The 57,671-nt window shown below is 68.2% G+C and carries 38 protein-coding genes, 1 tRNA gene and 2 pseudogenes (2 of these 41 running past the window's edge); 26 read left to right on the top strand and 15 right to left on the bottom strand.

All coding sequences use genetic code 11. The features are described from left to right. Together ASE96_RS16885 and ASE96_RS16890 are read right to left on the bottom strand one after the other, a co-directional pair. Positions 1 to 482, bottom strand: partial view of a carbonic anhydrase gene (locus tag ASE96_RS16885; protein ID WP_056433118.1) — the 5' portion only. Its footprint begins 133 nt before the window's first position; only the first 482 of its 615 coding nucleotides appear in the window; it begins with the start codon at positions 480 to 482; the stop codon falls past the left edge of the window. Between the two features lie 10 nt (positions 483 to 492). Beyond that, on the bottom strand, positions 493 to 1,200 hold the full coding sequence (locus tag ASE96_RS16890; protein ID WP_442853908.1) for a DUF4245 domain-containing protein: 708 nt from the start codon (positions 1,198 to 1,200) through the stop codon (positions 493 to 495). Positions 1,201 to 1,424: 224 nt separating this feature from the next. On the opposite strand from ASE96_RS16890, the gene glpX reads away from it, so the two are divergent. Then, positions 1,425 to 2,447: a class II fructose-bisphosphatase gene (gene glpX, locus ASE96_RS16895; protein ID WP_200913083.1), complete on the top strand. Its 1,023-nt coding sequence runs from the start codon at positions 1,425 to 1,427 to the stop codon at positions 2,445 to 2,447. Positions 2,448 to 2,841: 394 nt separating this feature from the next. On the opposite strand, the gene ASE96_RS16900 is transcribed toward glpX, so the two are convergent. The 5 genes from ASE96_RS16900 to ASE96_RS16920 all read right to left on the bottom strand — a co-directional run bounded on the left by ASE96_RS16900 (position 2,842) and on the right by ASE96_RS16920 (position 8,620). Then, positions 2,842 to 3,834, bottom strand: a complete 993-nt coding sequence (locus tag ASE96_RS16900) for a lipid II:glycine glycyltransferase FemX (protein ID WP_056433122.1) — start codon at positions 3,832 to 3,834, stop codon at positions 2,842 to 2,844. Between the two features lie 4 nt (positions 3,835 to 3,838). After that, positions 3,839 to 5,125, bottom strand: coding sequence for a mannose-6-phosphate isomerase, class I (gene manA / locus ASE96_RS16905; protein WP_056433125.1), 1,287 nt, complete (start codon positions 5,123 to 5,125; stop codon positions 3,839 to 3,841). Between the two features lie 72 nt (positions 5,126 to 5,197). Next, entirely contained in the window at positions 5,198 to 6,850 is a 1,653-nt protein-coding gene (locus ASE96_RS16910; RefSeq protein ID WP_056433128.1) for an LCP family protein, read from the bottom strand. A 10-nt stretch (positions 6,851 to 6,860) separates the two neighbouring features. Beyond that, the gene (gene purE / locus ASE96_RS16915) at positions 6,861 to 7,475 is read right to left on the bottom strand and encodes a 5-(carboxyamino)imidazole ribonucleotide mutase (protein WP_442853909.1); all 615 of its coding nucleotides are present in this window, start codon (positions 7,473 to 7,475) and stop codon (positions 6,861 to 6,863) included. After that, positions 7,472 to 8,620, bottom strand: coding sequence for a 5-(carboxyamino)imidazole ribonucleotide synthase (locus ASE96_RS16920; RefSeq protein WP_056433131.1), 1,149 nt, complete (start codon positions 8,618 to 8,620; stop codon positions 7,472 to 7,474). The genes purE and ASE96_RS16920 overlap by 4 nt, the downstream gene beginning before the upstream one ends. Before the next feature lie 212 nt (positions 8,621 to 8,832). Here ASE96_RS16920 and ASE96_RS16925 point away from each other — a divergent pair, with 212 nt between their 5' ends. Further along, positions 8,833 to 9,396: a GtrA family protein gene (locus ASE96_RS16925; protein WP_056433133.1), complete on the top strand. Its 564-nt coding sequence runs from the start codon at positions 8,833 to 8,835 to the stop codon at positions 9,394 to 9,396. Position 9,397: 1 nt separating this feature from the next. On the opposite strand, the gene ASE96_RS16930 is transcribed toward ASE96_RS16925, so the two are convergent. Then, positions 9,398 to 10,102: a TIGR03089 family protein gene (locus tag ASE96_RS16930; protein ID WP_056433134.1), complete on the bottom strand. Its 705-nt coding sequence runs from the start codon at positions 10,100 to 10,102 to the stop codon at positions 9,398 to 9,400. 351 nt (positions 10,103 to 10,453) lie between these two features. On the opposite strand from ASE96_RS16930, the gene ASE96_RS18960 reads away from it, so the two are divergent. Genes ASE96_RS18960 through ASE96_RS16945 form a run of 3 tightly spaced genes read left to right on the top strand, consistent with a single transcriptional unit; the run spans position 10,454 to position 16,156 of the window. Further along, entirely contained in the window at positions 10,454 to 10,996 is a 543-nt protein-coding gene (locus ASE96_RS18960) for a WhiB family transcriptional regulator (RefSeq protein ID WP_082492817.1), read from the top strand. 29 nt (positions 10,997 to 11,025) lie between these two features. Beyond that, a complete protein-coding gene (locus ASE96_RS16940) occupies positions 11,026 to 14,427 on the top strand; it encodes a glycosyltransferase family 2 protein (protein WP_056433135.1) in 3,402 nt (1,133 codons plus the stop codon). Beyond that, complete coding sequence (locus ASE96_RS16945; protein ID WP_235500310.1) at positions 14,414 to 16,156, top strand: DUF5719 family protein; 1,743 nt, start codon at positions 14,414 to 14,416, stop codon at positions 16,154 to 16,156. Before ASE96_RS16940 ends, ASE96_RS16945 begins: the two co-directional genes overlap by 14 nt. Before the next feature lie 28 nt (positions 16,157 to 16,184). Here the strand turns inward: ASE96_RS16945 and ASE96_RS16950 are convergent, their stop codons facing one another. Then, the gene (locus ASE96_RS16950; protein ID WP_056433136.1) at positions 16,185 to 16,721 is read right to left on the bottom strand and encodes a metallopeptidase family protein; all 537 of its coding nucleotides are present in this window, start codon (positions 16,719 to 16,721) and stop codon (positions 16,185 to 16,187) included. 106 nt (positions 16,722 to 16,827) lie between these two features. Between ASE96_RS16950 and ASE96_RS16955 the strand changes: the two genes are divergently transcribed. From ASE96_RS16955 to ASE96_RS16975, 5 genes and pseudogenes are all read left to right on the top strand, one after another. Continuing rightward, on the top strand, positions 16,828 to 17,217 hold the full coding sequence (locus tag ASE96_RS16955) for a DUF3499 domain-containing protein (protein ID WP_056433138.1): 390 nt from the start codon (positions 16,828 to 16,830) through the stop codon (positions 17,215 to 17,217). Between the two features lie 82 nt (positions 17,218 to 17,299). Further along, positions 17,300 to 17,509, top strand: a pseudogene (locus ASE96_RS16960) (Trm112 family protein); the annotation flags it as partial. 222 nt (positions 17,510 to 17,731) lie between these two features. Beyond that, entirely contained in the window at positions 17,732 to 19,219 is a 1,488-nt protein-coding gene (gene ahcY / locus ASE96_RS16965; protein WP_056433144.1) for an adenosylhomocysteinase, read from the top strand. Between the two features lie 227 nt (positions 19,220 to 19,446). Then, entirely contained in the window at positions 19,447 to 20,709 is a 1,263-nt protein-coding gene (locus ASE96_RS16970; RefSeq protein WP_056433146.1) for a L,D-transpeptidase, read from the top strand. A gap of 201 nt (positions 20,710 to 20,910) precedes the next feature. Next, positions 20,911 to 21,972 (top strand): annotated as a pseudogene (locus ASE96_RS16975) (TIGR01906 family membrane protein); the annotation flags it as partial. Positions 21,973 to 22,338: 366 nt separating this feature from the next. Here ASE96_RS16975 and ASE96_RS16980 read toward each other — a convergent pair. Next, positions 22,339 to 24,168 carry an AMP-dependent synthetase/ligase gene (locus ASE96_RS16980; protein WP_056433149.1) on the bottom strand — a complete coding sequence of 610 codons (1,830 nt, stop codon included), beginning with the start codon at positions 24,166 to 24,168 and terminating at the stop codon, positions 22,339 to 22,341. Between the two features lie 58 nt (positions 24,169 to 24,226). Continuing rightward, entirely contained in the window at positions 24,227 to 25,939 is a 1,713-nt protein-coding gene (locus ASE96_RS16985) for a dolichyl-phosphate-mannose--protein mannosyltransferase (RefSeq protein ID WP_056433152.1), read from the bottom strand. A 247-nt stretch (positions 25,940 to 26,186) separates the two neighbouring features. On the opposite strand from ASE96_RS16985, the gene rsmI reads away from it, so the two are divergent. Then, positions 26,187 to 27,008 carry a 16S rRNA (cytidine(1402)-2'-O)-methyltransferase gene (gene rsmI / locus ASE96_RS16990; RefSeq protein ID WP_056433280.1) on the top strand — a complete coding sequence of 274 codons (822 nt, stop codon included), beginning with the start codon at positions 26,187 to 26,189 and terminating at the stop codon, positions 27,006 to 27,008. Between the two features lie 192 nt (positions 27,009 to 27,200). Beyond that, positions 27,201 to 28,700 (top strand): NAD-dependent succinate-semialdehyde dehydrogenase, encoded by a 1,500-nt coding sequence (locus tag ASE96_RS16995; RefSeq protein WP_056433155.1) that lies wholly within the window; start codon positions 27,201 to 27,203, stop codon positions 28,698 to 28,700. Positions 28,701 to 28,728: 28 nt separating this feature from the next. Here ASE96_RS16995 and ASE96_RS17000 read toward each other — a convergent pair whose 3' ends face one another. The 3 genes from ASE96_RS17000 to ASE96_RS17010 are packed head-to-tail and all read right to left on the bottom strand — an operon-like array spanning position 28,729 to position 33,924. Beyond that, complete coding sequence (locus ASE96_RS17000) at positions 28,729 to 31,314, bottom strand: transglutaminase family protein (protein ID WP_056433158.1); 2,586 nt, start codon at positions 31,312 to 31,314, stop codon at positions 28,729 to 28,731. Then, the gene (locus ASE96_RS17005; RefSeq protein WP_056433161.1) at positions 31,311 to 32,765 is read right to left on the bottom strand and encodes a DUF58 domain-containing protein; all 1,455 of its coding nucleotides are present in this window, start codon (positions 32,763 to 32,765) and stop codon (positions 31,311 to 31,313) included. The genes ASE96_RS17000 and ASE96_RS17005 overlap by 4 nt, the downstream gene beginning before the upstream one ends. Positions 32,766 to 32,778: 13 nt before the next feature. After that, entirely contained in the window at positions 32,779 to 33,924 is a 1,146-nt protein-coding gene (locus tag ASE96_RS17010; RefSeq protein WP_056433167.1) for an AAA family ATPase, read from the bottom strand. Between the two features lie 348 nt (positions 33,925 to 34,272). On the opposite strand from ASE96_RS17010, the gene ASE96_RS17015 reads away from it, so the two are divergent. The 5 genes from ASE96_RS17015 (at position 34,273) to ASE96_RS17035 (ending at position 40,698) form a co-directional block, all read left to right on the top strand. Then, entirely contained in the window at positions 34,273 to 35,160 is an 888-nt protein-coding gene (locus tag ASE96_RS17015; RefSeq protein WP_056433168.1) for a TatD family hydrolase, read from the top strand. Between the two features lie 282 nt (positions 35,161 to 35,442). Next, positions 35,443 to 36,624: a resuscitation-promoting factor gene (locus ASE96_RS17020; protein WP_235500311.1), complete on the top strand. Its 1,182-nt coding sequence runs from the start codon at positions 35,443 to 35,445 to the stop codon at positions 36,622 to 36,624. 223 nt (positions 36,625 to 36,847) lie between these two features. After that, entirely contained in the window at positions 36,848 to 37,732 is an 885-nt protein-coding gene (gene rsmA / locus ASE96_RS17025) for a 16S rRNA (adenine(1518)-N(6)/adenine(1519)-N(6))-dimethyltransferase RsmA (RefSeq protein WP_056433173.1), read from the top strand. A gap of 78 nt (positions 37,733 to 37,810) precedes the next feature. Continuing rightward, complete coding sequence (locus tag ASE96_RS17030; RefSeq protein WP_056433175.1) at positions 37,811 to 38,773, top strand: 4-(cytidine 5'-diphospho)-2-C-methyl-D-erythritol kinase; 963 nt, start codon at positions 37,811 to 37,813, stop codon at positions 38,771 to 38,773. Between the two features lie 95 nt (positions 38,774 to 38,868). Beyond that, on the top strand, positions 38,869 to 40,698 hold the full coding sequence (locus tag ASE96_RS17035) for an ABC-F family ATP-binding cassette domain-containing protein (protein ID WP_056433177.1): 1,830 nt from the start codon (positions 38,869 to 38,871) through the stop codon (positions 40,696 to 40,698). A gap of 261 nt (positions 40,699 to 40,959) precedes the next feature. Here ASE96_RS17035 and ASE96_RS17040 read toward each other — a convergent pair whose 3' ends face one another. Beyond that, entirely contained in the window at positions 40,960 to 41,559 is a 600-nt protein-coding gene (locus tag ASE96_RS17040; protein ID WP_056433286.1) for a TetR/AcrR family transcriptional regulator, read from the bottom strand. 216 nt (positions 41,560 to 41,775) lie between these two features. On the opposite strand from ASE96_RS17040, the gene ASE96_RS17045 reads away from it, so the two are divergent. From ASE96_RS17045 to ASE96_RS17085, 9 genes are all read left to right on the top strand, one after another. Continuing rightward, a tRNA-Gln gene (locus tag ASE96_RS17045) sits at positions 41,776 to 41,847 on the top strand. A 211-nt stretch (positions 41,848 to 42,058) separates the two neighbouring features. Beyond that, positions 42,059 to 43,549 (top strand): bifunctional UDP-N-acetylglucosamine diphosphorylase/glucosamine-1-phosphate N-acetyltransferase GlmU, encoded by a 1,491-nt coding sequence (gene glmU / locus ASE96_RS17050; RefSeq protein ID WP_056433178.1) that lies wholly within the window; start codon positions 42,059 to 42,061, stop codon positions 43,547 to 43,549. Positions 43,550 to 43,554: 5 nt separating this feature from the next. Continuing rightward, on the top strand, positions 43,555 to 44,535 hold the full coding sequence (locus tag ASE96_RS17055) for a ribose-phosphate diphosphokinase (protein WP_056433181.1): 981 nt from the start codon (positions 43,555 to 43,557) through the stop codon (positions 44,533 to 44,535). A 317-nt stretch (positions 44,536 to 44,852) separates the two neighbouring features. Beyond that, the gene (locus tag ASE96_RS17060; RefSeq protein ID WP_056433183.1) at positions 44,853 to 45,452 is read left to right on the top strand and encodes a 50S ribosomal protein L25/general stress protein Ctc; all 600 of its coding nucleotides are present in this window, start codon (positions 44,853 to 44,855) and stop codon (positions 45,450 to 45,452) included. Between the two features lie 116 nt (positions 45,453 to 45,568). Further along, the gene (gene pth / locus ASE96_RS17065; protein WP_056433186.1) at positions 45,569 to 46,156 is read left to right on the top strand and encodes an aminoacyl-tRNA hydrolase; all 588 of its coding nucleotides are present in this window, start codon (positions 45,569 to 45,571) and stop codon (positions 46,154 to 46,156) included. A gap of 189 nt (positions 46,157 to 46,345) precedes the next feature. Continuing rightward, entirely contained in the window at positions 46,346 to 49,090 is a 2,745-nt protein-coding gene (locus ASE96_RS17070) for a helix-turn-helix transcriptional regulator (protein WP_056433189.1), read from the top strand. Between the two features lie 43 nt (positions 49,091 to 49,133). Beyond that, entirely contained in the window at positions 49,134 to 51,782 is a 2,649-nt protein-coding gene (locus tag ASE96_RS17075; RefSeq protein WP_156367649.1) for a helix-turn-helix transcriptional regulator, read from the top strand. Between the two features lie 881 nt (positions 51,783 to 52,663). Continuing rightward, positions 52,664 to 55,399, top strand: a complete 2,736-nt coding sequence (locus ASE96_RS17080; RefSeq protein ID WP_056433194.1) for a helix-turn-helix transcriptional regulator — start codon at positions 52,664 to 52,666, stop codon at positions 55,397 to 55,399. A gap of 27 nt (positions 55,400 to 55,426) precedes the next feature. Next, positions 55,427 to 57,671, top strand: the 5' portion of a protein-coding gene (locus ASE96_RS17085) for a helix-turn-helix transcriptional regulator (RefSeq protein ID WP_162238835.1). It continues 458 nt past the right edge of the window; 2,245 of the gene's 2,703 nt are visible here — the first part of the coding sequence; the start codon lies at positions 55,427 to 55,429; its stop codon lies beyond the right edge, outside the window.

Raw genomic sequence — 57,671 nt, forward strand, 5'->3', positions numbered from 1 at the left:
GTCTGTTTGACGTTCTCGACCACCATGTCGTTGACGTCGTGCTGGTTGTTGCGCAGCGAGGTCAGTACGGACGGTGTGATGCGCTCGACGAGGCTGCGCATGAAGCCGACGGGCATCTGTCCGGTCTCCACGGCGTTCTTGGTGGCCGTGACCGCTCCGCAGCTGTCGTGCCCGAGGACTACGATCAGCGGCACGCCAAGGACGCTGACGCTGTATTCGAGGGAACCGAGCACTGCGTCGTCGATCACCTGGCCTGCGGTGCGGACCACGAAGGCGTCCCCGAGGCCGAGGTCGAAGATAATTTCAGCGGCGAGCCGGGAATCCGAACAGCCGAAGATCACCGCGAACGGATGCTGGTTTTCCACGAGTGAGGAGCGTCGGGACGCGTCCTGGTTCGGATGGGACGATGCGCCGGACACGAAGCGTTCGTTGCCTTCGCGGAGGCGGCGCCAGGCAAGTGCTGGGGTGAGATAGGTGGCCACGGCCCCTACTTTACGGCGAAGTGGCGGCGGAAGGTGAAACTGTTGCGACCGCCGTGCTCCCGGGTGACGCGCCGGCTTTGGTGTCCAGGGCTTTCACGACCGCGGTTGCCAGCGTCGTGAATTCATCCAGCTGGGCGGAGCCTGTCAGGATGACGGTGGTCCCTCCGGCGTCGACAAGCACCATGCTCTTCTCGCCCTTGCCGGTGTCGCGGAGTTCCCAGTCCCGGCCGCCGGCGCTGCGGCTACCGGTGACGGGCGCGCTCTTGACCTGCTGGAGCAGCCAGGTGGGATTGGCCTGCCGGGTCTGGACCATTCCGATGAAGGCTTCCTTGGGGGTGAGGTAGCCCACCTCCCAGGTGGGGACGCCGCTGCCCGTGCCGGATTCCCAGCGGGCGTAATTGGCACGGAATGTTTCGCCGGTTTCCGGGGCCGCGGGTGTGAATCCCGCCACATCCGCGGCGTTCCGTGCCACGGCGCTGACGTTGATGTCCGGCCGGTAGCCGTCGGACTTGGGTGAGGGGTTCATCAGAACGATCGGCAGGAAAGTGGCGATGCTCAGGACCAGCGCAATGATCATCCCGATCACCGAGGCATTCGCACGTTTGGCCGCTCCGGCGGTCAGGACGGGCTTGACGGGCGGTTGGCCGGGGGCTTCCGTGCCGGTGGTCCCGGCAGGGGAGGCTGGGGCTGCGGGGGGCGTTTCCTGCAATTCACTCACCCCTCTATAGTCGCCCATTCCGGGCCGATCTCACATTCGGTGGTGCCGGGCGGGGCAGTGCCTGCCGTTTCACGGATTGGTCATTCCAAGACGCAGCTTTTCGCCGCGACTATGATCAGTAGCAGACGAGATCACTAACCAACGAATCACCGCGACGGATCGACCTGTCCGTGCGGCTTCAATGATCGCCACTCGAAGAAGAGGTTCACGTGACACCAGCGCCAATGACCCAGAAGTACTCCACGCTTTCCCCGTCTCTCGCCGTCGGCATCGACGAGCCGGACCGCAACCTCGCTCTGGAACTGGTCCGCGTCACCGAAGCCGCCGCCATCGCCGGCGGTCACTGGGTGGGGTTCGGGGACAAGAACAAGGCCGACGGCGCCGCCGTCGACGCCATGCGCTCCTTCCTCCAGACTGTCCACTTCAACGGTGTTGTGGTGATCGGTGAAGGTGAAAAGGACGAAGCCCCGATGCTCTTCAACGGGGAGCGCGTCGGCGACGGCACCGGCCCCGAGTGCGACGTCGCCGTCGACCCGATCGACGGAACCCGCCTGACCGCGCTGGGCATCAACAACGCCCTGGCCGTCCTCGCCGTCGCCGAGCGCGGCTCCATGTTCGACCCTTCCGCGGTCTTCTACATGGAAAAGCTCGTCACCGGCCCGGAAGCCGCCGACATGGTTGACCTGCGCCTGCCGGTCAAGCAGAACCTGCACCTGATCGCCAAGGCCAAGGGCGTCAAAGTCAACCAGCTCAACGTGATGATCCTGGACCGCGACCGGCACCGCCCGCTCGTGGAGGAGATCCGCGAGGCCGGTGCCCGGACCAAGTTCATCATGGACGGCGACGTCGCCGGCGCCATCGCCGCGGCCCGCTCCGGTACCGGGGTGGACGCCCTGATGGGCATCGGCGGAACGCCGGAAGGCATCGTCGCTGCCTGCGCCATCAAGTCCCTGGGCGGCGTGATCCAGGGCCGGCTGTGGCCCACCAGCGACGAAGAGAAGCAGAAGGCGATCGACGCCGGCCACGACCTGGACCGCGTGCTCTCCACCAACGATCTCGTCTCCAGCGACAACTGCTACTTCGCGGCCACGGGCATCACCGACGGCGACCTGCTCAAGGGCGTGCGCTACTCGAAGGACAAGGTCCTCACCCAGTCCATCGTGATGCGTTCCAAGTCCGGCACCATCCGCTTCGTTGATGGCGAGCACCAGGCCAGCAAGTGGGAGGGCTACGCCCGCAAGGGCTAGCATCCGCAGCACGAGCCAGAACATCCGGATCCCGGGGTGCGTTTCGCGCCCCGGGATCTGCTGTTTCCGGGCTAGTTTGCGGGATGGCCAGGCTGGCCGCGCTGGCCGCGACCGGGTCCAGCGGGGGACATGCCCAGTGGTCGGGTCCGGGATTGGACATAGTGGGGCTATGTCCATCCGCCATGTCCAGCGCGGGGCATGCCCAGCGGGGGAGGGATGCCCAGAGCTGGGTCCAGCGGGGGACATGCTCAGTGGTCGGGCCCGGGATTGGACATGGTGGGTCTATGTCCATCCGCCATGTCCAAGGTGGGGCATGCCCAGCCGCGGAGGGTGGGCAGCGCGGGGTGCGACGGCGGACCATGTCCAGTGGTGGAGCCCTGGCGCGGCAGTACAGCTAGCGTCCGAGCGCGCCTCGCACCCGGGCAGGCGCCGTCCGGGCCGCACGGACGCCGCGGCGGGCGGCCTGCGCGCCCCTCCGGGCCAGCTGGTACCCGCTGTAGCGCAGCTTGTTCACCGGCAGGTCCCAGGTTCCGGGATAGACCACCTCGCGCCCGCCGAAGGACTTCTTGAACGCCGTGAAGCCGGCCCATTTGTGGTCGGGCTGGTCCGCGGGGGCCACACCCCAGAGGTCCACGTGCTTCAAACCCTTGGCCTTGGCATCCGCCATCAGCGTGACCAGCAGCGGAATGCCGGCGCTGAGTTTCCGGTGCGCGTCATCCAGCGCGGCGTGCGCATAAGTGCGGGTATCCGCGGAGTCGTAGGCCAGGGCGGCGGCGATCGGCTCGCCCTCAAGCTCGGCGACGAAAAGCGTCGCGGCGCCGGCCGGCATGAGCGAGCGTGCAACCTGGGTCAGGTATTCGTCGCTCTGCGGCTTGAATCCGTTGCGCGCCGCCGTCAGGTGCAGGAACGTCAGCAGCACCGATATGTCATCCGGGTCCTGGCTGGACCGGAACGTCACGCCCTTCTTGTGGATGTTCCGGTACAGGTTGCGGTTCACCGGCTTCATGTCCGCGAGGACATCCTTGAAGTCGCGGTCCACGTCCACGATCCAGCTCAGTTCGGGCTGCTGGTTGGCCGGGGCGGGCCGGAGGCCGCGCGTGCGCAGGAGCGCGTCGGCTTCGGCGGCCGCGAAGCCGGCATCCACGGGTTCAATCCGGACAAACACGGCCCCGCAGCTGCGGGCCAGGTCCGTGAGTGCCGCCAGCGCGGCGTCGAACGCGGTGAGGGAAGCTGCCACCGGACCGTAGGGCGCGTAGAGGAGCTTACCGGCCGGGTTGCTTTCCTCGATGGCCAGGAAACTCCAGCCGGGGCCCGAACGCTGGTGCACGGTCCGGCCAAGGCTGCGCTGGAACGCGGCCCACGGGGGGCTCTGCAGGAAGTGGTCCACGGTCTCAGCCTTTCAGGGCGGTGGTGACGGCAAAGGCCAGGGCGGTCCCGGTGGCACCGGACACGGCGTGTGCGTTGACCGGGGCCTCAGCCGCGGGCAGGAAGGCGCTTCCGCCGCGCTCCAGCCGCAGCTCGCCCTTGGGGGAGTCCAGGAGCACGGCGCCGGACACCACGATGATGACGGCGGGGCCCTCCTGTGCCAGCGGAACAGGGTCCGCGCCGGGCTCCAACTCGACGCGCTGCAGCTGGAACTCCCGGAACGGCGGCCGGAAGACCTCCTGCCCCAGCATCGTTGTCTCGGGGAGGATCATGGGCACGCCGACGGCGTCAAAGGAGACGGTGCGGAGCAGTTCGGGCACGTCCACGAACTTCGGTGTCAGCCCGCCGCGCAGCACGTTGTCCGAGGAGGCCATGACCTCAATGCCGAGTCCGTGCAGGTAGGCATGGACGTTGCCGGCCGGGAGGTAGACAGCCTCGCCCGGTGCCAGCGAGATCCGGTTGAGCAGCAGCGAAATCAGCACGCCCGGATCGCCCGGGTACCGCTCGTTGAGTGTCACAACGGTGGAAAGCTCCGCCTGGTACGGCGCCGTCGGGGCGCCGGAGACGAGGGCGGCCACGATGGCCGACGTCGCGTCCGCGATGTCCTCGCCGCCGTTGATCAGCCGCTCGAAGGCCGAGCGCAGGGCGGTGTGTTCCTCGGGCTGCGCCAGATCCTGCAGCAGCAGCGGGACGAGCGGAGGCAGTTCGAGGCCGGCGAGGTCAAAATCCGCCGCCAGCAGCTGGAAGACGGCACGCGCTTCGACCGCCGGCCGGAAGCCGCACAGCGCCTCGAACGGCGTCAGCGCGAGGATCATCTCCGGCTTGTGGTGGTCGTCCTTGTAGTTGCGTTCCGCCGCGGCGCGGTCCACCCCGGCGGCCTCCTCGCGGGCGAACCCGTCCCGGGCCTGGTCAAGTGTCGGGTGCACCTGGAGCGAGAGGGGGCTGTCGGCGGCCAGGACTTTGAGCAGGAAGGGAAGCCGGGGGCCGAATTCGGCGACGCTCTCGCGGCCCAGGTGGTGCTCCGGGTCTTCCGCGATCAGCGTATCCAGGGGCCGGCGTCCGCCATGGTCCGCGACCGCGGCATGGGCGCCCGCCGAACCGGACTGACTCAGCGCCACCGAGGGTGAGTCAGGGTGCGCGCCGATCCACAGCTCAGCCTCGGGACCGCCGGAAGCAGGCCTGCCGAGCAGCCCGGCGATGGCTGTGGTGGAGCCCCAGGCATAGGGCCGGAGGACATTTTCGAGTTCGTACACGGCCTGGGTGTCCCTATCTGTTGCGGAAGCTCCGTTGCGGAAGCCTGGTAAAGGAAAGAACGGTCACTGGAACTACAGTGGAGCGCATTGGCCGTTTGTGGCGACCAGGTTGCGGATCGACTGCTCGTCGCCATTGCGCTTGAACTCGTTCAGCATTTCTTCGGTGATCGGTTCGCCGTCCGGCGTCGTGGTCACCGGGGTGAAGTCCGACGACGACGGCGACGGTGCGGGCTGGGTGCCGGGCTGCGCGCCCGGTGTCCTGCCGGCTGCCGACAGCGGGCCGGGTACCTGGTCCTGCTGGAGGATCACGTCGTCGGCGGCACCCGCCGCGGGTGCCGGAGCGAGGAGGGCGTCGACTTTCTGGTGGATCTGGTCGAAGTCCGGGACCGTCGAGAAGGACGCGTCGAAATCGGGCGGCCCGATGGTGAGCCGGCGCATTTCCTGTCCCTTCGACTTCATCGCCAGGTCCACGAAACTCCCCAGCTGGCTGGCGGAAATGTTGGAGTCGACCACCTTGGTGCCGGCCTTGACGATGTCCTCGAACTTTGCCAGCAGGGTCGCCGGATCGAGCTGCTTCAGCATGGCCTGCTGGACGCACTGCTGGCGTGCGATGCGCGCGTAGTCGTCCACGAATTCGCGGGAGCGGCCGTACCAGAGGGCGTGGTAGCCGTCCAGGGTATTGTCGCCGGCCGGGATCCAGCCCAGCGGCATGCCGTGGATTCCGTTGGCCTCGTCAACGGTCTCGCCGCTGATCGGAACCCAGCCGCCGGCCTTGATCTTGATGCCGCCCATGGCATCGATGAGCCGTTCGAAGCCGTCCATGTCGACGAGGACGTAGGCCTGGACCTTGATGCCAAGCGTCCCGGACACGGCTTCCAGTGTGGCCTGCGCGCCGGGGTCTTCCACGCCGGGGTAGAGGTCCTTGTGCTCGTTGGTGACCTCGGTGTTGATGGCGTTGATGAGGCATTCATTGCCGCAGTCGTAGCCGTCGGGGTAGATGCTGCGCATCGGGGAGTCTTCGCTGAACTGCGCGTTTTGGAGGTTCCGGGGCACGGAGATGATGGCGGTCGCGCCGGTTGTGGCGTCCACGCTGATAACCGAGAGGCTGTCCGGCCGGCGGCCTGTGCGGTCGGACCCGGCGTCGCCGCCCATCATCAGGAAGTTGTACCGGCCTTCCGAGGGCTCCATTGCCGGTCCCGCGGAGAAGATGTTGCCGATGGCGTCCCGGCTCACGTTGAGCAGGTACGCGGCGTAGCCCAGCGATCCGCTGCTGAGGATCATCGCCAGCACCAGGGTGACCACGACGGCGGGGCGCACCTTCGGGGTCAGCAGTGCGGGCCGGATGAGCCGCAGTGTGTTGATGAACAGGGCTGCCCAGCCGACGGCCAGCGCCAGCAGGCAGAGAATGAGCAGCAGCGAGGCAATCGGGCTGGTGAACAGGTTGATCAGCGTCGGCCGGGATACCAGGAGGAGCACTGCCGCCAGGATGCCCAGCACCCAGACGGTGAGGGTGACACGCAGCGCAAACCGCCCCAGCCGCCGGTTGCCGGCAACGGTCTGGGCGCTGCCGGGCACCAGGAGTGTCATCAGGACCAGCAGGAACGCCCGCTTGGTCAGCACCGGGGCTGCCGCGCCCGAGGGATAGCGGACGGGATTGGTGAGGGACGACGCAGCCGTCCGGTTCCGCGGTGCCGGCTGGCGGGAAGGGGCGTAACTGTTGGTCATCCGGCGATCCCTAACGGCTGCCCCGGGTGACGACGTTTGCGTCGGCGAACACTTCGCTCACCTTCTGCCGCAGGTTCGCGCCCTTCCGGGTGGCGACGTCATTGAGCTCCTGGGCGAAATCGGCCAGGGCGGCGCGGAGCTGTGCGGCCAGGGGGTCCGTCCCGGAGGCCAGCATGCGCACGGCCAGAAGGCCGGCATTCCGGGCTCCGCCGATGGATACGGTCGCGACCGGGACCCCGGCGGGCATCTGGACAATGGAGAGCAGGGAGTCCATGCCGTCGAGGGTCTTGAGCGGCACCGGGACGCCGATGACCGGCAGAGGCGTGACGGAGGCGAGCATGCCCGGCAGGTGGGCGGCACCGCCGGCGCCGGCGATGATGACGCGCAGGCCGCGTTCGTGGGCCGTCTGGCCGTAGCGGACCATTTCGAGGGGCATGCGGTGCGCGGAGACCACGTCCGCCTCAAAGGGGATGCCGAACTCGGCGAGGGCCTCGGCAGCAGCCTCCATCACCGGCCAGTCGGAGTCCGAGCCCATCACGAGCCCGACGAGGGGGGCATCGGCCCCGGCATCCGCCGCGGCCGGGAACTGGACGTCGGTGGCGGGGGCTGTGTTGCTGGCGCTCATGGGTTCTCCTCGTGGGCTTCCGCAGCGGTGCGGGGCTGGGCCCTTCCGTTGCGGATGATGTTGGCGACCGTGGTGGCCCGTTCGCGCACGGAGTCGACGTCGGCCACGGAGCCGCCGACGAGGTTGACGTGGCCGATCTTGCGGCCCGGGCGGACGGCCTTGCCGTAGCAGTGGACCTTCGCCGCGGGCTCGCTGGCGAGGGCCGCGGGGTAGGCGGAGAACAGATTCTGGTTCTCGCCGCCCAGGAAGTTCTTCATGACGACCACCGGACCGAGCAGGTCGGTGGCACCGAGGGGCAGGTTGAGGATGGCCCGGAGGTGCTGTTCGAACTGGCTGGTCACCGAGCCGTCCTGGGTCCAGTGGCCGGTGTTGTGCGGACGCATGGCGAGTTCGTTGATCAGGAAGCCTGCTCCCACGCCGGGGGTCTCGAACAGTTCGACGGCCATCACACCAGTGACGCCAAGTTCGCTGGCGATCCGGAGGGCGGCGTTCTCGGCCGCAGCTGCGACCTCCAGCGGGATGTCCAGGGCCGGGGCGATGACTTCATCGCAGACGCCGTCGACCTGGATCGTGTGCACCACGGGCCAGGCCCGTGCTTCGCCGTCGGGGGTCCGGGCCACCAAGGCCGAGAGTTCGCGGCTGAACTCCACCTTGGCTTCGGCTAGCAGCGGCGACATCGCGGCGAACCAGTCGGCTGTGTCCGCGGCGTCCGCTGCGGAGTCCACGATCCGTACGCCTTTGCCGTCGTAGCCGCCGCGCGGGGTCTTGAGGACCACCGGCCAGCCGGTTTCGTCGCCGAATGCGATCAGCCCGGCGACGTCGTCCACGGAGGCCCAGCGCGGATTGGGCAGCTCCAGCCTGTCGATGGCCGCCCGCATCACAAGCTTGTCCTGGGCGTTGACCAGGGCATCCGGTCCGGGGTGGACGTTGACGCCGGCGCGCTGCAGGGAACGGAGGTGCTCCGTGGGCACATGCTCGTGGTCGAACGTCAGGACGTCGAGGCCGCGGGAAAACTCCAGGAGGTGGTCCAGATCCGTGTAATCACCGACCGGGGCGTTGGCCACGGCGGAGACGGCTGAGACGTCCTCACCTTCGGCAAGGACACGGAGCTCGAAGCCCAGGGCGGTGGCCGCCGGGGCCATCATTCGGGCGAGTTGGCCGCCGCCAACAACACCGATCACAGGAAAAGTCACAAGTCCCAGCCTACCGAAAGCCATGCCATATCCCGGCTTTTTGAAATTCCGGGGCGGGCGCAGCCTGGATACGCGGACCGCGCGCCGGGGGGAGCTCCCGGCATTCAGCGCTAAAATGGGCAGTTGGCCCAAAGGCCGACAGTTCACGAAGGCCACGGAGGGTCATGATTACTACACTTACGGAGCGCTTGCGCGGGCTCGCCTCGCTCTTCTGGCGCGAAGTGGCCAAGTTTGGTGCGGTGGGCGGTGTTGCGTTCATCATCGACAACGGACTCACGTACTATCTGATGCACGGCCCGATGACCGACAGCGAGGCCAAGGCCCGCTTCGTCGGCGCCACCATCGCCACCATCTTTTCCTGGATCGCGAACCGCTTCTGGACCTTCCGCCACCGGCGCCAGGACAACGTGGTCCGTGAGTTCCTGATGTTCATCCTGATCAACGGCATCGGCATCGGCATCTCCACCGGCTTGACCGCCCTCGCCAAATACGGCTTCGGTGTTACGGACAAGAACATGCTGTTCGCTGCCGGGGTGGTAGGCATCCTCGTCGCCACCGTCGTCCGCTTCTTTGCGTACCGCTTCCTGGTGTTCAACAAGGAACTCGACGAAGAGCCGGAGTTCTCCCACGACCACGAGATCATCGAACGCCACCCCCACACCAGGGAGGGCGTCCACGTCGAGGGCGTCGCCGTCAAGGATCCGGAACTGCCCGGCCCGCAGGCCTAGGTCAGCTGCCGTTGACGCGCTCGTCGGCGAGCAGCTTCTCTGTCACCACGACGTCGGGGTGCACCAGCACCACTGAGCCGTCGCTGCGCCAGGCGCCGAGGGACTGGGCCAGGGCGGATTCCAGTCCCTCGACGGCGGGCACCAACAGCCTGATGCCGTCGTCGTGCGTTGCCGCGAAGCCGTCCAGCAGTCCGGCGTGGGTGTATTCGGCCCCGGTGGCGTCCAGCACGGCACGCCGCGACCCTTCCGGATCGACATGCGCCATAAAAACATCGCCGTGGGAGCGCACCTCGGCTGCGTAGTCCACGACGCCGGTGGGCAGCTCGCCCGGCCACCGCATGGCCAGCGCCGGCAGCGCCACCGCGACGACGGCGTCGAACGCCCCCTGCGCTGCTCCGGGGGCCGGGTCGGCTGTCGCCAGCAGTTCGGCCCCGGCGTCGCCGAAGACCACCTCCATGCCGAGCTGCCAGGCCGCCAGGGCGAGGATCACCGACTTCCAGTGCGCCGGCAGGTCCAGTCTCAGCCGCGTCCCGGGTTCGGCGTCGAGTTCGTCCTGCAGGAGGTTGCTCGTTTTGGCGACCCAGTTGTCCAACACCCGGCCGGAAAGCTCCACGCGCTCGGCATCGGGGCCGTACCAGGTCAGCCGGGGGGAGGTGGCCTGGCCGGAACGCAGGGCTGTCATCAGTTCGATTGCCGGGATGCTCATGGCTTCATCTTGCCACGGAGAGGGTGACTGTGATCTCCGTCATACGCCGCCAGCGTACGTTGGCCAGCGCGCCCGAACTGCCGCGGGAAGATTCGCGGGAACTCGGCAAAAACTCGTTAAAGTGCTCAGTACCCTGATTATTCCGCGGGTTCTCCGGGGCGGGGCCAAAAAAACCCGGGCGTGGCGTGCCCCGGATTTGGATCTCAAGTTGATTATTATCTCCGCCGTGGCTTGACTCCCGGATACTTACACACGTGTAATTAGGTATCGAAGGCCAATGCGCAGAAACCGGCACACAACCGAGTGTCCGAGGTTCAGTCAAAGGCTGCAAAAATCAGAGAGGGAACGCCAATGGGGCTAGCAGAGCGTATCCATGAAGAGGCCGTCGTTGCTGGGCAGGCCACGGCCAAATACCGTTCACGCGGGGTGCCGAGCGACTGGTATGTAGATCCGGCCGATCCGGACGCGGCAGACCGGTACAACGAACACACAAAAGACTCGCTGCAGGATCAGGCGACCGCCTTCCTCGCGGCGCATGACGAACTTTTGGCCGGTCCGGACCACGACAACGATCTTCACGATCCGCCGATGGAACTTCAGACCCTCCACGCGGGAACCACCGCGCAGCCGGTCTGGATCGGATTGCCCTCCCAGCAGGACTTCGACGATGAAGGCGAGCTGGGCTGGCAGACGGACGCGCTCTGTGCACAGACCGACCCGGAGGCATTCTTCCCCGAGAAGGGCGGCTCCACCCGCGACGCCAAAAAGGTCTGCGGAGCGTGCAACGTCCGCTCGCAGTGCCTCGAATACGCTCTGTCCAACGACGAGCGGTTCGGAATCTGGGGTGGCCTCTCCGAGCGCGAGCGGCGCCGGCTTAGGAAGCGAGCGATCTAATTCTTCAGGAAGTTCGAGTCACCGCCGTCGTGGTTTCCCACGACGGCGGTGACTTTCTCCCCAGGACCCTCGCGGCGCTGGCGGCTCAGACCCGTCCTGCGGACACCTGCATCGGTGTTGATACCGGCTCCCGCGACCATTCCGCAGCCCTCCTTCAACAGGCCTTCGGCAACGCCCGCGTCACCGTCTTCGACCACCCCCGCAGCGGGATGGGCGCCGCGGTGCAGGCAGGGCTCAGCGCCCTGGCCCCGGGAGGGGTCGGCGGCGACGGCGCGGTCGGCACCGGTCCCGCGGCCGAGTGGATCTGGCTGCTGCATGACGACGCGGCCCCTGCCCCCGAAGCCCTCGCCGAGCTGCTCCATGCCGTGGAACGCGCACCGTCCGTCACTGTGGCGGGCTGCAAACAGCTGGACTGGCACTCCGAGCGCCGGCTGGTCGACGTCGGGCTCTCCACCAGCCGCTGGGCGGAGCGGCTGACCCTGATCGACGCCGACGAACTCGACCAGGGACAGTACGACGGCCGCAGTGACACCTTCGCCGTCAACTCCGCCGGCATGCTCATCCGCCGCGACGTCTGGGAGGACCTCCGCGGCTTTGACCCGGCCCTGCCGGGCAGCGGCGACGACGTCGATTTCTGCTGGCGCAACCGGCTGGCCGGGCACCGCGTGGTGGTGGTTCCCGGCGCCCGGATGTTCCACGTCTCGCACCGCCCGCACGCCCTGGGCAACGCGTCGGCGGCCCGCAAGGCCCAGGTGCACCTGCGGCTCAAGCACGCCGCCGCCTGGAAGGTGCCGCTGCACGCCGTCGGCGCTCTGCTCGGCAGCCTCTTCAAACTGGTCCTGAGCATTGCCGTCAAAGATCCGGGGCACGGCTTCTCACAGCTCCTGGCCACGTTCGGCGCCCTCGGCCGTCCCGCGGCCGTGATCCGGGGCCGGCGCAACGCCGCCCGGACCCGCCGTATCCGGCGTTCCGTCATCAAGGGCCTGCAGACTCCGCGGCGTGAGGTGTGGGCCCACCGCCGCTCCCTGATGGAGGCCATCGGCGCCGACGACTCCGGCGAACCCCTCACCGGGAACCACCCGCTGTCCGACCAGCCCACCGGCGACTCGGCCGACGACTTCGCGGCCCTCACCACCTCCGAGCGGGGCTGGGTGGGCAACGGTGCGCTGCTCGCCGTCCTGATCACCACCGCGGCCTCCCTGATCGGCCTGCTCAGCCTGTTCCGGGCCGAGGCAGTTTCCGGCGGCGCCCTGATTCCCGCCTCGCTGAGGCTGGGCGAGATCTGGGACCACGCCTCCGGCTGGTGGATTACCCTCGGCGCGGGACTTCCCGGCCATGGCGACCCGTTCGCCTACGTGCTCTGGATCCTCGGCGTACTCGGCGCCGGCAACGCCAACAGTGCACTTGGCTGGCTGCTGATTCTGGCGATGCCGCTCTCCGCCCTCGGCGCATGGTTTGCCGCCGGTGCCCTGACGCAGCGCCGACGCCTGCGCCTGGCCGCAGCCCTTGTCTGGGCCGGCGCGCCGGCCCTGCAGGTGGCCCTGAACCAGGGCCGCGTCGGAGCCCTCATCACCCATGTCATGATGCCGCTGCTGGTACTCGCCCTGCTGCGGGCCACCGGCACCGCCGCGGGCCGCGGCCGTTACGCGGTTCCTGCGCCCGGGGAACGGCGCTTCACCGACGTGCCGCCGGTCAAGCCCGGAATCAACGGCACACCCTCCTGGACAGCCGCCGCCGCGGCCGGCCTGGCGCTGGCCGTCGTCACCGCGGCAGCCCCCTCGCTGTTGCTGCCCGCCGTCGTCCTCGTGATGCTTTGCGGCACGCTCCTGGGCCGCCGCGGCCGCACCGTGTGGTGGGCGCTGCTGCCCAGCCTTGCCCTGTTCGTGCCGTTCGTTGCCTCGACCCTTGACCGTCCCCGCGCCGTGCTCGCGGACCCCGGCCTTCCGCTGGGCTTTGATGCCGCGCCGCTCTGGCAGCAGGCCTTGGGCCAGCCGCTGCGGTTCACGGCCGGCGGCGGCCTCACCGGCCTCCCGGTCTTCGGAGCCGACTCGGCCGTGCCTTGGGCGCTCCTGCTGGCACTTTTGATTGGGCTGCCCGCCCTGCTCCTCGCCGTGGCCGCGCTGTTCCTCCCGGGCCGGCCGCCGCGGATTGCCCGCGCCCTCTGGGCCGCCGCCCTCCTGCTGCTGGCCGGAGGGTGGCTCAGCAGCCAGGTCGCCACCGGAGTCGGCGCCAGCGCCCTGGTCACGCCCTTCACGGGACCGGCCGTGTCGGCAGCCGCCTTCGCCATTCTGGGGGCGGCGCTGATCGGCGCCTCGGGCCTGCTGGACTCCGCCGACCGGGCCGCCGCCGCAACGGCGGGCCGCAAGGTCCTGGTCCGCGCCACCGCGGTCACGGCCATGGTCCTCCTGCTGGCCGGACCGCTCGCCGGCCTTACGGTGTGGGCCGCGCAGAACATGCTGCCGCCGTCCGCCGCCGCGCCCGTCACGGAACCGGCCGGTGCCGGGCTGCCCGCAGCTGACTCACGGGACAGTGAGCCACCCGCCACCGACTCACTGGGCGCGGCGAGGCTCGTGCAGCCGGTGGAGCCGCGGACCCTTCCCGCCACGGCCATCGACCGCGGCGAAGGACCGGAACAGTCCCGCACGCTCCTCATCTCCACCCGCGAGGACGGAACCTTTGACGCCACGCTGATGCGCGGTGCCGGAACCACCCTGGACGCACTGTCCACCATCGCCGCGGCCCGCCCGATCATGGGGGAGCCTGGCCAGGAGACGGTCCGTGACGACGACGCCGCCGTGGCGTCGCTGCGTAACATCGTGGCCACCATCGTCGCCGGTCAGGGCGTCGACCCCCGCGCAGAGCTCGAACAGCTCGGTGTCGGCTTTGTGGTCCTGCGGGCCGCCGATACTGCGGCCCAGCTGACGGCGAGCCGCATGGACGCCGTGCCCGGGCTGGTGGCCGTCGGCAAGACCGACGTCGGCTGGCTCTGGAGGATCAGCCCGGTGAAGGAGGCGGCAGTCCAGGCCGCCGACGTCGCGCACCGCGTGCGGATCGTCGACGGCGAGGGCTCCACCATCGGGCGGGTCCACTCCCGGCCCGTGTCCGCCGACGCCGCGATACCCGACGGGCCGGAGGGCCGGCTCGTGGTGCTGGCCGAACGCGCAGATCCGGGCTGGAGCGCCTGGCTCGACGGCCGCCGCCTGACGGCCACCACGTCCGGCTGGGCGCAGGCCTTCACCCTGCCCGAGCAGGGCGGCCAGTTCCGCCTCCGCTACGAGGCGCCCTGGGCCGTCTGGGCGGGTGTCGCGCAGGCCGTCATCATCGGCCTGACGGCCCTGCTTGCTGTCCCCATGCCTGCCCGCCGGCCGAACACCGGCCTCTCCCGGGACGAAGGCTCCCTCCGTAAGGAATATCAACATGCCCAGGGATGACACCCCCGAATCCGACACCCCGGAAACCCCCGACGCCGCCGGGTCGCCGGACAACGCCGGCAACTCCTCCGGCCGGCGGCCGCAAAGCTCCGGCCGGTCCGGGCGCCCGCCGGCCGCACGGGTGCCGTCGCGCTGGAAGGCGTTGCCGCACGCCGGGCGGCTGGGTGGAGTCGTCTCGGCGATCGTGCTCGTAGCCGCCGGCGGCGGGCTGGTGTCCGCCACGGCGCTCTCTCCCCAGGGCCCCGGCAGCAGCCGGCCGGTCGCTGCGCCGCTGGCGGCGGTCCCCGCCGGCAGCAGCATCGGCGTCTGCCCGGGGCCGGCGCGGCTGCTCGAAGGTGCCCCCGTGGGCACCGATCCGCAGTTCAGCCCGGAGTCCGCCACCGCCAAGACCGACGTCAATGCCATAGTGCTGGGATCCAGTGCCAACGGGCTGCCCGGCAGCCGCCTCGCCTCCCTCGAGGGCGGCACCCTGCTGGAGCTCGCCAAAACCACCCCGGCGTCCGGCAGTCCTTCGGCCGCGGCCAAGCCCGCGAAGGCCGTACCGCGGGCCGGCGTGGTGTCCCAGCGGGGCGTCGACGCCGTCACTGTCCTCAGCGCCGATGCACAGGCCGATCGCCAGGCTTCCGCCGGGGCGGTCATGCGCTACACGGCCGAAGACGGGGACCTCCGCGGTTTGGCCGCCGTAGCATGCCAGCAACCCGCCAACGATCTCTGGCTTGTCGGCGCCAACACCGCGCTCGGCCGGACGGCCGTGCTGAACCTCAGCAACGCGTCCGGCAGCGCGGCCACCGTCAGCCTCGAACTCTTCGGCGCCAAGGGCCAGATCCAGGCGCCGGGCAGCCGCGGGCTCCTGGTGGCGCCGGGCACTACGCGCTCGATCATCCTGGCCGGGCTCGCCCCGGGACAGGAGCGGCTCAGCGTCCGGGTGCGGAGCGCCGGCGGGCCCGTCGCCGCGGGCATTCAGCAAAGCGTGTTGCGGGGGCTGACTCCCGGCGGTGTCGAGTTCATCGCCCCGGCCACCGCTCCTGCCCTCCACCAGGTGATCTCAGGTGTCGATATCCAGGACCCGGCCGGGCTGGCGGGCCTCACGGGGAAATCCGGTTTCGGGGATGCCGGGCCGGCGCTGCAGATCACGGTGCCCGGGTCGGCCGACGCGGTCATCGCGGTCAAGCTGTACGGGCGGGACGGCCAAAAAGCCCTGCCCGGGGGCGGGGTGGTCACGGCCAAAGCCGGAACCGTCACCGAGGTCCCGCTGTCCGGAGTGCCGGCCGGGCCCTACACCGTGGCCGTCAGCTCGGACGTGTCCTTCACCGCCGCGGCCCGCGTCACGAGGGGACTCAAAACTGAGGATGCCTCCGACTTCGCCTGGTCCGCAGCCTCGGTGCGGCTCGGAAGCCAGCACGTTGTTCCCGTCCCTGCATCGGGGGACCGTTACCTGATCTTCGGCGCACCGGAGGGCCGGGCGACCATTTCCTACACCCCGATCACGGCGGACGGCAAGGTCCGGCCGGCCGCTGCCGCCGACATCGCCGGCGGCACCACGGCGTCCATCAAGGTCCCTGCCGACGTCGGCGGCTCACGGCTCGTCGGCTACCTCGTGTCCGCCGCGGGGGACCCCGCCTACGGTGCCGTGCTCCTGCAGCAGGACGGCCGGCAGGACATCTCAACGGTCGCGATTGCCCCCGCGGCGGCGGGCCAGGAGCAGGTCCCGGTCACGCTCGGCTACTGACCCGACGGCGGGATTCCCGGGAGCGGGCCTAGTACCGGCGGCGGTACACGGGGTCCAGCGACTCGGGCGGCACACCGAGCATCTCGGCCGTGTACTCCACCACCACGTCGTGGACCAGGTCCTGGAGTTCCTCGCGGCTGCCGCAGGCCTGCTCGACGACCCGGCGGTACAGCGTGATCACCGGGCCCTCGTCCGGTGTGGCGGGGGAGTAGGCGCCCAGCGGGGCGGGGGCGCGGTCCGCCACGAGCTGTTCAAGCCCCGGCGGAATCTCGTCGACGGCGAAGCGGACGCCGTCCAGCGGCTTGCCCCAGATGTCGTGCAGCCGCTCGGCCGAGTCCAGGACAAAGTCGTCGAAGCGGTCCGAACGTGTGCGGTAGCCGGGCAGCGTGGGCAGCATCAGTTCGCCGCGGAGCCCGCGGCCGTGCCGGTTCCTCCGCCGCTGCCGGAAGCCCCTCGGCGCCATGGCGCGCCCGGTACCGGCTGGTGCGGAACCGGCGTCGAGGCTTCCGGTGCCGGTTTCAGCCAAGCGGACCGTAAAGCCCGGATCTTGGTGCGATGACTGCATATCTCGACTCTAAACCCGGCGAATGGTTTACGCGATACGGGCTGGCCGACCCGCCGTCAGCGCGTCGGACGGCGGCAGGCGGCCCGGGGGAGTAGTCTGTGATGTCGTGGGTGCAATTCGTCTTTGTTCAAGGTCAGCCTGCCGCAATTCGGCGGTGGCCACTTTGACGTACGTCTACGCCGATTCCACCGCCGTCCTGGGGCCCCTGGCCACCTACGCCGAACCGCACTGCTACGACCTGTGCGAGCAGCATGCCGGATCGCTGACCGTCCCGCGGGGCTGGGAAGTGCTGAGGCTCGCCATGCCGGCCACCCCCGCAGGCCCCGGTCCCGATGATCTCCTCGCGCTTGCCACCGCCGTCCGGGAAGCAGCTTCACGGCCCGCCGCCACGGACGCCAGCCAAGGCCAGCGCGGTGTCCACGCGGCCCTTGAAGCCCCGGCCCCGGCCGAGGGCACCCGCCGGGGGCATCTGCGCGTCCTGCGCGAACCTTCCTGACGTGCAACTGGCGGTAGGCTGGAAACTGCAAAATCCGTAAGCCACCGGCGCCTGCTGCGGCGTCCACCTGGGAGCGTTCACCATGCCGAAGATCAGTCCCGAACTGTTGTCTGTCCTGCGATGCCCCGTGACCGGCTCGCCGCTGGCGCAGGACGGCGAGGAACTCGTCACCACTGCGGCCGGCCCCTCCGGAGAGAAGCTGCGCTACGCGATCGAGGACGGCATCCCGCTGCTGCTCCCGCCGGAACTGCTCCCGGCCGCCGCCGCGGCACCCGGTTTCCAGCACGACGCCGGCCAGCCCCATGCCGGCCCGTCTGACGCTTTCGCGGCTGAAACAGCCGCGGCTGATGCTGCCCAATCACCGGCAGCGTCCCGGCCCGCCGACCGATAGGCCGCCGGCCCATCGCTGCGCCTTTCGGCACCGAAGTACTTTCCAGTCACCGATAAGCACGTTCACCGCCTTCGCAGGCAGCCACGTTCCGGACCGGCCCGCCGGCCACAACAAAGGACTCACATGACTCTCGATTACAAGATTGCGGACATCTCCCTGGCCGAGGCAGGCCGTCACCAGATCCGCCTCGCCGAACACGAAATGCCCGGTCTGATGTCCCTCCGCGAGGAATTCGGCGCCAGCCAGCCGCTCAAGGGCGCCCGGATCGCCGGCTCGCTGCACATGACCGTGCAGACCGCCGTGCTGATTGAGACCCTCACGGCGCTGGGCGCCGAGGTGCGCTGGGCCTCCTGCAACATCTTCTCCACCCAGGACGAGGCCGCCGCCGCCGTTGTGGTCGGCAACGGAACCGTCGAGGACCCCCAGGGTGTCCCCGTGTTCGCCTGGAAGGGCGAGACGCTGGAGGAATACTGGTGGACGGCGGAACAGATCCTGACCTGGCCCGGCGCCGACAGCAACCCGGACCTCGGCCCGAACATGATCCTCGACGACGGCGGGGACGCCACCATGCTCGTCCACAAGGGCGCCGACTTCGAGGCGCTTGGCGCTGTTCCGGAGGCCGCCGACGACGAGTCCGAGGAAGGCAGGGTCTTCCTCGAGGTACTACGGGCGTCGCTGCAGGCGGATCCGCAGAAGTGGACACGGATCGGCTCCCGCCTGCTGGGCGTCACGGAGGAGACCACCACCGGCGTGCACCGCCTGTACCAGCTCGCGGAGCAGGGCAAGCTGCTGTTCCCGGCGATCAATGTGAACGATTCGGTCACCAAGAGCAAATTCGACAACAAGTACGGCATCCGCCACTCCCTGCCCGACGGCATCAACCGCGCCACCGACGTCCTCATGGGCGGCAAAGTCGCCGTCGTGTGCGGGTACGGCGATGTGGGCAAGGGGGCCGCGGAGGCCTTCCGCGGCCAGGGTTCCCGCGTAATCGTCACCGAGATCGATCCCATCTGCGCGCTACAGGCAGCCATGGACGGATACCAGGTCGCGAAGCTGGAATCCGTCCTCGCCGAGGGCCACATCTTCATCACCACCACGGGCAACAAAGACGTCATCATGGCCGAGCACATGGCCGGGATGCGTGACAAGGCGATCGTGGGCAACATCGGCCACTTCGACAACGAGATCGACATGGCCGGCCTGGCCAGGATCCCCGGCATCAAGAAGGTCGAGATCAAGCCCCAGGTGCACGAGTGGGTCTTCGCGGCTGACCCGGCCACGGGAGAGGGCAGCCGCTCCATCATCGTGCTGTCTGAGGGACGACTCCTGAACCTCGGCAACGCCACCGGACACCCGTCCTTCGTGATGAGCAATTCGTTCGCCAACCAGACGATCGCGCAAATCGAACTCTTCACCAAGCGCGACCAGCCCGAGGGCGAACGGGAGTATGAGAAGCAGGTTTACGTGCTGCCGAAGATCCTTGACGAGAAGGTCGCCCGGCTGCATTTGGACGCCCTCGGCGTCGAGCTGACCGAGTTGTCGAAGGAGCAGGCCGATTACCTGGACCTCGAGGTGTCCGGACCGTACAAGCCGGACCACTACCGCTACTAGGGAGCCCAGCGGCGCAGCGGCCGGCGCCGCTGCAGAACCCGCCGTTCCCGTGCACTGCTGCCGTCACCAAGGAGCCCCGGACCACCGTCCGGGGCTCCTTTTGTGACCTGATCGTGCCGAAACCGTGGCCGGCCCGCCGCGCCGCTTCGCTTATGCTGGCATAAGGAGATCGCGAGCTCTGATGCGGGTTCACAGGCACGAGCAGCGGGGGAACACAGGAAGTGGCCATGACTGAAGACAGCGGGCGTCGACGCCGGCAGCCGGGGCGCCGTCCCCGCAATACGGGAAAAATGCTGGCCGTCCTTGCCATCTGCGCAGCTGTCGGAGCGGGAGGCATCGGCGTCGCCACGGCACCGGGCTGGGCCCATGCGGACATGCCCTCGGAAGCCTCGACGCCGATGCGGAACGTATCCGGCCTCGCCGCACCCGTCGTGAAACTCGTTGAGCTCGGTGTCACCCCCACCGACGGCGCTACCAGCGTCAACCCAGCCGCCGCGCCCTCGGTCAAGGCAGTCAACGGTGTGGTGAAGGACGTCGTGCTGGTCCCGGCCGCCGGAGGCGACAGCGTCCCGGGGACCACCAGCGCTGACGGCTCGACCTGGACCGCCGAGGATCCCCTGGAATTCGACACGGAGTACCAGTACAGCTTCACCATCGTGGACCAGGCCGGCCGCGAGACGAAGAAGGCCCAGACGTTCACCACCGTGGCCCCGGCCAATGAAGCGGACGCCGCCGTCTATCCGCTCAACGGCACCACTGTGGGCGCCGGACAGCCCATCGAGATTGTCTTCAGCGAGCCGGTACTGAACAAGGCCGCCATGGAGAAGGCCGTCGCCGTCAAGGCCTCCTCCGGCCAGGCTGTGGCGTGGCGCTGGTATTCCGACCGTCGTGTGCGGATCCGCCCCCAGGCATTCTGGGCCTCGAACACCGCAGTCACCGTGGACCTGAAACTCTTTGGCGTGGACTTCGGCAACGGCATGATCGGGAACTCCGATACCAAGGTCTCCTTCAAGGTGGGGCCGCAGCGCCTCGCCGTCGTCGATGACAACACCAAGACCATGAAGGTCTATTTCGACGGCAAGCTCGTCAAGACCGCTCCGGTCACGCTGGGAGACGATGAATGGCTCTCACCAACCGGCTACGCGGTCATCATGGAGCAGCAGCGAAAGTCCAAGTTCAACGCCGGCAGCATCGGGCTGAAACCCGGGGATAAGGGCTACTACCCGCCCCTGACGGTGGAGTACGCCAACCGCCTGACAAGCTCCGGCGTGTACGTCCACCAGGCCCTGGAATCGGCGTGGGGCGCTGTGGGCAAGTTCAACGTCTCGCACGGCTGCGTCGGGCTGCTCCCGGCGGACGCCGCCTGGTTCTTCAACAACATGAAGACCGGTGACGTCGTCCGGACCCTCAACACCGGGGCCCCGGCCGTGGAACCACTCGAAGGCTTCGGCGACTGGAACATTCCCTGGACGCAGTACGCCAAGCGCTGACCGTTCGGGAATCCGCCGGCCCCTGTGGCACGGGTGCCCGGGCCCGCACGACAGCGGCCACACAAACCGCCTGCCGAATCCCCGACGCCCACGGGGTGGCACCTCGCCCGCGGCGAGGCGCTGGCGGTAGGCTCGGATACAGATACGTAGCGCTGCCGGGCCCCGGCCGGCGGCGCGAAAGCCTACGGAAGCGAAGCTCCAGTGACTGACTCAAGTCCCACCCCTCCGAAACGACAGGATCCGCAGCTGGATCCGGCCGATGACGCTGACGAACCAGCGTTCGACTGGATGAAGCCGGCTTCGGACAAGCGCCCCGCTGCGGCTTCCGACCGCGCCCCCGGAACCGGGGCCGTCAACGCCCCGGAACCGCTGTCGCGCGCCGACCGCAAGGCGGCTGAAGCCGCCGTCGAACCGGCGCCCAAGGGCAATGGCGCGCACTTCAGCGAGCCGTTGCCCACCTCCGCGCTGCAGATCCGCCCGCCGGAAGAGGAGGTCCAGCGGCGGAACGCCGAACGGGAACACGCCGCGAACGCCAAACCGGTGGCCCCCCGCGTGATGCAGGTCCTTCTTGCTGTGTGCTTCCCCGTCATCCTGCTGGTGCTGGCCGTCCGGGCCGTCGCCAGCCCCCTGTTCCTGTGGGTGGAGTACAACCGTCCCGGTTTTCCAGGCGACGGTTACGGCTTCAGCACCGACGACCGCATGACCTATGGCTCTTATGCCGTGGACTACCTCAGCAACTGGTCAGGCCCGCGGTACCTTGGTGAACTCGTCAACCGCAGCGGAGACAAGCTCTTCGGCGACGGCGAAGTCAGCCACATGGCGGACGTCAAACTCGTCATCATGTCCGCCTTCGGCGCCGGCGTCCTGCTGATCCTGCTGAGCCTCATCGCCGTGGTTTACCTGCGGCGCCGCAGCCCCGGGGGAGTGCGGCGCGGCCTGTTTGCCGGTTCGATTGTCACCCTCGTCATCATCATCAGCCTCGGCGTACTGGCGGTGCTTGGCTGGGAGCAGTTCTTCGCCCAGTTCCACAATGTCTTCTTCGCGAGTGGCACCTGGACGTTCTCGCTGCAGGACACCCTGATCAGGCTCTTCCCGGGCCAGTTCTGGGTTGACGGCGGGATCGTTGTCGCCGGCCTGGTGCTGATCGCCTCGCTCGTCACTCTTATCCTCACCTGGCCGACGCGCAAGCGCCGCGGGCTGCCGAAAAAACGCAAGTCCGCGGCAGCTGATTCTGCCGAGGAGGCAGCAGGGGATCCGTCCGGAACGGATCCCGCGGACCCGGATTCGAAGGAAGCCGACCCCCAGGAAGCCGCGCCCGCGGAGGCGGTCCCGGCCAAGCGGTTCCGTTTCCGGCGGGACAAGTCCGGCAAGTCCGGCGACACCGCCGCGGGCCTGACTGCCACGGATGAACCTGCCGCCACGGACGCGGCTGCCGGGAACACCCCCGCCACTGCTCCGGGAACGGACCGTCCCGGCACGGCTGCCGCCGGCCCCGCAGGCACCGGGACGCATGACACCCCCTCGAGGGGACACTCCAGCACCGTCTAGGGCGTCTGGAACCCGTACCGCATGAAAAGCGGCCGGCACCGCGGTGCCGGCCGCTTTTTCATGCCTTCATGAACCGGGGCGTCAGCCGTAGATCCGGTTGATCTGGGCCTCGAAGTCACGCACGACGGCACCGCGCTTGAGTTTCAGCGACGGCGTCAGATGCCCGGATTCCACCGTGAAGTCAGCGTCCAGCACAACGAAGCTGCGGATGGACTCGGCCTGGGAAACGAGGGCGTTTGCCTGGTCCACGGCGTGCTGCAATGCTGCGCGGACCAGATCGTTCCCGCTGGCTTCCGCAGGCGTCATCGCGGGAACCTTGTGTACAGCGCACCAGTTTTCCAGTCCTTCGGGATCCAGGTTGATGAGGGCCGACACAAAGGGCCGGCCGTCCCCGATCACCACCGCCTGCAGGACCAGCTCGTGCTCGCGAATCTTTTCCTCCAGCGGCCCGGGGGCGACGTTCTTGCCGCCGGCGGTGACCAGCAGGTCCTTCTTGCGGCCGGTAATCGTCAGGAAACCGTCTTCGTCAAGGGACCCGAGGTCACCGGTGCGGAAGAAACCATCCACGAACGCCTCCGCATTGGCTGCGGCATTGTTGTGGTACCCCTTGAAAACGCCAATGCCCTTCACCAGGATCTCGCCGTCCTCGGCCACGCGGATGGTGGTTCCGGGCACCGGGATGCCCACCGTCCCCACCTTGGAACGGGCCGGTGTGTTGGCCGTGCACGGTGCCGTGGTTTCCGTGAGGCCGTAGCCTTCGAGGACGGGGACGCCCGCGCCCCGGAAGAAGTGGGCGTCGTGGGGGCTCAGCGGACTGGCCCCGGAGACCGTGTAGCCCAGGTGGCCTCCAAAGGCCTGGCGCAGCTTGGGGTACAGCAACCGGTCGAACAGGGCGTGCCGGGCGCGGGCCGCCAGCCCGGGACCGGGCCCGATGCCCCGGGTGGCGGCGTCGAGCGCCTTGGAGTAGTTGATGGCGGCTGCGGCGGCCGACTCGAAGAGGCGCTCCTTCCCGGCGAGGGCGGCCTTGTGGGCGGCGCCGGCGTAGACCTTCTCAAAGATCCGGGGGACCACCAGCAGGAAGGTGGGCTTGAAACTGGCCAGGTCCTCGAGCAGTTCCTTGGCGCTGGCGGTGTGTCCCACGGTGGTCCCGGCGCTGAGGCAGATCACCTGGACGGCGCGGGCGAGTACGTGCGCCAGCGGAAGGAACATCAGGGTCCGGGTGCGGGGCTGCATCAGGATCTCCGGCAGGAACGGCACGATGTTCTTGGCGACCAGGGCGAAATTCCCGTGCGTGATTTCGCAGCCCTTGGGCCGGCCGGTGGTGCCGGAGGTGTAGACGAGGGACGCAACGTCCGCGAGGCCGGCCGCGGACCGGTGCCGTTCCAGCTCGGCGTCGCCGACGCCGGTGCCCGCGGCCGCCAGGCTGGCGAGGTTGGGGGCGGCGCCGTCGGAATCCATCCGCACCACAGGCAGCACAGAGTCAGCGAGCAGGCCGGAGCTGTCCAGCACCTCGCGGACCAGGGCCGCCTTGGCCTCGTTTTCAGCGAAGATGCGCCGGGCTCCGGAGTCGTGCAGGATCCACTCGATCTGGCTGGCGGAGGACGTCTCATAGATGGGAACGGGGACGCCGCCGGCGAACCAGATGGCAAAGTCCACCACGGTCCACTCGTAGCGGGTGCCGGACATGACCGCCACGGTTTCCCCCGGTGTGAGGCCGCCGGCGATCAGCCCTTTGGCCAGCGACCGGACCTGGTCCAGGAACTGCTGCGCGGAAACATCGGCCCAGCCGGCCTGCCCTTTGCGGGCGTAGAGGGCGTGCACGGGATCCTTGGCGTGCTGCTCCAGGAGCAGGTCCGTTACGTTGCTGCCCGGGTCGAGCTCGACGAGCAGTCCGGTGCTTGCTTCTCTCACAGCCGTTTCTCCATTCCGGGTCCGCCTCGTGCCGGCGGACGTCCCCTGCAATCCTCCCCTAGATCCAGGACGGCATCCACATCCGGAACCGCCAATCCTGGTAGGAAATGGTCTCGGCGGTCCAGACCGGATAGAAGAACGCCGAGACGAGCACGGCCGTGGCCACGAAGAGGGTCACGAGGAACAGGCCGGAACGCCGCCGCCACAGGGGATCCGTGCGCTGGCCCAGGACGAGCCCCATGCAGTAGACGAGGGCCAGGACCAGGAAGGGCTCGAAGGACACGGCGTAGAAGAAGAACATGGTGCGTTCCGGGTACAGGAACCAGGGGAGGTATCCGGCTGCCACGCCCGCGAGGACTGCCCCCGCGCGCCAGTCGCGCCGCCCGGCCCACCAGAAGAGCAAGACGCCGAGGCAGACGGCGGCGCCCCACCAGATCACAGGGTTGCCGACGGAGAGGATCGCCGTTGTGCAGCTGGCCGTGTCGCACCCCGGGCTGCCCTGCTCGGGGGATTCGTAGAAGAAGGACGTCGGCCGGCCCAGCACCAGCCAGCTCCAGGCGCTGGCCTCGTACGGATGGTCCGAGCTGAGCCCCTGGTGGAACTTGTAGGCTTCCAGGTGGTAGTGCGCCAGGGACCGGACGGCATCCGGCAGCCAGCCCCACTCCGCCGAGGGGACTGTTGCGGCCCAGTTCCGGAAGTACGCGTCCCGGGACCGGAACCAGCCGGTCCAGCTGGCGGCGTACACGAGGGCGGCCACCGGGACGATACTGAGGAACGCCGGAATCCCGTCCTTGAGGATTCCGCCGCTGATCCAGCCGTGAATGCCGGCGATCCGGCGTGCGCTGAGGTCCCAGAAGACCGTGAGCAGCCCGAAGCCGGCCAGGAAGAACAGCGCTGACCACTTTGTGCCCACGGCCAGGCCCAGGCATACTCCGGCGGCGAGCCGCCACCAGCGGATCCCCAGCCAGGGGCCGGAGGCCAGCTGGAGCAGGCCGGGGCGTCCGTCCGGGGAGGCCGCGGCCTGCCGCCCGAGCCGAATGGCGAGCCGGCGTCGGCCGTCGTCGCGGTCCATCAGCAGGGCGCCGAACGCGGCAAGGACCCAGAACATCAGGAAGATATCCAGCAGGGACGTCCGGGACATCACCAGGTGATGGCCGTCCACCGCCAGCAGCACGCCCGCCACAGCCCCGAGGGTCAGTGAGCGGAAGAGCTTCTGGGCAATGAGGACCAGCAGGAAAATGGACAGCGTGCCTGTCAAGGCAGCCCCGAACCTCCAGCCGAAGGGATTGTCCGGGCCGAAGAGCCACATGCCGGCGGCGATCATCCACTTCCCGACCGGCGGGTGGACGACATACTCGGGGCTGTCCAGGAGCACCCCGGGATTCCCGGCGACAAAGGCTTCGTTGGCTTTGTCCGGCCACGCCCGTTCATAGCCGCTGACCAGGAACGAGTAGCCGTCCTTGACGTAGTAGGTCTCATCGAAGACCAGGGTGCGGGGAGAATCCAGCCGGACGAAGCGCAGGACTCCGCCGAGGCCCGCAGTGATGGCCGGAATGAGCCAGAACCACAGCCGGAGCGAGGGCGGGTAGTCCCGCCAGCTCCGGATGTTTCCGATCAGCCGGTCCGTGAGGGCCTCGGGGGTGAACGCCTCCTCCGGGCGGCTGACCCAGCGGTGCCCCTCCAGGTTGCGTCCGGTGCGGGTGGCTGGGGGCGCCGATCCGGTGGAACCGGCCTCGACGTCCCGGGTGGGGGTCTGCGTCACGTTGCCCATGCTACCTTTTGCGGCTGTGGTCCTCCGTCCGGTTCGTCGCCGGGTCCTCTGTCGCCCGTCGCCGGGTTCGTCGGCCCGCGGCCCGTGCCAGCAGTAGGCTGGTCGTGTGGACCCTAAACTCAGCACTTCCCCGAACCTGTCCGGCGACAACCTGGGCGCAGCGGACGACGTCGAGGACGGCGCCGGTCCGGGGCCCGGCGAAGGCCCCGGGGCGGGGCCCGTTCCCCAGGGCGGCGGACCCGGACGGATCGTGCTGGCGGCAACCCCGATTGGCAACGCCGGAGACGCCACGTACCGGCTGATCGAGCTGCTGACGACGGCGGACATCGTCGCCGCCGAGGACACCCGGCGGCTGCACCGCCTGGTCCAGAACCTGGGTGTCACCGTGGCCGGCCGGATCATCAGCTACCACGAGCACAACGAGGCCGCCAAGACCGGCGAACTCCTGGACCAAGTTCGCGGAGGCAAGACTCTTGTGATGGTGACCGATGCCGGCATGCCGTCCGTCTCGGATCCGGGCTTCCGCCTGGTTGAAGGGGCCGTGGCCGCCGGTCTCACGGTCACCGCCGCCCCCGGACCTTCCGCGGTGCTTACCGCCCTGGCGCTCTCGGGGCTGCCGACCGACCGGTTCTGCTTCGAGGGGTTCCTGCCCCGCAAGGCCGGAGAACGGTCCTCCCGCCTGGCGGATCTCGACGCCGAACGCCGCACCATGATCTTCTTTGAAGCACCGCACCGGCTGGAGCCGATGCTCCGGGCGCTCCGCGAGCGGTTCGGCGCGGACCGGCGCGCCGCCGTATGCCGGGAGCTGACCAAGACCTATGAGGAGGTCATCCGCGGCACCCTGCGCGAACTGCTGGAGTGGGCTGAATCCAATGAGGTGCGCGGCGAGATCGCCGTCGTTGTGGGCGGCGCCCCGGAACGGGAACCGGGCAAGCCGGAGGACCACGTGGCGGACGTCAACGCGCTCATTGCGCAGGGTATCCGGCTCAAGGAGGCCGTCGCGGCCGTGGCGGACGATGCCAAGGTCAGCAAGCGGGAGCTGTATTCCGCCGTGCTCGCGGCCCGGTAGGCGCGCCGGGCTGCCCGCTGAACGTGCGCTGTGCAGCTGCACAGCGCGCCCCCCGCCGCGTAGTGCGGGGATGCGTAGACAGTGCGGAGAATACAGCAGTACCGTGGCAGTAAATCCAGCGCTTTCGAATGGTCATTTGGACAGTGCTGAATCCCATCCCATTCACCCGAACCGCTGACGAGGGAGTCAACCGTGACCGTAACTGCCCAGCCCATTGTTACCGCGGAGCGCGAGCGCGCCCTGCTTGCCTCTGTTCCGACAGGACTGCTGATCGACGGCCAGTGGCGTCCGGCCGCGTCCGGCAAGACCTTCGACGTGGAGGATCCCTCGACCGGCAAAGTCCTGTTGAGCCTTGCCGACGCCGGACCGGAAGACGGGGCGGCGGCACTGGATGCCGCGGCCGCCGCGCAGGACTCCTGGGCGAAGGTTCCGCCCCGTGAGCGCGGAGAGATCCTGCGCCGTGCCTTTGAGCTGGTGACCGAGCGTGCGGAGGACTTCGCGCTGCTGATGACACTGGAGATGGGCAAGCCGCTGGCCGAGGCCCGTGGCGAGGTCACCTACGGTGCAGAGTTCCTGCGCTGGTTCTCCGAAGAGGCCGTTCGCGCCTTCGGCCGCTACTCGGTGTCCCCGGACGGGAAGTCCCGGCTGCTGGTCACGAAGAAGCCGGTGGGCCCGTGCCTGCTGATCACACCGTGGAACTTCCCGCTTGCGATGGCCACCCGCAAGGTGGCGCCCGCCGTCGCCGCGGGCTGCACCATGGTGCTGAAGTCCGCGAACCTGACCCCGCTGACGTCCCAGCTGTTTGCGGCCGTGATGGTGGAGGCCGGGCTGCCGGCCGGTGTGCTGAACCTGATCCCGACCTCCACGGCGGGAGCCACCACGGGTCCGCTGATCAAGGACTCCCGGCTCCGCAAACTCTCCTTCACCGGTTCCACGGAAGTCGGCCGCCGGCTGCTCTCGGATGCGTCCGAGACGGTCCTGCGGACCTCGATGGAGCTTGGCGGGAACGCCCCGTTCGTCGTGTTCGAGGACGCCGACGTCGATGCCGCCGTTGCCGGAGCGATGCTGGCGAAGCTGCGGAACATGGGCGAGGCCTGCACCGCCGCGAACCGGTTCATCGTCCACGAGTCCGTTGCGGATGAGTTCGCGGAGAAGTTCGCTGCCAAGATGGCCGGCATGACCACGGCCCGCGGCACCGAGGCCGAGTCCAAGGTGGGCCCGCTGATCGATGCCAAGAGCCGGGACAAGGTCCACGAACTGGTATCCGACGCCGTATCCGCCGGCGCGGTCGCGGTGATCGGCGGCGCCGCAGTGGACGGTCCCGGCTACTTCTACCAGCCGACCATCCTCAAAGGCGTCACCGAGGGCACCCGGATCCTGTCCGAGGAGATCTTTGGTCCCGTCGCGCCGATCATCACCTTCGACACCGAGGATGAGGCGGTCCGGCTGGCGAACAACACCGAGTACGGACTCGTCGCCTACGTCTTTACGAGGGACCTCAACCGGGGCATCCGGATGGGCGAACGCCTGGAGACCGGCATGCTGGGCCTGAACGCCGGTGTGGTCTCCAACGCCGCGGCACCCTTCGGCGGGGTCAAGCAGTCAGGACTGGGCCGGGAGGGTGGCCTCGAAGGTATCGAGGAATACCTCTACACCCAGTACATCGGCATCGCCGACCCCTACGCCGGCTAGGAACACCACCGGCTGCGCGGGACCGGCTTCAGCCCCGGCGCAGCCAGCTTCCCCGACGCACCCGGTGCGCCGCCCCGCGGGTCATTAACCAAGTACCCGCGAGGCCGCGCCGGGTGCGCTGTGCTGCGCGGCGGGCGGCGCGGAACGGGGCGGCGGCGGCACGCCGCCAGGCGGCCATGATGGAGGGCGGCAGCCATGCCGCGCGGAACCGCACCAGCGGCCCGGCATGGGCGCGCAGCGTGGAACGGACCGCTTCGATCCGGTGAGCGGCCGGTGACCCCGCGCTTCCCGCAGCAGCGGCACTGCCCGCAGCTCTGTCGGCACTGCCCGGGACGCCGGCGCCGTCGCCCCCGGACGACGGACGGCCGTATTGCCGTTGTTCGAAGTCCGCCGTGAGGGCCCTGACGGCCTGGTGGCCGGCTGCGTCGATGCCGTGCGGTTCCCCGAGGGCGCCCGAGAGGCGCAGCCTGTCGGAGAAATGGCGGGGAGTCTCGCTGGTCCGCGGCGCTACGCCATAGTCCATGGCGAGGTCACGCAGTTCGGCCCAGGCCTGCAATGCCGCCGCGCTGTCGCCCCGGGCGCCGTTCAGCCGGCGGCGGCGCAGGGCGGTCCGCGCCAGCTGAGGGGATGCCAGCAGCAGACCGAGGAGCAGCAGGCCGCCGGCGGAGTACAGCACGGGCAGCCACCGGCTGGCCGCGTCCGCCGTGGCGTCAGCGCCCGGAAGCGGCAGCGGCGCCGCTGTGGGCAGCGGCGCGGGGTTGGGGCTGACGCTCGGCAGGAGGCCGTCGTTGTTTTCGTTCGTGCTGGCGCCGCCGGCGACCTGGGCATCCGTGGCATAGGACGGCACCACACCGCGCGACGGGGTCGGTTCGAACGGCACCCAGCCCAGTCCCTGGAAATACAGTTCCGGCCAGGCGTGGGCGTCACGCGCATCCACCTCGTACTCCGGCAGGGCACCCTGGCCCCCAATCGAAACCGTGGCGCCGGTGGCCCGTCCCGGGGCATAACCGACGGCGATCCGGCTGGGGATGCCTTCCAGCCGGGCCATCACCGCCATGGCCGACGCGAAATGGATGCAGTATCCGCTCTTCTGGTTCAGGAAGTCCGCCAGCACGGACAATCCGTTGCCGTCATAGCCACCCTGCACCGGGGACTGCAGCGAATAGGAAAATTCCACCGAGCGCAGGTAACGCTGGATGGCCAGGGCCCGGGCGTAGGGAGTGGAGCTTCCGGCAGTCACGGCCTCGGCTGTCCGCTGCACGATCTCCGGGACGTTGGCCGGCGTCCGGATGAACTGCTCGGGGACACCCTGCACCGGCCCGGTGGCCCCGGCCAGTAGCTCCGGGGTGAGCTGCGGGGAGGCAGAGAGCACCACATACTGCTGGTCGCGGGAGTTCGTGTCGACGCCCTTGATGCTCAGCGTGGCCGGGTCCCAGCTCCAGCGGCCGTTGAGGCCGTTGACGGCTTCCGGGGCGTAGGGCACGGGCAGATAGGGGCTGGTGAACTGGCCGGTGTTGACCGCGGTGACCACCCGGACCTCGGTGGCGGCGGATTCGTAGCCCGAATCCATCCGCCCCGTGCCCAGCCGCCGGGTGTCATTGCGGTCATCCGGCGCCCAGTTGTCGCCGTTGAAACTGTCCACGGTCACGGAGCGCAGGTACGGTGTGCTCGGCGCGTTGGTGGCAAAGGTGATCCGGCCGTCCCCGGTGGGGGCCCGGAGGCTGTTGCCGAGGCTGATCATCGGGTTGAGCCCCGAGGCCGTGCCGAAGGGATTCAGCCGCGAGCCCTGCGGGAACGTTCCCTGGTCGAATCCCGGGATCACGAGTTGCACTAACAGGGTGAGTGTCAGCGCGACGGCGCCGGTCAGGGCGCCGCGCCGGAACTGGCCCGGGTTCCGGGCGGTGTCGGCGCCCGTCCGCGGGTCGGGGGCGAACCAGTGGCTGCAGCCGAGGATCAGGAGGTAGCCTGCCGTGGCCGCAACGAAACCGGCCGCGCCGACGCTCTGCGGCTTGATCATGGCGGGAACGATGAGGATGGCGAGGATCCCGAGGCCGCTCGTGGCCGGCAGGGCCAGGGGAAAGGCGAGGGCATCGACCAGGATCACCAGCAGCCCCAGGGCGGCGCAGACCAGCAGGACGATTCCGGCGTTGGGGGCCACCGGGGCGCTTTCCGCCAGGACGGTTTCACTGGCACGGAGCACGTAACGGTCCAGCTGCGTCAGGGTGTCGCCGGATGGAAGGAAGCCCAGGATGCTGCTGGCGCGGAAGAAGGTGAACGTCAGGATCAGCACGAGCGCAGCCAGCGCACCGGCCGTCACGAACGCGCTGCGCCACCGGAGCGCCCGGAGCCCGGCCATCGTAAGGGCCACGGTGAGGACCGTCGAGAGGACGGGGGAGTACCAGGCCCACCCGCGCAGCACGCCATTGAGGCTCAGCGCGGCACCGGCGACGGCGAGTGCCACCGCGAGGGCCATGAGCCACGGCTGTGCGCCGACCTTCGTCGGTGCCTTCCGGGCACCTGGGAAGGAACCCTGCGGCGGGACGGGGGAGCCTCCCGGGGACGTCCCGGACTGTGCCGAATGCGGGCCCGCGCTGCGCTGCGGTGTCAGTGTCATCGCCGGGCCCCTGATCCGCGCCGCACATCGGCCGCGGTTGCCAGCGGCGCGGCGCCGTCCGAGTCGAACGACGCCCACGCAGCGGGCAGCGGCATTGCGGGGGTGACGGCGACGGCCCGCCAGCCGCCGAGCCGGAGTGTTTCGAGCACACCGTCGAGTTCCTGGAGGCGCTCCGCAATGACCAGGGCAAAGGCGTTCGCGGTGAAGCCGGCAGCCGGGGTCAGCGCCCGGGCCTCGGCCGGCGTGAGATTTCCGAGGACCGCCAGGATGGGCCCACGCATGCGGTGGGCCGCCAGTTTGTCCATGAGCCGGTCGTCGAACGGCTGCGGGCCGGCCTCCGCTCCGGAGGGGTGACGGCCGGGACCCCGGGAGGGGACGGCCTCCCTCGTATCCCTGCGGCTGTGGTGGTGGCCGGTGAGCTGGATCGCTGCGAGGCTCTCGGCAATGGACTGCAGACCGGACGTGCCGATGTACTCTTCGGCCTCCGGCTCGGGCGCGGAGGGCGAGTGCTGGAATGCGGGCTCGCCGGCCGCGTCAAGGAAGCGCAGCCCATAGTTGCGCTCGGCGAGATGGGCCCCGATGGACATTGCGGCCGTCACCGCCCACTCGAACGTGTCGCTGGTGACGAGTTCGTGGCCGTCCGGACCGGCGGTGCCGCGGTGGGCGGTCCCGCCGCCGGAAAATGCGCTGCGGGTGAAGGCAGCCAGCCGCTGATCCAGGATGATGGTGGCTTCCGGGGTGGTGACGGACTCCTCCTGGCGGACCATAAGCTGCCCGTGCCGTGCCGTCGCCGCCCAATGCACCCGGCGCATCGGATCACCATGACGGTATTCCCGGGTCATAACGTCGTCGTCGCTCGGGTTGGCGCGGATGCGCGTGGCGGTGACGCCGTCGTGTCCCCTGGCCCCCGCCAGCCCGGTGACGGGAAGTTCGACGGCGGCGGGCGTCACGGTGAGGATGTCGCCGTCGTCGATGGCGTGGCGGTGCAGGGACAGCCCGAAGGGGTCGCTGAACTCGGCCGTGACCGGCCCGATCATGAACTGGCCGCGTTTCGTGGAGCGCAGATGGTATTCATAGCGGCTCGTCCCGCCCGTGGCCGAACGCGCCGGGAACCGGAACACCGGGGACTCCCCGAACCGCGCGGGCAGGCGCTCCTCCATGAGGGCGTGGCCGGATCCCAGGCCGGTCCGGGCCACGGCCAGCCGGACCGTCGTCGTGGCCGCCGTCTCGACGCTGGCGGGGCTGAACTCCCGGTAGACCTGGAAATTCGGTTTGAGCACCCGGGTTCCGGCCAGCGCGAGCAACGGCAGGACAAGCAGCAGGACGGCCAGCGTCAGCAGGTCCCGGCGTCCCATCACCTGGGCCGCGAGGAGGAAGACGGCACCAGAACCCAGCAAGCCCCAGCCGCGGCTCGTGAAAATGTGCCTCGGGAACCGGTCCATCAGCGCCACGGCCGGGCCACCCCTAGCGGCGGTCCGGCAGTGTGGCAGCCCGGGTGGAAACCCCGCCGCCGGCGGCATGTCCGGCGGATGTTGCCGGCGCCGCCGCCATGTCAGGGCTGACCGGGATCTTCGCCAGGACGGCGCGGATGACGCTCTGGGCGGTCTCGCCCGTGCTCGCGGCTTTGCGGTCCAGGATGATCCGGTGGGCCAGGACGGCTTCGGCGACGCTGACGACGTCGTCCGGCAGCACATAGTCCCGGCCCTCCAGGGCCGCTGTGGCTTTGGCCGCGCGCAGCAGTTGGAGCATGGACCGGGGGCTCGCGCCGAGGCGGAGCATCCCGCTTTCCCTCGTCGCGCGGCCCAGGGACACGGTGTACTCCTTGATCGACTGCGAGACGTAGACCTGCCTCACCGTGGCGATCATGGAGGCGACCTCGCCGGCGGTGACGACGGCGGTGACCTTGGTCAGCGGGGACGTCGCCTGGTGTGTTTCCAGCATTTCCATCTCGGCGTCCTTGTCCGGGTAGCCCATGGAAATTCGCGCCATGAAACGGTCCCGCTGCGCTTCCGGGAGCGGGTAGGTCCCTTCCATTTCAATCGGGTTCTGCGTAGCCACCACCATAAAAGGCTCATCGAGTTTGTAGGACTTGCCGTCCACGGTCACCTGGTGTTCTTCCATGCATTCCAGCAGGGCCGACTGCGTTTTGGCCGAGGCGCGGTTGATTTCGTCTCCGATGACAATATTCGCGAACACCGCCCCGGGCCGGAACTCAAAGGAACGGGATGCCTGGTTGTAAATGGACACGCCCGTCACATCGGAAGGGAGCAGGTCGGGGGTGAACTGGATGCGGCTCACCGAACAGTCGATAGTGCGGGCAAGAGTCTTCGCAAGAAGGGTCTTGCCCACCCCGGGGACGTCCTCCAGCAGCAGGTGGCCTTGCGCCAGCAGCACGGTCAAGGCCAGTTTGGCCGCTTCCGCCTTGCCATCGATCACCGTGTTGATGGCGGTCAGGATGCGCTCGCTGGCGGAACTGAACGATTCCGCGTCCATGGCCGCCGGTGGCTGGGCCGCGCGCCGGGTCCCGGGGAGCCCGGCGACGGCGGACCCTTCCCGGAGGCTTTGGCCCTCAGGGAGGGCTTCGTCTAGGGAGGTGCGGTGGTAGTCCATCGGTAGCCTTTCAGCCCTGGTGGTTCCCGGTGGCCCGGCATGGAGCCTGCCGGGCCACTTGTCGGGTGTGTGCCTGTGTTCCTGACCGTCTATTCCTAGCCGTTTATTTCCTGGCCATAAGTGCCTGGCCGTCTGTTCCGGAGCTTTGTTTATATCGTTGTTCCATTTTCCTTGTATAGCCAGTCTTCCTAACAGCGTACTAACACAACTGCCGGACCTGACAGAGAGTTCCGGGGAAATATCTGCCGTGCCCCGGTTGGGACATAGCGCGGGAAATGGCGCGGGCGGGTTAACTCCCCGGGGCGCTCCCGGTGCATCTGTCCCGGGGTGCCCCGATAGGCTGGGAAGATGCACAAATCCCTGACTCCCGTCCCGTTCCGTGCGCCCGGCAGCGATGGCGCCGGCAGGCAGGGATACCCGCCGGCGCCGGAACCGCTTCCGGTGCCGGTCATGGACAACCACACGCACCTGGATTTCCCCTTCGACGAGCTGAAGGTCGGCATTGCCGACGCCCTCGATGCCGCAGCCGCCGTCGGGGTGCAGGGGGCCGTGCAGGTGGGGTGCGACCTCGAATCGTCCCGGTTCACGGTGCAGGCGGTGGATCTGGACCCGCGGCTGCTGGGTGCCGTCGCCCTTCACCCCAATGACGCGCCGGCCTACGCCGCCCGCGGTGAACTGGAACAGGCCCTGGCTGAGATCGAAGCGCTCGCGGCGCACCCGCGCATCCGGGCTATCGGAGAGACCGGCCTGGATTTCTTCCGCACCGAGGGGAAAGGGCTGGCCCATCAGCGCCATTCCTTCCGCCGCCACATCGATATTGCCAAACGCCTCGGGTTGACCCTGCAGATCCATGACCGGGACGCCCATGACGACGTCGTCCAGGTGCTGCGGGAGGAGGGCGCCCCCGACCGGGTGGTGTTCCACTGCTTCTCCGGCGGGGAGGAGTTGGCCAGGATCTGCAACAGCGAGGGCTGGTACATGTCCTTCGCCGGCACCCTGACGTTCAAGAACGCCGCCAACCTCCGCGCCGCCCTGGCCATCGCCGAACCGGAACGGATCCTCGTCGAAACCGACGCCCCGTTCCTCACCCCGCATCCACACCGGGGGCGTCCAAACGCAAGCTACATGGTCCCGTATACCGTCCGGGCGATGGCCGAATTGACTGGATGGGAGCTCTCGGAACTGTGCGCGCGGATCGCCGAAAATACCGTGCAGGCATACGGATCCTGGGACTGATGTGACGAGAGTTCATCCACGCGGTTAGATATCGGGTATGCATAATTTGTTGGATGCTTTATAACGCTCCGGTTACAGTGGACAACTATTAGCCGGGGTCGGGGAAGGCCTTCGGATAATTTCACTCCTGCAGGGCGCGCATCGTGGCCAACGAACCATATGCGCGCTCTCGTTTGTGAGTGTGGCAGTGCACACGCCTGCCGCGGACAAAACGCACCCCTTCCGGTGCTGCCTCCGGGCTGTCGGCGGAGGGTCGACGTGTGCGCTTTTCCCCGTGCCCGGATGGTCCGAAAGATATGGGCAATCGTGGTCAAGTTCTTCACATCGGATGGCAAGTTCAGCTTCGTCAAGGTGGGCACGCAGCTTGTGGTGCTTGTGGCGCTCGTGCTGGGGCTGGTGGCGTTCGTCGGAAACAATAAGACAGTCACCCTCAACGTGGACGGCAAAGTGAGTTCGGTCCAGACCTTCGGCGGCACCGTCGGCCAGGTCGTGAAGGGCGCCGACCTCGAACTCAAGTCCGCCGACCGGATCACGCCTGCTGCGGATTCCCATGTCCAGGACGGGTCCGTGATCAACGTCAACCTCGCCAAGGCCGTCAAGGTCAGTCTGGACGGCGCGGAGCGGACCATCAAAACCACCTCGCCCACCGTGGGGGAGCTTGTGACGGAACTCGGCGTGGCCAGCGCCTCCGAGCTGTCCGTCCCTAAGGACGCCCAGCTCTCCGTCTCCGGTTCGTTCGTTTCCATCTCGACGCCGAAGGCCGTGAGCCTCGTCGCCGACGGAAAAGCCGCCAAGACCACGACGACAGCCGCCAACGTCGGCCAGCTCCTCGCCGACGCCGGCATCAAACTGGGGGCCAGCGACCGCGTCTCCCAGCCGGGCAACGCGCCCGTGGTCAACAACATGGTGATCAAGGTTTCCCGCGTGGACGTCAGCAAGACGGCGGAAGCAACCGAAGCCGTGCCATTCAAAACCCTCACCACTGAGGACGCCGGCATGCTCAAGGGCGAAGAAAAGGTGACCCAGGCGGGCGCGGCCGGCTCCATCAAGAAGAAGTTCAAGCTTGTCCTCGTCGACGGCCGCGAAGCCTCCCGCACCCTGGTGTCGCAGTCCGTCAGCACGCAGCCGGTCACCAAAAAGGTCACCGTCGGCACCAAGGAAAAGCCGCAGCCGGAAGCCCAGACCGGTGGGAACACCGGCGCCGGAGCCCCCGCCATGATGAACGAAGCCATGTGGGACAAGATCGCGCAGTGCGAGTCCACCGGCAACTGGTCCATCAACAACGGCAATGGCTACTACGGCGGACTCCAGTTCGACATCCAGACCTGGCTCGGATCCGGCGGCGGCGCGTACGCCCCGAACGCCAGCCTGGCCACCAAGGCCCAGCAGATCGATATCGCCAACCGCGTTTACGCCCAGCGCGGCCTGCAGCCGTGGGGCTGCGGCTGGGCAGCCTCAAGCTAAAGGAGCCGCACCGGCCCCTCAGCTCCGGCTGACGGTCAGGTGACGTCGCCAAGAACTCGCACGGTTTCCGCAGCGGCTGACCACGGCAGCGGACGCCCGGCCCAGGCCGGGTCCGGTTCCCCGGACCCGGCCTTTGCCATGCCCGGGGCCGCCGGCGGGATAGGATACCTAGGTGACTGAACCGACCTCCTCCGCGCCAGGCAGTACTCCAGCCAGTACGCCGATGGCTGAGCCGATCAGTACGCCGGCCGGTGCGCCCGCACCTTTGATGGGGGCCTCCGACATCCGCCGGCTGGCCGAGGAGATCGGGGTCCGGCCCACCAAGACCCTCGGGCAGAACTTCGTCATTGACGGCAACACCATCCGCAGGATCGTCGCCACCGCGGACATCCACCCGGACGAGACGGTACTTGAAATCGGGCCGGGGCTCGGGTCCCTCACCCTGGGCCTGCTGGACGCCGCCCGGTCGGTTGTCGCCGTCGAGATCGATCCGGTCCTCGCCGGCAAACTTCCGGAAACCGTCGCCCGGTGGAGGCCGGACGCCGTCGGGGATTTCCATCTGGTTCTCGCCGATGCCATGCGGGTCACCGAACTCCCCGCGGAACCCACCGCACTCGTGGCGAATCTTCCATACAACGTTGCCGTGCCGGTGGTCCTGCATCTGCTTCAGCACTTCCCGAGCCTTCGCCACGGGCTGGTCATGGTCCAGGACGAGGTGGCCGACAGGCTTGCCGCCGGGCCGGGATCCAAGACCTACGGTGTTCCCTCGGTCAAGGCCGCCTGGTACAGCAGTATGCGCAAGGCCGGCGTCATCGGCATGAACGTCTTCTGGCCGGCGCCCAAAATCCACTCCGGCCTCGTGGCGTTCACACGCCGGGAGCCGCCCGTCACCACCGCCACCCGGGAACAGGTTTTCGCCGTCATCGATGCCGCATTCGCCCAGCGCCGCAAGACCCTGCGCGCAGCGCTGGCCGGATGGGCCGGCAGCGCGGTGGAGGCCGAACGGTGCCTGCGCGCGGCCGGCGTCGATCCCACCGCCCGCGGTGAGGTCATCGACATCGCGGCTTTTTCCCGGATCGCGGAAGCCCGCGCGACGCCGGCCCCATAACCCGGGCGGCAGCCCGCAACGTGCAGGCCCCGGGCGCCGTGCTTGGAGCCGGACCCCGCCATGCCATAGCGTGGAGCCATGAACGCAGTGAGAGGGCGCTTTGCCGCGAGGACTGTCCGGGTCAAGGCTCCCGGCAAGGTTAACGTCTCACTGGATGTCGGGCCCCTGCGCCCGGACGGCTACCACTCGGTGGCCAGCGTCTACCTCGCGGTGTCCCTCTACGAAGAAGTCGCCGCAACCAGCACCGACACCGGGCAAATAACCGTCAGCATCAGCCCGGCCAGCACCCTGGACCTCGACGGCGTGGACATTCCCCTCGACGAACGCAACCTGGCCTACAAGGCGGCAGCGATCATGGCAGACGTCTCGGAGCACTCCACCGGCGTCCACCTCGAGATCACCAAGCGGGTGCCCGTGGCCGGAGGAATGGGCGGCGGTTCGGCCGACGCCGCGGCCACCCTGCTGGCCTGTGACGCGCTGTGGAACAGCGGGCTTTCCCGCGACGAGCTCTCCCACCTGGCCGCAGAACTTGGCGCCGATGTGCCCTTCTCCCTGCTCGGGGGCACAGCCGTCGGGCTCGGTCTTGGCGACGACCTCTCGCCCGCCCTCGTCAAGGCCCAGACCGACTGGGTCCTCGTGACAGCGGACTTCGGGCTGCCCACCCCGGAGGTGTACCGGACCCTGGACCGGCTGCGCGCTGACGATGAGGCGGTGATCGACGAACCCACTGCCGTGGACCCGATGATCCTCCAGGCCCTCCGGGCGGGCGACGCCGATTCCCTGAGCAGGGTGCTGGTCAACGATCTGCAGCGCGCCTCGATCGAGCTGGCGCCCAGCCTCCGGGACACGCTCGGACTCGGCGAGTCGCTGGGGGCGATCGCCGGGATTGTCTCCGGCTCGGGGCCCACGGTGGCGCTGCTGTCGCACAGCCCGGCGGCAGCCGAGGGCCTGGCCGAGGACCTCCGGCACCACGGCCTTGAGGCCATGGCGGTGCACGGCCCGGTTCACGGGGCACGCATCATCTCCGATACGCTCCTTTAATAGGACTGCCGTCCCCTCCACGGCGTAGTCGGCCCGGGTCGAACCGATCCGGCACATTTGCTTGGCATATATTTTCTCTAGGAAAGCAGTTCCCAGTGGCACACCTGCTCGGCGGCGAGAACCTCACCGTCTCGTATGCAACCCGTACCGTTCTTGACGGCATCACCCTCGGACTCGAAGAGGGCGACCGGATCGGCATGGTCGGCCGCAATGGCGACGGCAAGTCGACGCTCATGCGCCTGCTGGCGATGCGGGCCACCCCGGACTCCGGCCGCGTGACCAAACGCAGCGAAGTCAACATCGGCTACCTGGACCAGAGCGACGTCCTCGACGGCGACCTCACGGTCGGCGCCGCCATCGTCGGCGACCAGGCCGACTACGAATGGGCCCGCAACCCGCAGATCCGCGAGGTCATGGGCGGGCTCGTGTCCGACGTCGACTGGCACGCCAACGTGCACGCCCTTTCCGGCGGGCAGAAGCGCCGCGTGGCGCTGGCCAAGCTGCTGATCGAAGACCACGACGTCATCATGCTCGACGAGCCCACCAACCACCTCGACGTCGAAGGCGTCGCGTGGCTGTCCCGGCACCTGAAGACCCGCTGGCGGGCCAACCAGGGCGCCTTCCTCGTGGTCACCCACGACCGCTGGTTCCTCGACGAAGTCTGCAACAAGACGTGGGAAATCCACGACGGCATCATGGACCCGTTCGACGGCGGTTATGCCGCCTACGTGCTGGCCCGCGCTGAACGCGACCGCGCCGCCTCCGTGACGGAAGGCAAGCGCCAGCAGCTCGTGAAGAAGGAACTCGCGTGGCTCCGCCGCGGGGCCCCGGCCCGCACCGCAAAGCCCAAATTCCGGATCGAGGCGGCCAACGCCCTGATCGCCGATGTTCCCGAGCCGCGCGACTCGACGGCACTGAGCAAGATGGCCACCGCCCGGCTCGGCAAGGACGTCCTGGACCTCGAGAACGTTTCCCTCGACTTCCTCGGGGGCGATGCCGGGCAGAAGCTCTTCGACAACATCACCCTGCGGCTGGCCCCCGGTGAGCGGCTTGGCCTGGTGGGCGTCAACGGCGCCGGCAAGACCACCTTGTTGAAGCTCCTCAACGGCGAAATCCAGCCCAGCTCCGGGAAGGTCAAGCGCGGCAAGACGGTGGTCACCGCGGTCCTGTCGCAGGAGGTCAAGGAGCTCGACGACGTCTCGGACCTGCGCGTGATCGAAGTGATCGAGCGCGAAAAGCGCTCCTTCAATGTCGGCGGCAAGGAATTCACCGCCGGCCAGCTCGTGGAGCAGCTCGGCTTCACCAACGAGAAGCAGTGGACCCCGGTCAAGGACCTCTCCGGCGGCGAACGCCGGCGCCTCCAGCTCCTGCGCCTGCTGGTGGGGGAGCCGAACGTGCTGATGCTCGATGAGCCCACCAACGACCTCGACACCGACACCCTGGCCGCCGTCGAGGACGTCCTGGACGGCTGGCCGGGCACGCTCGTCGTCGTCAGCCACGACCGCTACCTGCTCGAACGCGTCACGGACCACCAGATGGCGCTCCTGGGCGACGGCAAGATCCGGGCCCTGCCGCGGGGAGTGGACCAGTACCTGGAACTGCGCGAAGCGGCGATGGCTGGCTCCACGATCACCGGCGGCGGCAACCCCGTCACCGCCGCCAGCGGCAGTTCCGCCCCCGCCGTCGCCGGTCCCTCGGAAGCGGAAAAGCGCGATGCCCGCAAGGCCAAGAACCGCATCGACCGCCAGCTGGGCAAGCTCACGCAGCAGGAGGACAAGATCCACGCCCAGATGACCGCCGCGGCCGCGGACCCGTCCGCCGTCGGCAAGCTCGCGGAGCTCAACAAGCAGCTCAAGGACCTCGCAGTCGAACGCGAAGCCCTCGAACTCGAATGGCTGGGAGCCCTGGAAGTCCTCGGCGAATAGGCCGGCCAGCCTGGGCTGGCTGCGCCGCGTAGGTGACCGCACGGGCAAACTACCCCTCGGACTTCAAATCGGGGCCGGTGAGGCCGTTCCACGCGCCCTCAAAGGATGGGCATGCCCACTCGGGTGGTGCAGGACTCCCGGGCATGTCCAACGGCGAGGTCCAGGAATGGGCATATTGGCCAAATGTCCATTGTTCGCCGCCGGGGGAGGGCATGTCCGTTGGCCGGGTCGATGCCCGTGCCCGAGGCGTTTTCTTGAAGACTAATCCTCGCTGCGGAGCTCCGGGTCTTTTTGCAGGCCTGTGAGGCCGTTCCAGGCGAGGTTGACCAGGTGGGCCGCCACCTCGCGTTTATCCGGGGTCCGGCTGTCCTGCCACCATTGGCCCGTCATGGCCACCATGCCGACCAGCATCTGCGCGTACATGGCCCCGTCGGCCGAGGTAAAGCCGCGGCGGGCGAACTCGTCGGCCAGGATGTACTCCACACGGGCCGTGACGTGCGAGAGCAGGGTGGAGAACGCGCCTTCGGGCTGTGTCGGCGGGGCATCGCGCATGAGGATGCGGAACCCGTCGGTGCGCTCCTCGATATAGCTCAGCAGGGCCAGGGCGGCCCGCTCCACGAGGACGCGCGGTTTGGCTTCCTCGGACAGTGCCTCGGTGATGGAGCTCAGCAGGATCCGGAACTCATACTCAACAACCTGGGTGTACAGGCCTTCCTTGGAGCCGAAGTGCTCGTAGATCACCGGTTTGGAGACCCCCGCGGCCGCGGCGATTTCCTCGATGGTGGTTCCGTCCAGTCCGCGGAGGGCGAAGAGCCCGCGGCCGATGCCGATGAGCTGGCTGCGGCGCTGGGGCCCTGTCATCCGGATCCGCGGCACGTAGCCGGCGGCCCGTGCAGGCCGGCCGCCGCGACCCTCCGCCCCTTCGGATACCCCTGTGCTGTTGCTCACCGCTCCATCATGCCCCAGATCACCCGGGGGGAGACGGGCGGCCGCGCTCCGGTCGTCCCCGCCGCACTGGGCGGCAACGCAGTATGGCAGAATTGACTCTCGTGCCACAGGCTCAGCGCCTTGGCATGGTCCGCCCTGGTGTAATGGCAGCACCCCGGCCTTTGGAGCCGTGGAGTATAGGTTCGAGTCCTATGGGCGGAACTGTTGCGCGTCGTGGCACCGTAAAACGGCACCCGGCGGGCGCGGCCCGGGATGAGTCCAGTAGGATGAGTCTGGCGCCGTGACCGGTGTCCGGGCGGCCCAGGCCGCACGGATCCGGCAACCAAGGCGCATCACCAGGCCCCAGCCGCCGGCCACCCAGATACACCAAGCAGCGGCATGAGCTAAGCCGCAGAGCAAGGAGAGCCCGTACGTGAGCCCCGAGAACACAGGCCCAGCCGCCGTAATCGTCCTAGCTGCAGGCGCCGGTACCCGGATGAAGTCCCGTACCCCCAAAATCCTGCACGAGATCGGCGGCCGGTCCCTCGTCGGCCACGCGCTGCATGCTGCCCGCACCATCCGGCCGCAGGAGCTGGCCCTCGTCGTCCGGCATGAGCGCGACCTCGTGGCCGCCCACGTCGCCGCCGTCGACCCGGCAGCCCTGATTGTCGACCAGGACGAGGTGCCTGGAACCGGCCGTGCCGTTGAAGCCGCCCTCGACGCCCTCGACGCGCTTCACCCCCAGCAGCAGGTCAGCGGCACGGTGGTGGTCACGTATGGCGACGTGCCCCTGCTCACCGGGCAGCTGCTCGGCGAACTCGTCGCCAGCCACGAGGCCGGGAACAACGCCGTGACCGTCCTCACCGCCGTCCTGGACGACGCGACGGGCTACGGACGCATCCTCCGGGCCGCGGACGGATCGGTCTCCGGCATCCGGGAGCACAAGGACGCCACGGACGCCGAACGTGCAATCCGCGAGATCAACTCAGGCATCTACGCCTTCGATGCCGGCGTGCTGCGCGACTCGCTGGCCCACGTCACCACCGACAACGCCCAGGGCGAGAAGTACCTCACCGACGTGCTCGGCCTGGCCCGTGCGGCCGGAGGCCGTGTGGCCGCCGTCGTCACCGAAGACCGCTGGCAGGTGGAGGGCGCCAATGACAGGGTCCAGCTCTCGGCCCTCGGCGCCGAACTCAACCGGCGCACCGTCGAAGCCTGGATGCGGGCCGGCGTCACGGTCGTGGACCCGGCCACCACCTGGATCGACGCCACCGTCACCCTCGACGAGGACGTCCGGCTGCTGCCCAACATCCAGTTGCACGGCACCACAACGGTGGCGCGCGACGCCGTCGTCGGCCCCGACACGACCCTCACCGATGTACAGGTGGGGGAGGGTGCCAAAGTGGTCCGCACGCACGGGTCCGGCTCCACGATCGGCGCCAAGGCAAACGTCGGTCCGTTCACGTACCTGCGGCCGGGCACCGTCCTCGGCGAGACCGGCAAGATCGGCGCTTTCTACGAGACCAAGAACGTCACCATCGGCCGCGGCTCCAAACTCTCCCACCTGGGCTACGCCGGCGACGCCGAGATCGGCGAGGACACCAACATCGGCTGCGGCAACATCACCGCGAACTACGACGGCGAGAAGAAGCACCGCACGGTCATCGGGTCCGGTGTGCGCACCGGCTCCAACACCGTCTTCGTCGCTCCGGTCCAGGTCGGCGACGGCGCGTACAGCGGCGCCGGCGCGGTAATCCGCCGCGACGTGCCGCCCGGTGCCCTGGTCCTGTCCCTGGCCAAGCAGCAGAACGCCGAGGGCTGGGTCCTTGCGAACCGGCCTGACTCGCTCTCCGCGTCCCTGGCCGAGGCGGCCGGCGCCACCACAACTTCCTCCAGTACTCCGGCAACTACAGAAGAGGGCTAGCAAACATGAGCGAAATTACGGCACGCGGCGAGAAGAAGCTGGTGCTTGCCGCTGGACGCGCGCATCCCGAGCTGGCGAGGGAAATCGCCAAGGAGCTCGGAACCGAGCTGCTGCCCCTGGATGCCTACGACTTCGCCAACGGTGAGATCTACGTGCGGGCAGGCGAGAGCGTGCGCGGCACCGACGCCTTCGTCATCCAGGCGCACCCCGCCCCGTTGAACAACTGGCTGATGGAACAGCTCATCATGATCGATTCGCTCAAGCGGGCCTCCGCCAAGCGCATCACCGTGGTGTCCCCGTTCTACCCGTACGCCCGGCAGGACAAGAAGGGCCGCGGCCGCGAGCCCATCTCCGCACGCCTCGTGGCCGATCTGTACAAAACCGCCGGCGCCGACCGCATCATGAGCGTGGACCTGCACACTTCGCAGATCCAGGGCTTCTTCGACGGGCCTGTGGACCACCTTATGGCCATCCCGCTGCTGGCGGACTACATCCGCACCCGCGTCGGGGCTGATGACATCACGGTGGTTTCCCCGGACACCGGCCGCGTGCGCGTGGCCGAGCAGTGGGCCGAGCGCCTCGGCGGGGCGCCGCTGGCCTTCGTCCACAAGAGCCGCGACCTCACCGTTCCGAACCAGGCCGTCTCCAAGACGGTCGTCGGGCAGATCGAAGGACGCACCTGCGTCCTGATCGACGACATGATCGACACCGGCGGAACCATTTCCGGTGCCGTGCAGGTGCTCAAGAACGCCGGCGCCAAGGACGTCATCATCGCGGCAACACACGCCGTGTTCTCCGATCCGGCGGCCCAGCGTCTGTCCGAGTCCGGCGCCCGCGAGGTTGTTGTCACCAACACGCTGCCGATCGACGCCAGCAAGCGCTTCCCGCAGCTCACCGTGCTGTCCATCGCACCGCTGATCGCCCGCGCCATCCGCGAAGTGTTCGACGACGGCTCCGTCACCAGCCTGTTCGACGGCAACGCGTAGCCCTTTATAGAGCGCAGGTGAGCGCAGTAGGGCTCGCTTGCGCATGCTCGACCGCCGCCTGTGCGGGGCTGTTTTCCTGATTGCGGCCCCGCACTGGTAACCTTGAACCGAAACCTTGGCGAGGGAAAGCGCCGGTAAGCCGTGTGGGAAACCGTAAACATGGTTCATCGGATTGCTGGTATCCGTTATCGACTGGGTCTGAATCTCCTTCTGAAGGGCCGCTGCACAGCAGCCCGGCGTTGAAGGTCGCAAACAGACCTCCGCCCTTGCTGAACACCGTTTAGTCCCACAGCTTGAAATCCAACGAGGAGATATCCATGTCTGAGCAGAAGCTCGCAGCAGAAGTCCGCACCGAATTCGGCAAGGGCTTCGCCCGCCGCGCCCGCATGGCGAACCTGATCCCGGCCGTCATCTACGGCCACGGCGCCGAGCCGATCCACATCACCCTGCCGGCGAAGGCCACCACCCTGGCCGTGCGCACCGCCAACGCCCTGCTGACCCTGGACATCAACGGCGAGCAGCACCTTGCCCTCGTCAAGGACATCCAGCGCAACCCGATCAAGCAGATCATCGAGCACCTGGACCTGCTGACCGTCCGCACCGGCGAGAAGGTCACCGTTGACGTCCCCGTCCACCTCAGCGGCGAGCTGGCTCCGGGCAACGCCCACAACCTGGAAATGACCACCGTCTCCCTTGAGGCCGAGGCCACGCACCTGCCGACCGCCATCGAGGTCAGCATCGAAGGCCGCAGCGCCGGCGAGCACATCCACGCCTCCGATCTGGTCCTGCCGAAGGGCTCCGTCCTGCTGGCTGACCCCGAGGCACTGGTTGTCAACATCTCCGAGGCCACCGAAGTCACCGAGGAAGAGGCCTCCGAAGGGGCTACCGCCGAAGCTTCCGAGGCTGCAGCCGAGTAATTCCGGCGAAATCCTCCGGTGGCCGGGTCCCTCTGGGGCCCGGCCGCCGTCGTCTCCGCCCGGCAGCGCCGGACCCTGGTGACGGGAACCTGCCCGCCTGAGCGAAGGACGCACCCATGACTGACACCTGGCTGATCGTAGGCCTCGGCAACCCGGGAACGGAGTATGCCCACAACCGGCACAACGTCGGACAGATGGTCCTCGATGAACTCGCCTCCCGGATCGGCAGCGGCTTTAAGTCCCACAAAGCGCGGGCCCACGTCCTGGAAGGCCGCCTCGGCATCGGCGGCCCGCGGGTGGTGCTGGCCAAGCCGCTGAGCTACATGAATGTGTCCGGCGGTCCGGTCTCGGCGCTGGCCAAGTTCTACGACATCGAGCCCGGCCACGTCATCGCAGTGCACGACGAGATCGACATTCCCTTCGACACGGTAAAGCTGAAGCTTGGCGGCGGCGAAGGGGGCCACAACGGTCTGCGGGATATCAGCAAGGCCCTCGCCACCAAGGACTATCTGCGGGTCCGGGTCGGTGTGGGCCGTCCGCCGGGCAGGATGGACACCGCCGACTTTGTGCTGAAGGACTTTTCCGGTTCGGAGAAGAAGGAACTCCCGTTCCTGATCGACACCGCGGCCGACGCCGTGGAGGTCCTGGTCCGGGACGGCCTGCTTGCCGCCCAGCAGGAGTTCCACCCCGCGAAGACACCCTAGCCCGAAGGCTCACAAAGACTCCGGCGTGCTGCACCGCTCGACGCGCCGCAGCCGACGCGGCGAATTGCTTCCAAGCGTCCTGAAATGCCGTTATGATCGCTCTACTCTCATGTCGGGGGATAGGGATACGCTACTTCTAGGCGGACGGTCTCAGGTTTGCTGTCCGCAGAGCGGTACAAAGGAAACTAGATGTCGAGGGAATCGCTGGGCTGGGGGAATGTTTCCACTACATTGGCACCCGCCTCGGAAGAACCTGCAACCGGTCCGCTGGACCGGCACAGGTGGTCAGGTCTCGCGCGCAATGCCGACGCCGACCGGGTTCGTAATGCCCTCATCGCAGAGGACCGGATGGGCGTGGTCATCACCGGCGACCGCGGTGTGGGCAAGACCCAGGTAGGCCGTACCGCCGTGATGGGCTTCGGCCCCGACGTCTACACGCTGCAGCTCCGCAGCCCGGGGTCCGGCATTGCGACCCCCTACGGGTGCCTCGCGTTCACGCTCGCGCGGTTGCCGCAAAGTTCCCTTGGCTCGCCGACTGCCATCCTGCACGGCATCACCTCCCGGATCCGTGACGACGCCGCCGGACGGAAGTGCGTCATCCTGCTCGACAACGCCGGCGGACTGGACGAACTGAGTACCGGCGTCCTGCTTAACTTGCTCCAGACCCGGACAGCGCGGCTCGTTGCGACTGCCCAGCGCACGACGGACCTTCCGCCGGACTTCTACTGGCTCATCACCTCCGGCCAGCTGGCTGAGGTCCGGCTCGCCAACCTCACGGAGGTCGAAACCCTCGAGGTGCTCCAAGCCGCGCTCGGACACAGGGTTTCCAGCGCGCTGGCGAGCCAGTTGCACCAGCTGGTCGGCGGCAGCCCCACCCTGCTGCAGGCCGTTGTCTCCGAACAGATTGAACGGGGCAACCTTGTGTTGTCCGGATCCGTCTGGACCCTGCTGGATGAGGTGGTCCTGGACGGGCGCACGGCGCTGGAAGACATTGTGCGGGCCCGGTACGCCCGGGAAACACCCGTGGCTCGGGAGGTCATCGAAGTGCTCTCCTGTGCCCGGACCCTGCCGCTGGCCAGGCTCGCGCGGATGTACAGCCCCGGGGTCATTGCGGACATGGAAGACGCCGGCCAGATAGTCGTTGACCGCACGGACCGGCACCTCGTTTCGCTCGGGGACCGCTATCTGGGCGACATCGTCCGGAACTGGCTCAGTGTGGAGCGCCGGTTGGAACTGCGCGACAAGGTACCGGGACACCAGCAGGACGAGCTGAATGAGCTCACGGTGGAAGACCTGCTGGCCTACGCCGCATGGACCCACGATTGCGACGCGCCCCTCGCGCCGGCCCACGCCGTGGCGGCTGCCGGCGCCGCCGTCAAACTCTTCGACCCCAAGTTCGCGCTCAAATGCGCCGGCAGCCTGACCCCGGCGGACCCGGAATGGACCGAGGGGCAGCTGCAAAAGTCCGCAGCCTACCTGCAACTGGGACTGCCGCTGCAGGCGATGGCTGCCCTGGACGATGTCTCGGAAGCACAGATCAGCGCCCTCGGTGCCGGGGAGTATGCGGAGCTGGTTGCCGCCAAAGCGGACTGCATGTCGTGGCTCGATGACCGGACCGGGCAGGTTCCCGAACTGGTCCGGCAGGGCCGGCAGCATCTCGACGAACTCGGTGGGGACCACCCGGCGGCGTCGGCCGGGGAGCTGACCCGTGCCCGTTTGTGCCTGGACCTCTGCGAATTCAACTACCTCTCCTTCGTAGGTGACTACGCGCCCATGATGGACCGGCTCACCGCGGCTGCCTCGTCGGAAGCGGATGACGCGGATCCGGTGCACCGGCTCCGGTCCGCAATCATTCTGATGGAAGCCCTGTGCATGACGGGCAGGGAACTCGAAGCCCGCAAGCTGATGCGCGACATCGGCGGCCAGCTGGGGGAGTGGTCCAACGTCCCCCGGATCCGCGAGAACTTCGCGTGGAGATCCTTCAATGTGCTGCTGCTGTCCGGACAGTGGCGCCAGAGTATCGACATGCTCAAGGACGCCAGCGGCCGGGCGGGCCACGGGCTGCACTCCGGCAGTGCGCCCACTGATCTGGCCGTGGGCCTCGCCTATGTCTATGCGGGCCGCGGCTACATGGCACTCGACCCGCTCCTGGCCGCGATCGCGCAGCTTGAAGTGCGGGCAAGCCTGCACTCGCTGCGGCAGGCCTACGCGGCCACTGCCTTCGCGTACGCCCAGACCGGGAATTCCGTGCAGGCCACGGTCTACCTGGACCGGGCCCGGTCAGCGGAGGGAGCCGCCCGCTTTACAGTCCGAAGCTCCGCGGACTTCTGCATGGACATGGCCTCGCGCTGGCTGGGCGATCCGGAGGCGAAGGACCGGCTGGTGCGTTCGGCCGAGGAACACTTCCGCCGCGGCCGCTACACCCTGGCCGGTATCTTTATGCTCGGCGCGACGGTCAACGGCACCACCAAGGATTTCCAGTTCATGGAAGACATCGCGGCGTTGCGGCAGGGTCCGCTGGCGGAGCTGTCCCGCACCGTCGCCGTGGGCAGCCGCAAAAAGGATGCCGCCATCATGCTGGAAGCCGCCGGCCAGGCAGCCGCCATGGAACTTGACGCCGTCCAGGCCCGATGCGCCGCCCTCGCCTTCGACTTTGCCAAGGCCGCGGGGCTGAGCGGGAAGGCGAGCGCCGCACACGCCATCCTGGAGAGCCTGGCGGGTTCCGTACCGGCCCTGCCGATCATGCCCAGGAACAAGGGGCCGCTGCTCACGGAGAGGGAGCGCCAGATAGCCACCCTCGCGGGCAACGGGGTCACCAACAAGGACATCGCCCTGGCCATCGGTATCTCTGTGCGGACTGTGGAAGGACACCTGTACCAGGTGTTTACCAAGCTGGGAGTTTCCTCGCGAAGTGATCTGCTTGGACTCATCTAGGAAGCGTGCAGCCGCCCGCGATGAGGCGGGAGGATCCACCGCCTTGACCGGCCGAGCGGAGGATCTGGGCTTGGCGGTGGAGGCGATCCAGGGCAGCACGCACGTCGCGGTCCTGCTGCTCGGGGACAGCGGGATCGGCAAATCCACGCTCCTGGACGCCGTCGTGGCCGAGCTGGGATCTACCGTCACGCCGGTGCGCATCCATGGCAGCCCCTCGCTGACGAACGTGCCGTACGGGGTGCTGGGTCCTTTTATTGTCGAGTTGCCCGTTCAGGAGGCGACGTCGCAACTTGCGGTACTCAGGACCCTCTGGTCCCGGCTGGAGCAAGAGCGCCGTGCCAGCCAAATGCCCTTGCTGCTGATCGTCGACGACGCCCATGACCTTGACGAGGCCACCGCAGGGATCCTGGTGGAACTCGCCGCCGCCGGCTGGGCGAAATTGCTTGTGGCCTCAGCCGCCCGGCCGGGTTTGCCGGAACCACTGCTGCAGCTGTGGTTTGAAGGCATAGCAGAACGCATCGACCTCCGCCCGCTCACCCAGGGGCAGACTGCTGAAATTTTGGAACGCGAGCTGGGACCCCAGGTTCTTCCGAACGTCGCCGAGATCCTCTGGGAAGCCTCCGAGGGCAACCCGTTGCTGCTCAACGGGCTGATCGACGATGCGAAAAAGGACGGCACGCTGCTGCAAAATAACGGGGTGTGGCTGCTCGGGCGTCCCCTGAACAGTCACGGGGACCGCCTGTCCGACGTCGTGCGCCGGCAGCTGCTCCGGCACTCGCCGGAAGAGCGTCAGGCCCTGAACCTGATTGCCCTGGCCGAACCGGTGTCCCGCGAGCTGATCGAGGCCACAGTGGGCCAGGACCCGGTGGCCGTTCTCATTGAACATGAGCTGATCCGCGTTACACCGGCACCCCACCCTCAACTGCGGCTGTGGCACTCGATCTATGCCGACACCCTGCGCAACCTCATTTCTCCGGCGCGGAGCCTCCAACTCCGGCAGAGCCTCCTGCGCCTCATGGACAGCGAACCGACGTCGGCGGAAGGCCTGCTCCGGCAGGTGAGCTGGTCGATGGAATGCGGAGCGGAGGTCGACGACCGGCAGCTGCTCCGGGCAGCCGTGCTGGCCAGCCGGCTCTACGAGGACGAGCTGGCACGCAGGGCCGCCGCCCTGATCAAGGATCCTGAACTCCAGGTGGCGGCACGGTCTGTGACCGCACGGACCTACTTCAACACCTCGGACTACACGGCCGCCCGGGACATCCTGGAGGCCGACTTCGCCAAGGGGCTGAGCGTGGCGGTCCTCTTGACAGGCACTCTGATGTGGGCTGCCGTGCAGGCCGCACTCGGCCATAGCCCGGCCGACATCATGGACCGGGCCGGAGCCCTCCTGGAGGCAGGCGAACGGCTGGCCAAGGAAAACCCCGAGGACGCCGAGGGAATCCTCAAGGCCACGCGGGAGCGCTATGCCACCATGCACGCCATGGTGTTCGCGCTGGCCGGCGAGTACCCGGACGGGGACGGAGCGCAGGCCGACGTGTGGGCTGGCCCGCCGGCCAACACCCTTGAAGCTGCATTCAGGCTGGCCCTGGAATCGGAACGACTCCTCGTGCAGGGGAAGGCCGTGCAGGCGTTCGCCACGGTGTCCGAGGCACTTGAATCCGCGGGATCCGGACATGACGAACTGTATTTCCTCGCGGAATTCCTCGTCGCGCGGGCAGCAGCAGCGGTCATCCATGGCGGCGACTGGGAAGCCGCGGAGACGCTCCTGGCCGGAGTAGCAGCCGGTCCCGGACCCAACCGCATCTCGTTCGGCGGGGGAGTCCACGCCGCGCACGGCGTTATCCTGCTGTACCAGGGCAAGGCTGCCCAGGCCCTGGACACCCTCAGCGCAGCACTGGAGTCACTGCGGCTCGCGGATCCCCAGCAGCTCTTCGCCCTGACCTCTTCGATGGCCTTCGCCGCCGCCGCCGAAGTCGGGGCCAAAGACAAAGCCGCGGCATTCCTCGCCGACTACGACGCGGCACCACGGGCAGTTTCACGCTATTTGCGCGTCCTTTCGCAAATGGCAGTCACCTACGGCAAGGCCCGGCTCGGCAATTACCCGGGCGCCATTGACGAGCTCCGGGCGTTGGGCCGTCCGCAGGCCGGGGGGTCCACAGCTGGCCTTGAGTTCGACGCCCTCGCCTTCTGCCTCGCCCTGGGGGACCGTGATGCCGCGGCCCGGGTCCTTGAACTGCAGCCCGAACTCGAGGGCCCCAGGGCAGCTGCCATCTGCCACTATGCGGCTGCGCTCAACACCGACCAGGCCGCGGACCATCTCGAAGCGGGCAAGAGCTGCGAAGACGCCGAGCTGTGGGGCTTTGCGGCGCTGGCCTATGATGCCGCCGCGAACGGCTACAGGGCAGCCGGGGACACCCTCCGGGAGCGCGCGGCGCTGTCCCAGCGGAAGCGGTGCCTTGACAGAATGGACAGTGTTGCCGGGCAGGTGCCGGAAGCCGATGCCGACGCCCTTGGTGTGCTGACGCGCCGCGAGCGCGACATTGTGGCGCTGGCGGTGCGCGGCCTCAGCGACCGCCAAATTGCCGCCGAGCTGCAGGTATCCATCCGGACAGTCGAAGGCCACCTGTACCGCAGCTATGCCAAGCTCAATGTCAGCGGCCGGGACCAGCTGCCGGGTGTGTCCCCGGCCTAGCCGCCGTGACCATTTTCCAGTTCTCCGTTGACCGGCACCCTGAAGGCATCACTCCCTTCCGCCGCCCCGGCGTGCGTAGGGACGGGGCACGGGCAAGTAGGCTCCGGGCCGCCCGGGTATGGGGACCGCGTATTCGGACCGCGCAAGCGCCACGTGCCCGTTGCCGTGACAAGTACCCTCGATCCCGGCTCGTCCGGAACCCGGCACGAATTCGAGTACGGACTACCGGTGCCCCGGTGCCGTCCGGTTCGCTAAATTGTATTCAGGCACCAGGAATCACCCACCAGGATTCTCCCGCCCACCAGGAATCACCCGGGCAGTACCACCCGACAAAGGATTTGAACGTGGAGCTATCAACGCGGAAGCGGCCCAGGCCCTCCGATGAAGCTGCCAGGATCGCCGGCCTTGGGGACATTCCGCTCTGCTGCAGTAGACACTAAATTTCTTCCATGGTCTCCCCAATTGGTTCCCGCCTAACGCGTGAACCCCTTTGACGGAGCCGACGGCGTCGGAACCTTCTGAGACCGAGGTTCCTCCCCCCAGCCGCCGTCGGCTCCCTAAGCTTTACGGTCCGCAGTCCTGGCTCGGCCGCCCGCAGGCCGGGCGGCCGTGCCAGGACTGCGTCGTCCACCGAGTGGCAGAGCCCGGCAGCTGGCAGAGCCCCGCAGCTGACAGAGGATCGGAGCGGCACGGAGTCTGTGCGGCGGCTCCGACTACTTGGTTTTGTAACCCTGAGGGTCCGCGGATTCTGAGTACACCTGCGTAGCCCGCGGCCGATCACCACGTTGGTAATCGAGTAGCACTTACGCATCCCGACAAATCCTCGTCTCCATAGATTGGATCTATCGGTAGTCAATACTTTGATTGCGAAGGTCTCTCTCATGTTTCAGCAAGAAGCCGGCCTGCCTGCGGGCAGCGGCAGAACAGATGTGATTTCAGCCGCCCAACATCAGGGGAAGGGGTGGCACCAAAAGCGTTACACCCGGCACAAGACCGTCTTGGACGTCGTGTCGGCGCTGACCTCGGGATCCGGTTGCGGGGCGGTGATTGTGGGGGAACACGGGGCCGGAAAATCGTTTATTGCCCAGCGGGCCCTTGAACAGCTCGGGGACGACTTCCTGGTGGTCCAGGTCCGGGGCAGTTCCATTTCCTCCAAGTTGCCGTACGGTGCGCTGAGCGTACTTCTTAACGAACTTGATTCCTCCCACCTCGAGCACCCGCTGATGGTTCTGCGCGGCTTGACGCAGTTGCTCCATACCCGTGCCCAGGGCCGCAGCATCGTACTTTTCGTCGACAATGCCCATGACCTCGATGAACTGTCCACCATGATGGTGGCCCAGCTCTGCGCCGGCGGCCACGTCCTGTTGCTCGCCGCGTGCGTGGACCTGCCCAACCTGGGCAGCGACATCATGGGGCTCTGGAAGGATGACCTGCTGCGCCGGGTGGATCTTGGCCCTTTCGATTTCAGCGAAACGATGGACAGCCTCGCCCAGGAGTACGGTGGAAACTTCTCCCACACCGCGGCACGCGCCCTCTGGAACGCCAGCGGCGGCAATGCACTCTTCCTGCACTCCCTGGCCAGGGAACAGATCAAGCTGGGAGTCATTGTTCGCCACGAGGATTCGTGGGTACTGGGGGACAGGCCGGTGGCGCTGGCCGGCGAGATCAGGGATGTGCTCAAAGCCCGCCTGAACCGGCTCAGTCCGGGCCAGCGTGATGTCTTTGAGATCTTGTCGCTCGCTGGGGCCCTGCCCCTGCAGACCCTGATGAACGTGTCGAAGGCGCAGGACATCGACACCCTTCAGGAACGGGCACTGATCCGGGTCAGCCATGACCATCCGCCCATGGTGAGCATCACCAACCCGGTTACCGCGGGAATCGTCGCCAGCGTAGTGCCGCCCGGACGCAGTGCGGAACTTCGCCGCCGGCTGGGTGCTGTGCTCCAGGACCAGGACCGTGACGAATACACCGGGTCCACTGCGGTCGCCTGGGCACTCGACTGCGGTGAAGAAGTGGATCCCCGTCTGGCCCTGGCGGCTGCCCGCCTCGCGAACAAGTTCTCCGATCCGCAGTCGGCCCTGAGGTTTACCCGGGAAATCGCCGGACGGGAGAAGCTGACGGACGTGGCCATCGAATCTGCCCGGGCTCTTATCTCCCTGCACAATGACGAAGCGGCCCGCCGGATCCTGACCGATGTTGAAAAGCGGGCCGGTGACGGACTGGCATTGGATGAATGGGCCTCCCTGCAGCTGCTGTGGGCTGAGCTGGACAGGCGCAGTCCGGCCTTGGCAGGAAATGCGCTGGCCCGCGTGCAGGAGATTGAGCTGCGGCTCACGGTATCCGGGGACACCGGGAACGGGCCGGGTTCGGTGGCGGAGCGGGTGCGCCTGGCCTACGCCGCGCTGGCAGCCTTCGAAGGCCGGTACGGCGATGTCCTGCAGATGCTCCAGGATGTGGACTCCGCGGACCTGGGCAGCGAAGCCAAGATCATGGCGGCGAGCCTGCTGTCCGAAGCGAGGGCAGTCACCGGCGACATCCTGGGTGCCGTGGTGCTGGGCAGGCAGGTCATTCTTGCCGCCGGCTTCCTGGACCTGTCCGACGCGTCGCTCCGCGACATCCGGGGACGGTTCCTGCAGATTCTGCTGTTGGCGGCAAAATTCCGGGAGGCCGCAGACTTCATTGCGGCCACCTCGGAGGCTTGGGACGCGCAGCCCAGGCTGGGCAGCATGTTCGAGATCGGCCAGGGAATCGTCGACCTCCACCGGGGTGACGTCACCGGGGCGCTGGAGCGGCTCCAGTCCGGGGTCTGGCAGCTGAGGCTGCACGATCCCGATGCGGTCGCCGGACTTGCAGTGGCGGCCTGCGCCTATGCCTTCGCGCTCCAGGGTGATGAGGAAAAGGCCGGGGCGCTGCTGGTGGACATCGAGGACCCGCAGCCCAGGGCATCGTGGCTGGTGAACCGGATGACGCGGTACTTCGAGCTGTCTGCCAAGGCGGAAATCGGCCAGAAGACCGAGGCGCTCCGCGCAATGAAGCAGGAAGCCGACAGCGATGCCGAAGCCTCTGCGCTTGCGACCGCGCTCCAGTTCCTCGCGGCGGTGGCCCGGGTGGGAGACCGCCAGGCAAACCAGAAACTAGCCGATCTTGCGGGCCAGGTCACCGGGCGCTTCGCCGGCCTGTGCTCGCGATTTGCGGAAGGTTTGAAGAATTCCGACAGCGAGGAATTGCTGGCAACGTCCAAGGACGCCGATGCCGCCGGCCATGCGGTCTTCGCCCGGGATGCGACCAGGAAAGCGGTCAGTTGCGCCAACGACGCGGGTAACCGAATTTCCCTCAGGATGGCCCAGCGCACGCAGCAGTCCCTCGAGGACCGGTTCGGCAACCCGCGGAACGGTGTGCTTTCCCTGCTCACCTCGACGTTGACGGCCCGGGAATCCGAGGTGGCCGTCAGGGCGGCCGCGGGTACGTCCAACCGGAAAATCGCGGACGAGATGCACGTTTCTGTCCGGACAGTTGAAGGGCACCTGTACCAGGTGTACGCGAAACTGCACGTCGCGAGCAGGTCGGAACTCAAAGATGTCATCTCCGGACCTGTGGAACACGCACGCCTCGGCTAACCGGCCCGGCCTCCTATCCTCCGGGCGGTGGAATCCGCCGCGCCGAAGGAAGGGGCGCAGGTGGAAGGCCTGACTGAGTCGACCACTCTGGTCGGCCGGTCCGGGGTCGTCAAGGACATCCTCCGATGCCTGCGCGACAGCGGCATGTCCGGTGCCCTCATCGTCGGCAACCCGGGCACCGGGAAGACCGCCGTCTCCAGGGCGGTCATACGCGAACTCCAGCCTCACACGGCCGTGATTAGACTGGCAGCGACACCGGCACTGTCGGCCGTGCCTTTCGGCGCACTGTCGCCCTACCTCGGCGAGCTGCCCGCACACGATCTGGACTCGTTCTCCGCAGTCGTGAAGGCCGTGACCGACAGCATCAAAGCGCAACCAAGCAAGCCGCTGTTCGTCATCGACGACGCCCAATGCCTGGACCGCGGGACCACCCAGCTTGTTGCCCAGGCCGTCGCCACCGGTGCCGCCAACGTGCTGGTCACCTGCCGGCCGGGGCTGCTCATCCCCGCGGAGTTCCTGGCCCTCTGGGATGACGGGATTCTCGCGAAATTCGACCTGGAGCCGCTCACCCGGGCCGAAGTGCACCAGCTCTGCGAGCAGGTTCTCCGCGCCGATGTCTCGCCCTGGGCCACCGCGATCCTGGCGGATGCGTCCGCCGGGAATCCCTTTATGCTGCTGTCCCTGATCGAACACGCCCGGGACACCGGGGCCCTGGGACTGCGCCATGGCATCTGGTTCCTCCTCTCCCGACCCGTTTTGTCCGATATCCCGGTCGCGGACCTGATCGGGCACGAGTTGCGGTCGATGTCACCCGAGGAAAGGACAACCGCCGCCATAGTGGCCCTGGCGGGACCGCTTCCGCTCGGCCAGCTGTTGGGATTTGGCGGGCCGAAAGCCGTCGACGCCCTGGAGATGGCCGGTATCATCAGCGTCTCACGAGGTGCCGACCGGACCGTCCGTGCCGCGAGTCCGCTGATCGGCGAGATCATTCGCCGTTGGGTTCCAGCCGGCAGGAGCGCCGGATTGCGTGCCAGTTTTGTGTCCCTGCCGCCGGTGACATCTGTGCCCCCGGACGCCCTGCTGAACCGGGTCCGGTGGGCACTGGACTGCGGAGCTGACGTTCCGGCCGAGCAGCTCCTCTCGGCGGCCTGCGCTGCCAACGTCGCGCTCGATGCGCAGACCGCGCTCAGGACCGCGGAGGCCATATCCGATGACGCGATGGTTCCCGAGGCCCGGCTGCAGATGGCCTATGCGCGGTATTTGCTGGGCGAAGGCGCAGAGTCCGCTAAATTGCTGCAGCTCGCGGAACCGATTCCAAACGAGACGTCCCGCTATCTGGCGACGCTGTTGTCCTCCCGCCTGCGGGGACGCCCGAAGGCGCCGCTGACCGGAGAGACATCCGCGGGTTTGGGGGGTCCCGCCGGAACGCCCGACGCCGGTCCACTGCGCAGCGGCCGGGGCACCTTTCACAGTGATGCCGCCGTGGGGCCATCGTGGCTGGACCTTGCTCCGGTTGCCGGGGCGGCCGGGATCCAGGGGGACCGTGAGGGCAGGCTGAGCCAACTGGTCGCGGCCGCCGGGGAGCGGCCCGAGATCAAACTCGCGGCGGAGTCGCTGCTCGCCGAACTGCTCTGCGCCAAGGGCAGGATAGCGGAGGGCCTTGGGCTCGCCCGGGAGGCATGGCAGGAGGCGCAAAGCGCCGGCATGGCACTGCCGCTTGTCTATGAAGACCTCCTGGTGCGCTACGGCCTGACGTTGAACTGGGCCGGAGAATGGCAGACGCTCGCTGCAGCCCTCGATGAGTACGAAGCCCACTACCCTTCGAGGCTGCTGCTCAGCGGCGGCATCCTGCACCTGATGAGGGGCCTCGCCCGTGTCCGTCAGGGGCGCATGCCCGAAGGTGCCGCCGAACTTGTTCTTGGTGTCGAGGAACTCACGATTGCCGATCCCTGGGAATTGCTGCCCCTTGCCCATGCCGTGGCCGCCTATGCCGCTGCCGCCGTCGGCCACACCCAGGAGGCAGAGGAGCATGCGTCCGCGTTCCGGCTGTCACGGTACCGCGGGCCGGGGTCGGTTCCGCTGCTCGCCGAGGCGTACTCAACCGCGGCCGGGGGAGCACCCGGCGGGGCCGGGGCGGCCGGCAAGAGGCTCGAGGGCCTTGCTGCGGAGGCCAGGCGGCAGGGGTTGCAGGGCACTGAAACCGACATCAGACGGCTTGCCGTGCGCCGGGGAGACGCGGGGGCCGCCGACGGTCTGGCCGTCAGCAGCTCCG

This window comes from Arthrobacter sp. Leaf69, from assembly GCF_001422645.1.
GTDB lineage: Bacteria > Actinomycetota > Actinomycetes > Actinomycetales > Micrococcaceae > Arthrobacter.

Excerpts from the sequence above, each read along its gene's own strand:
- glpX (WP_200913083.1), top strand. The coding sequence starts at position 1,425 with ATGACCCAGAAGTACTCCACGCTTTCCCCGTCTCTCGCCGTCGGCATC.
- ASE96_RS16910 (WP_056433128.1), bottom strand. The coding sequence starts at position 6,850 with ATGACCAACAGTTACGCCCCTTCCCGCCAGCCGGCACCGCGGAACCGG.
- purE (WP_442853909.1), bottom strand. The coding sequence starts at position 7,475 with ATGAGCGCCAGCAACACAGCCCCCGCCACCGACGTCCAGTTCCCGGCC.
- ASE96_RS16920 (WP_056433131.1), bottom strand. The coding sequence starts at position 8,620 with ATGATGGCCCCGGCGGCCACCGCCCTGGGCTTCGAGCTCCGTGTCCTT.
- ASE96_RS16925 (WP_056433133.1), top strand. The coding sequence starts at position 8,833 with ATGATTACTACACTTACGGAGCGCTTGCGCGGGCTCGCCTCGCTCTTC.
- ASE96_RS16930 (WP_056433134.1), bottom strand. The coding sequence starts at position 10,102 with ATGAGCATCCCGGCAATCGAACTGATGACAGCCCTGCGTTCCGGCCAG.
- ASE96_RS18960 (WP_082492817.1), top strand. The coding sequence starts at position 10,454 with ATGGGGCTAGCAGAGCGTATCCATGAAGAGGCCGTCGTTGCTGGGCAG.
- ASE96_RS16945 (WP_235500310.1), top strand. The coding sequence starts at position 14,414 with ATGCCCAGGGATGACACCCCCGAATCCGACACCCCGGAAACCCCCGAC.
- ASE96_RS16950 (WP_056433136.1), bottom strand. The coding sequence starts at position 16,721 with ATGCAGTCATCGCACCAAGATCCGGGCTTTACGGTCCGCTTGGCTGAA.
- ahcY (WP_056433144.1), top strand. The coding sequence starts at position 17,732 with ATGACTCTCGATTACAAGATTGCGGACATCTCCCTGGCCGAGGCAGGC.
- ASE96_RS16970 (WP_056433146.1), top strand. The coding sequence starts at position 19,447 with ATGACTGAAGACAGCGGGCGTCGACGCCGGCAGCCGGGGCGCCGTCCC.
- ASE96_RS16985 (WP_056433152.1), bottom strand. The coding sequence starts at position 25,939 with ATGGGCAACGTGACGCAGACCCCCACCCGGGACGTCGAGGCCGGTTCC.
- ASE96_RS17000 (WP_056433158.1), bottom strand. The coding sequence starts at position 31,314 with ATGACACTGACACCGCAGCGCAGCGCGGGCCCGCATTCGGCACAGTCC.
- ASE96_RS17010 (WP_056433167.1), bottom strand. The coding sequence starts at position 33,924 with ATGGACTACCACCGCACCTCCCTAGACGAAGCCCTCCCTGAGGGCCAA.
- ASE96_RS17015 (WP_056433168.1), top strand. The coding sequence starts at position 34,273 with ATGCACAAATCCCTGACTCCCGTCCCGTTCCGTGCGCCCGGCAGCGAT.
- ASE96_RS17020 (WP_235500311.1), top strand. The coding sequence starts at position 35,443 with ATGGTCCGAAAGATATGGGCAATCGTGGTCAAGTTCTTCACATCGGAT.
- rsmA (WP_056433173.1), top strand. The coding sequence starts at position 36,848 with ATGGCTGAGCCGATCAGTACGCCGGCCGGTGCGCCCGCACCTTTGATG.
- ASE96_RS17030 (WP_056433175.1), top strand. The coding sequence starts at position 37,811 with ATGAACGCAGTGAGAGGGCGCTTTGCCGCGAGGACTGTCCGGGTCAAG.
- ASE96_RS17040 (WP_056433286.1), bottom strand. The coding sequence starts at position 41,559 with ATGACAGGGCCCCAGCGCCGCAGCCAGCTCATCGGCATCGGCCGCGGG.
- ASE96_RS17055 (WP_056433181.1), top strand. The coding sequence starts at position 43,555 with ATGAGCGAAATTACGGCACGCGGCGAGAAGAAGCTGGTGCTTGCCGCT.
- ASE96_RS17060 (WP_056433183.1), top strand. The coding sequence starts at position 44,853 with ATGTCTGAGCAGAAGCTCGCAGCAGAAGTCCGCACCGAATTCGGCAAG.
- pth (WP_056433186.1), top strand. The coding sequence starts at position 45,569 with ATGACTGACACCTGGCTGATCGTAGGCCTCGGCAACCCGGGAACGGAG.
- ASE96_RS17070 (WP_056433189.1), top strand. The coding sequence starts at position 46,346 with ATGTCGAGGGAATCGCTGGGCTGGGGGAATGTTTCCACTACATTGGCA.
- ASE96_RS17080 (WP_056433194.1), top strand. The coding sequence starts at position 52,664 with ATGTTTCAGCAAGAAGCCGGCCTGCCTGCGGGCAGCGGCAGAACAGAT.